56 protein-coding genes and 1 pseudogene (1 of these 57 only partly in view) are annotated in these 55257 nt (G+C 69.4%); 28 read left to right on the forward strand and 29 right to left on the reverse strand.

Annotated elements, in window-relative coordinates:
- Nucleotides 1–81: 81 nt before the first annotated feature.
- A pseudogene (locus tag AB8619_RS00005) lies at nucleotides 82–1785 on the reverse strand (PAS domain S-box protein); the annotation flags it as partial.
- Nucleotides 1786–1961: 176 nt separating this feature from the next.
- Between AB8619_RS00005 and AB8619_RS00010 the strand changes: the two are divergent.
- The 4 genes from AB8619_RS00010 (at nucleotide 1962) to AB8619_RS00025 (ending at nucleotide 4382) form a co-directional block, all read left to right on the forward strand.
- Nucleotides 1962–2273 carry a lycopene cyclase domain-containing protein gene (locus AB8619_RS00010; RefSeq protein WP_436794427.1) on the forward strand — a complete coding sequence of 104 codons (312 nt, stop codon included), beginning with the start codon at nucleotides 1962–1964 and terminating at the stop codon, nucleotides 2271–2273.
- Nucleotides 2273–2629 (forward strand): lycopene cyclase domain-containing protein, encoded by a 357-nt coding sequence (locus tag AB8619_RS00015; protein WP_436794428.1) that lies wholly within the window; start codon nucleotides 2273–2275, stop codon nucleotides 2627–2629. Before AB8619_RS00010 ends, AB8619_RS00015 begins: the two co-directional genes overlap by 1 nt.
- Entirely contained in the window at nucleotides 2626–3108 is a 483-nt protein-coding gene (locus AB8619_RS00020) for a sterol desaturase family protein (protein ID WP_436794429.1), read from the forward strand. The genes AB8619_RS00015 and AB8619_RS00020 overlap by 4 nt, the downstream gene beginning before the upstream one ends.
- 656 nt (nucleotides 3109–3764) lie before the next feature.
- Nucleotides 3765–4382 (forward strand): hypothetical protein, encoded by a 618-nt coding sequence (locus AB8619_RS00025; protein WP_436794430.1) that lies wholly within the window; start codon nucleotides 3765–3767, stop codon nucleotides 4380–4382.
- Here the strand turns inward: AB8619_RS00025 and AB8619_RS00030 are convergent.
- Genes AB8619_RS00030 through AB8619_RS00045 form a run of 4 tightly spaced genes read right to left on the reverse strand, consistent with a single transcriptional unit; the run spans nucleotide 4379 to nucleotide 6519 of the window.
- A complete protein-coding gene (locus tag AB8619_RS00030) occupies nucleotides 4379–4942 on the reverse strand; it encodes a carboxymuconolactone decarboxylase family protein (protein ID WP_436794431.1) in 564 nt (187 codons plus the stop codon). The two genes, AB8619_RS00025 and AB8619_RS00030, sit on opposite strands and share 4 nt — an antisense overlap.
- The gene (locus tag AB8619_RS00035) at nucleotides 4939–5424 is read right to left on the reverse strand and encodes a hypothetical protein (protein WP_436794432.1); all 486 of its coding nucleotides are present in this window, start codon (nucleotides 5422–5424) and stop codon (nucleotides 4939–4941) included. The genes AB8619_RS00030 and AB8619_RS00035 overlap by 4 nt, the downstream gene beginning before the upstream one ends.
- Nucleotides 5421–6029: a hypothetical protein gene (locus AB8619_RS00040; protein ID WP_436794433.1), complete on the reverse strand. Its 609-nt coding sequence runs from the start codon at nucleotides 6027–6029 to the stop codon at nucleotides 5421–5423. The genes AB8619_RS00035 and AB8619_RS00040 overlap by 4 nt, the downstream gene beginning before the upstream one ends.
- Nucleotides 6022–6519, reverse strand: a complete 498-nt coding sequence (locus AB8619_RS00045) for an RNA polymerase sigma factor (RefSeq protein ID WP_436794434.1) — start codon at nucleotides 6517–6519, stop codon at nucleotides 6022–6024. The genes AB8619_RS00040 and AB8619_RS00045 overlap by 8 nt, the downstream gene beginning before the upstream one ends.
- A gap of 49 nt (nucleotides 6520–6568) precedes the next feature.
- Here AB8619_RS00045 and AB8619_RS00050 point away from each other — a divergent pair, with 49 nt between their 5' ends.
- Nucleotides 6569–7168, forward strand: a complete 600-nt coding sequence (locus AB8619_RS00050; RefSeq protein WP_436794435.1) for a glycerol-3-phosphate acyltransferase — start codon at nucleotides 6569–6571, stop codon at nucleotides 7166–7168.
- Here the strand turns inward: AB8619_RS00050 and AB8619_RS00055 are convergent.
- Nucleotides 7153–8259: a glycosyltransferase gene (locus AB8619_RS00055; protein WP_436794436.1), complete on the reverse strand. Its 1107-nt coding sequence runs from the start codon at nucleotides 8257–8259 to the stop codon at nucleotides 7153–7155. The genes AB8619_RS00050 and AB8619_RS00055 overlap by 16 nt on opposite strands.
- A 24-nt stretch (nucleotides 8260–8283) precedes the next feature.
- On the opposite strand from AB8619_RS00055, the gene AB8619_RS00060 reads away from it, so the two are divergent.
- Nucleotides 8284–11502, forward strand: coding sequence for a glycoside hydrolase family 2 TIM barrel-domain containing protein (locus tag AB8619_RS00060; RefSeq protein WP_436794437.1), 3219 nt, complete (start codon nucleotides 8284–8286; stop codon nucleotides 11500–11502).
- 604 nt (nucleotides 11503–12106) lie between these two features.
- On the opposite strand, the gene AB8619_RS00065 is transcribed toward AB8619_RS00060, so the two are convergent.
- The 5 genes from AB8619_RS00065 to AB8619_RS00085 form a co-directional block, all read right to left on the reverse strand.
- Nucleotides 12107–13600: a phytoene desaturase family protein gene (locus tag AB8619_RS00065; RefSeq protein WP_436794438.1), complete on the reverse strand. Its 1494-nt coding sequence runs from the start codon at nucleotides 13598–13600 to the stop codon at nucleotides 12107–12109.
- Nucleotides 13593–14360, reverse strand: a complete 768-nt coding sequence (locus AB8619_RS00070; RefSeq protein ID WP_436794439.1) for a carotenoid biosynthesis protein — start codon at nucleotides 14358–14360, stop codon at nucleotides 13593–13595. Before AB8619_RS00070 ends, AB8619_RS00065 begins: the two co-directional genes overlap by 8 nt.
- A gap of 70 nt (nucleotides 14361–14430) precedes the next feature.
- Nucleotides 14431–15291 (reverse strand): phytoene/squalene synthase family protein, encoded by an 861-nt coding sequence (locus tag AB8619_RS00075; RefSeq protein WP_436794440.1) that lies wholly within the window; start codon nucleotides 15289–15291, stop codon nucleotides 14431–14433.
- A complete protein-coding gene (crtI, locus tag AB8619_RS00080) occupies nucleotides 15288–16766 on the reverse strand; it encodes a phytoene desaturase family protein (protein ID WP_436794441.1) in 1479 nt (492 codons plus the stop codon). Before crtI ends, AB8619_RS00075 begins: the two co-directional genes overlap by 4 nt.
- 13 nt (nucleotides 16767–16779) lie before the next feature.
- The gene (locus AB8619_RS00085; RefSeq protein WP_436794442.1) at nucleotides 16780–17856 is read right to left on the reverse strand and encodes a polyprenyl synthetase family protein; all 1077 of its coding nucleotides are present in this window, start codon (nucleotides 17854–17856) and stop codon (nucleotides 16780–16782) included.
- Nucleotides 17857–17962: 106 nt separating this feature from the next.
- Between AB8619_RS00085 and AB8619_RS00090 the strand changes: the two genes are divergently transcribed.
- Nucleotides 17963–19138, forward strand: coding sequence for a hypothetical protein (locus tag AB8619_RS00090; protein WP_436794443.1), 1176 nt, complete (start codon nucleotides 17963–17965; stop codon nucleotides 19136–19138).
- 19 nt (nucleotides 19139–19157) lie between these two features.
- Here AB8619_RS00090 and xseB read toward each other — a convergent pair whose 3' ends face one another.
- Together xseB and xseA are read right to left on the reverse strand one after the other, a co-directional pair.
- Nucleotides 19158–19382: an exodeoxyribonuclease VII small subunit gene (gene xseB, locus AB8619_RS00095; RefSeq protein ID WP_436794444.1), complete on the reverse strand. Its 225-nt coding sequence runs from the start codon at nucleotides 19380–19382 to the stop codon at nucleotides 19158–19160.
- Nucleotides 19379–20722 (reverse strand): exodeoxyribonuclease VII large subunit, encoded by a 1344-nt coding sequence (gene xseA, locus AB8619_RS00100; protein ID WP_436794445.1) that lies wholly within the window; start codon nucleotides 20720–20722, stop codon nucleotides 19379–19381. The genes xseB and xseA overlap by 4 nt, the downstream gene beginning before the upstream one ends.
- 41 nt (nucleotides 20723–20763) lie before the next feature.
- On the opposite strand from xseA, the gene AB8619_RS00105 reads away from it, so the two are divergent.
- The 6 genes from AB8619_RS00105 to AB8619_RS00130 all read left to right on the forward strand — a co-directional run bounded on the left by AB8619_RS00105 (nucleotide 20764) and on the right by AB8619_RS00130 (nucleotide 26991).
- Nucleotides 20764–21690 (forward strand): MBL fold metallo-hydrolase, encoded by a 927-nt coding sequence (locus AB8619_RS00105; protein ID WP_436794446.1) that lies wholly within the window; start codon nucleotides 20764–20766, stop codon nucleotides 21688–21690.
- Between the two features lie 39 nt (nucleotides 21691–21729).
- Entirely contained in the window at nucleotides 21730–22932 is a 1203-nt protein-coding gene (locus AB8619_RS00110) for a PP2C family protein-serine/threonine phosphatase (protein WP_436794447.1), read from the forward strand.
- 53 nt (nucleotides 22933–22985) lie between these two features.
- Nucleotides 22986–24191, forward strand: coding sequence for an acetyl-CoA C-acetyltransferase (locus AB8619_RS00115; protein WP_436794448.1), 1206 nt, complete (start codon nucleotides 22986–22988; stop codon nucleotides 24189–24191).
- 237 nt (nucleotides 24192–24428) lie between these two features.
- Nucleotides 24429–25124 carry a M23 family metallopeptidase gene (locus AB8619_RS00120; protein ID WP_436794449.1) on the forward strand — a complete coding sequence of 232 codons (696 nt, stop codon included), beginning with the start codon at nucleotides 24429–24431 and terminating at the stop codon, nucleotides 25122–25124.
- Nucleotides 25125–25172: 48 nt separating this feature from the next.
- Nucleotides 25173–25841, forward strand: coding sequence for a PAQR family membrane homeostasis protein TrhA (gene trhA / locus AB8619_RS00125; protein WP_436796418.1), 669 nt, complete (start codon nucleotides 25173–25175; stop codon nucleotides 25839–25841).
- Between the two features lie 16 nt (nucleotides 25842–25857).
- The gene (locus AB8619_RS00130) at nucleotides 25858–26991 is read left to right on the forward strand and encodes a serine hydrolase domain-containing protein (protein WP_436794450.1); all 1134 of its coding nucleotides are present in this window, start codon (nucleotides 25858–25860) and stop codon (nucleotides 26989–26991) included.
- Nucleotides 26992–26997: 6 nt separating this feature from the next.
- On the opposite strand, the gene argJ is transcribed toward AB8619_RS00130, so the two are convergent.
- Genes argJ through AB8619_RS00150 form a run of 4 tightly spaced genes read right to left on the reverse strand, consistent with a single transcriptional unit; the run spans nucleotide 26998 to nucleotide 31320 of the window.
- On the reverse strand, nucleotides 26998–28146 hold the full coding sequence (gene argJ / locus AB8619_RS00135) for a bifunctional glutamate N-acetyltransferase/amino-acid acetyltransferase ArgJ (RefSeq protein ID WP_436794451.1): 1149 nt from the start codon (nucleotides 28144–28146) through the stop codon (nucleotides 26998–27000).
- A 21-nt stretch (nucleotides 28147–28167) separates the two neighbouring features.
- On the reverse strand, nucleotides 28168–29079 hold the full coding sequence (locus AB8619_RS00140; protein WP_436794452.1) for an SDR family oxidoreductase: 912 nt from the start codon (nucleotides 29077–29079) through the stop codon (nucleotides 28168–28170).
- Nucleotides 29080–29134: 55 nt separating this feature from the next.
- Entirely contained in the window at nucleotides 29135–30823 is a 1689-nt protein-coding gene (locus tag AB8619_RS00145) for a hypothetical protein (RefSeq protein WP_436794453.1), read from the reverse strand.
- Nucleotides 30820–31320, reverse strand: coding sequence for a hypothetical protein (locus AB8619_RS00150; RefSeq protein WP_436794454.1), 501 nt, complete (start codon nucleotides 31318–31320; stop codon nucleotides 30820–30822). The genes AB8619_RS00145 and AB8619_RS00150 overlap by 4 nt, the downstream gene beginning before the upstream one ends.
- 11 nt (nucleotides 31321–31331) lie before the next feature.
- On the opposite strand from AB8619_RS00150, the gene AB8619_RS00155 reads away from it, so the two are divergent.
- Nucleotides 31332–32042, forward strand: a complete 711-nt coding sequence (locus tag AB8619_RS00155) for a hypothetical protein (RefSeq protein ID WP_436794455.1) — start codon at nucleotides 31332–31334, stop codon at nucleotides 32040–32042.
- Nucleotides 32043–32177: 135 nt separating this feature from the next.
- Here AB8619_RS00155 and AB8619_RS00160 read toward each other — a convergent pair whose 3' ends face one another.
- Nucleotides 32178–33332, reverse strand: coding sequence for an acetyl-CoA C-acetyltransferase (locus tag AB8619_RS00160; protein WP_436794456.1), 1155 nt, complete (start codon nucleotides 33330–33332; stop codon nucleotides 32178–32180).
- Nucleotides 33333–33361: 29 nt separating this feature from the next.
- Between AB8619_RS00160 and AB8619_RS00165 the strand changes: the two genes are divergently transcribed.
- Genes AB8619_RS00165 through AB8619_RS00175 form a run of 3 tightly spaced genes read left to right on the forward strand, consistent with a single transcriptional unit; the run spans nucleotide 33362 to nucleotide 35369 of the window.
- Nucleotides 33362–33886 carry a hypothetical protein gene (locus tag AB8619_RS00165; RefSeq protein ID WP_436794457.1) on the forward strand — a complete coding sequence of 175 codons (525 nt, stop codon included), beginning with the start codon at nucleotides 33362–33364 and terminating at the stop codon, nucleotides 33884–33886.
- Nucleotides 33883–34737, forward strand: coding sequence for an MFS transporter permease (locus AB8619_RS00170; protein ID WP_436794458.1), 855 nt, complete (start codon nucleotides 33883–33885; stop codon nucleotides 34735–34737). The genes AB8619_RS00165 and AB8619_RS00170 overlap by 4 nt, the downstream gene beginning before the upstream one ends.
- On the forward strand, nucleotides 34734–35369 hold the full coding sequence (locus tag AB8619_RS00175) for a hypothetical protein (protein WP_436794459.1): 636 nt from the start codon (nucleotides 34734–34736) through the stop codon (nucleotides 35367–35369). The genes AB8619_RS00170 and AB8619_RS00175 overlap by 4 nt, the downstream gene beginning before the upstream one ends.
- 130 nt (nucleotides 35370–35499) lie before the next feature.
- Here AB8619_RS00175 and AB8619_RS00180 read toward each other — a convergent pair whose 3' ends face one another.
- The 3 genes from AB8619_RS00180 to AB8619_RS00190 form a co-directional block, all read right to left on the reverse strand.
- Nucleotides 35500–36417 carry an acyl-CoA dehydrogenase family protein gene (locus AB8619_RS00180; RefSeq protein WP_436794460.1) on the reverse strand — a complete coding sequence of 306 codons (918 nt, stop codon included), beginning with the start codon at nucleotides 36415–36417 and terminating at the stop codon, nucleotides 35500–35502.
- A 124-nt stretch (nucleotides 36418–36541) separates the two neighbouring features.
- Entirely contained in the window at nucleotides 36542–37705 is a 1164-nt protein-coding gene (locus tag AB8619_RS00185; protein ID WP_436794461.1) for an acyl-CoA dehydrogenase family protein, read from the reverse strand.
- Nucleotides 37706–37769: 64 nt separating this feature from the next.
- Nucleotides 37770–38549, reverse strand: coding sequence for a class I SAM-dependent methyltransferase (locus AB8619_RS00190; protein WP_436794462.1), 780 nt, complete (start codon nucleotides 38547–38549; stop codon nucleotides 37770–37772).
- 77 nt (nucleotides 38550–38626) lie between these two features.
- Here AB8619_RS00190 and AB8619_RS00195 point away from each other — a divergent pair, with 77 nt between their 5' ends.
- From AB8619_RS00195 to AB8619_RS00215, 5 genes are all read left to right on the forward strand, one after another.
- Nucleotides 38627–39811 (forward strand): sensor histidine kinase, encoded by a 1185-nt coding sequence (locus AB8619_RS00195; RefSeq protein ID WP_436794463.1) that lies wholly within the window; start codon nucleotides 38627–38629, stop codon nucleotides 39809–39811.
- A complete protein-coding gene (locus AB8619_RS00200) occupies nucleotides 39808–40467 on the forward strand; it encodes a response regulator (protein ID WP_436794464.1) in 660 nt (219 codons plus the stop codon). The genes AB8619_RS00195 and AB8619_RS00200 overlap by 4 nt, the downstream gene beginning before the upstream one ends.
- Before the next feature lie 103 nt (nucleotides 40468–40570).
- Nucleotides 40571–41335 carry an ABC transporter ATP-binding protein gene (locus AB8619_RS00205; RefSeq protein WP_436794465.1) on the forward strand — a complete coding sequence of 255 codons (765 nt, stop codon included), beginning with the start codon at nucleotides 40571–40573 and terminating at the stop codon, nucleotides 41333–41335.
- Between the two features lie 5 nt (nucleotides 41336–41340).
- Nucleotides 41341–43887 (forward strand): ABC transporter permease, encoded by a 2547-nt coding sequence (locus tag AB8619_RS00210; RefSeq protein WP_436794466.1) that lies wholly within the window; start codon nucleotides 41341–41343, stop codon nucleotides 43885–43887.
- An 85-nt stretch (nucleotides 43888–43972) separates the two neighbouring features.
- Nucleotides 43973–44947 (forward strand): phosphotransferase family protein, encoded by a 975-nt coding sequence (locus tag AB8619_RS00215; protein ID WP_436794467.1) that lies wholly within the window; start codon nucleotides 43973–43975, stop codon nucleotides 44945–44947.
- A 23-nt stretch (nucleotides 44948–44970) separates the two neighbouring features.
- Here AB8619_RS00215 and AB8619_RS00220 read toward each other — a convergent pair whose 3' ends face one another.
- Both AB8619_RS00220 and AB8619_RS00225 read right to left on the reverse strand, forming a co-directional pair.
- Nucleotides 44971–45951, reverse strand: a complete 981-nt coding sequence (locus AB8619_RS00220; RefSeq protein ID WP_436794468.1) for a ketopantoate reductase family protein — start codon at nucleotides 45949–45951, stop codon at nucleotides 44971–44973.
- Entirely contained in the window at nucleotides 45948–47024 is a 1077-nt protein-coding gene (locus AB8619_RS00225; RefSeq protein WP_436794469.1) for an NAD(P)H-dependent flavin oxidoreductase, read from the reverse strand. Before AB8619_RS00225 ends, AB8619_RS00220 begins: the two co-directional genes overlap by 4 nt.
- A gap of 78 nt (nucleotides 47025–47102) precedes the next feature.
- On the opposite strand from AB8619_RS00225, the gene AB8619_RS00230 reads away from it, so the two are divergent.
- Together AB8619_RS00230 and AB8619_RS00235 are read left to right on the forward strand one after the other, a co-directional pair.
- Nucleotides 47103–48143 (forward strand): acyl-CoA desaturase, encoded by a 1041-nt coding sequence (locus tag AB8619_RS00230; protein WP_436794470.1) that lies wholly within the window; start codon nucleotides 47103–47105, stop codon nucleotides 48141–48143.
- A 106-nt stretch (nucleotides 48144–48249) separates the two neighbouring features.
- On the forward strand, nucleotides 48250–48621 hold the full coding sequence (locus AB8619_RS00235; protein ID WP_436794471.1) for a hypothetical protein: 372 nt from the start codon (nucleotides 48250–48252) through the stop codon (nucleotides 48619–48621).
- 105 nt (nucleotides 48622–48726) lie between these two features.
- Here AB8619_RS00235 and AB8619_RS00240 read toward each other — a convergent pair whose 3' ends face one another.
- From AB8619_RS00240 to AB8619_RS00250, 3 genes are read right to left on the reverse strand one after another with little or no spacing between them, the layout of a single operon-like run.
- Nucleotides 48727–49374 carry a TetR/AcrR family transcriptional regulator gene (locus AB8619_RS00240; RefSeq protein WP_436794472.1) on the reverse strand — a complete coding sequence of 216 codons (648 nt, stop codon included), beginning with the start codon at nucleotides 49372–49374 and terminating at the stop codon, nucleotides 48727–48729.
- Nucleotides 49375–49390: 16 nt separating this feature from the next.
- Nucleotides 49391–49825: a thiol-disulfide oxidoreductase DCC family protein gene (locus AB8619_RS00245; protein ID WP_436794473.1), complete on the reverse strand. Its 435-nt coding sequence runs from the start codon at nucleotides 49823–49825 to the stop codon at nucleotides 49391–49393.
- Nucleotides 49826–49843: 18 nt separating this feature from the next.
- Nucleotides 49844–50272, reverse strand: a complete 429-nt coding sequence (locus tag AB8619_RS00250; protein ID WP_436794474.1) for a hypothetical protein — start codon at nucleotides 50270–50272, stop codon at nucleotides 49844–49846.
- Nucleotides 50273–50430: 158 nt separating this feature from the next.
- Between AB8619_RS00250 and AB8619_RS00255 the strand changes: the two genes are divergently transcribed.
- Together AB8619_RS00255 and AB8619_RS00260 are read left to right on the forward strand one after the other, a co-directional pair.
- Nucleotides 50431–50976 (forward strand): disulfide bond formation protein B, encoded by a 546-nt coding sequence (locus AB8619_RS00255; RefSeq protein WP_436794475.1) that lies wholly within the window; start codon nucleotides 50431–50433, stop codon nucleotides 50974–50976.
- Nucleotides 50973–51632, forward strand: a complete 660-nt coding sequence (locus AB8619_RS00260) for a TlpA disulfide reductase family protein (protein ID WP_436794476.1) — start codon at nucleotides 50973–50975, stop codon at nucleotides 51630–51632. Before AB8619_RS00255 ends, AB8619_RS00260 begins: the two co-directional genes overlap by 4 nt.
- Before the next feature lie 114 nt (nucleotides 51633–51746).
- On the opposite strand, the gene AB8619_RS00265 is transcribed toward AB8619_RS00260, so the two are convergent.
- From AB8619_RS00265 to AB8619_RS00275, 3 genes are read right to left on the reverse strand one after another with little or no spacing between them, the layout of a single operon-like run.
- A complete protein-coding gene (locus AB8619_RS00265; protein WP_436794477.1) occupies nucleotides 51747–52514 on the reverse strand; it encodes a CoA-transferase subunit beta in 768 nt (255 codons plus the stop codon).
- On the reverse strand, nucleotides 52511–53338 hold the full coding sequence (locus AB8619_RS00270; protein ID WP_436794478.1) for a CoA transferase subunit A: 828 nt from the start codon (nucleotides 53336–53338) through the stop codon (nucleotides 52511–52513). The genes AB8619_RS00265 and AB8619_RS00270 overlap by 4 nt, the downstream gene beginning before the upstream one ends.
- 21 nt (nucleotides 53339–53359) lie before the next feature.
- A complete protein-coding gene (locus tag AB8619_RS00275; protein WP_436794479.1) occupies nucleotides 53360–54121 on the reverse strand; it encodes an enoyl-CoA hydratase family protein in 762 nt (253 codons plus the stop codon).
- Between the two features lie 58 nt (nucleotides 54122–54179).
- Here AB8619_RS00275 and AB8619_RS00280 point away from each other — a divergent pair, with 58 nt between their 5' ends.
- Both AB8619_RS00280 and AB8619_RS00285 read left to right on the forward strand, forming a co-directional pair.
- Nucleotides 54180–54659: a Zn-ribbon domain-containing OB-fold protein gene (locus AB8619_RS00280; RefSeq protein ID WP_436794480.1), complete on the forward strand. Its 480-nt coding sequence runs from the start codon at nucleotides 54180–54182 to the stop codon at nucleotides 54657–54659.
- Nucleotides 54656–55257, forward strand: the 5' portion of a protein-coding gene (locus AB8619_RS00285; protein WP_436794481.1) for a lipid-transfer protein. Its footprint extends 595 nt past the window's final position; 602 of the gene's 1197 nt are visible here — the first part of the coding sequence; its start codon is at nucleotides 54656–54658; the stop codon falls past the right edge of the window. Before AB8619_RS00280 ends, AB8619_RS00285 begins: the two co-directional genes overlap by 4 nt.

Raw genomic sequence — 55257 nt, forward strand, 5'->3', positions numbered from 1 at the left:
CTCGAGGCGCTCCGACAGGAACAACCGGTTCGGGAGCCCGGTCAGCTGGTCGTGTCGCGCCCGAGCCTCGAGCCGGGACTCCAGACGCTTTCTGTCGGTGATGTCGCGTCCCATCATCGAGAAGAACCGGCCGCCGCCGGCGCTGTCATGGACGAGGATCGTGACCTCGACCGGCGTCAACGTCCCGTCCGCCCGTTCCAGCTCGAGCTCGCCGCGCCACGACCCGACCGACTCGAGATCGGGGAGGACGGCGTGCAGGACCGTCGCCCGTGCCGCTGCCGGGATCATCTCGAGCACGTGCTCGACGGGAGCGGGTGCGGGGCCGAACACCGCCGTCGCGGCGGAGTTCCGCCAGATCAGGCTGAGCTCGCCGTCGAAGATGCTGACGTAGTCCGTGGTGTTCTCGAGCACCTCGGTGAGGCGGTTGCCGGTCTCGCCGGCGCGCACGGCGTCGTCGACCTCGTGGAAGTTGACGATCAACCCGCCGACCGTGGGATCGTCGATGGCGTTGGTTGCGGTGACGTCGACCCAGGGCCGGTCGGGTCCGGGTCCGACACGACACAGGAATCGCACCGAGGCGCCGGGTCCCCCGTGGAACACCTCACGATGTTTGGCCGCGGCCAGAGCGCGGTCGCCCTCCTCGATGACGGCGGCGATCGTCGCCTCGTCGAAGACCCGGTGTCCGCCGATGAACCGCTCGATCCCGGGTGTGGTCCACGAGACCCGGTTCCCGGACGTGATGACGAAGGTGGCTCCGGAGGCGTCGCGCAGGAGTCTCCGGAGCCGCTTCTCGGCCTCGTCCTCGCCGCTGCGACTCCGGAGCGACACCACCACAGACCGGAGCGCGGGATCGTCCAGACGGTTCTTCGCCGTGACCCCGAGCCATTCGTGGTGACCGTCGGCGTGCCGGAACCGCACGGTCAGGTCGACGAGTGACGTGCCGGCGAGGAGTTGGTCGAACTGCACATGCGCGATGTCGAGGTCGTCGGGATGGACGAGGTCGAAGCTGTTGACGCCGTCCAGGTCCTTCGGCTCGAACCCGAGCAGTCGGGTGATTCCGGAGGAAGCGAAGGTGATCGTCGCTTCGTCGTCGATCACGACGACGGTTCCGGGTCCGTCGGTGACGATCGCCTCGAAGCGACTTGCGGCTTCGGCCAGTGCCTCCTCCTTCTCGACCAAGTCCGAGATGTCGCGAGCTCGGAAGAGCAGCCCGGCGATGAGCGCATCGTCGAGGTGGTTGGCGAACGTGGCGTCGAGGGTGAGCCAGCGGCCATCGGCGTGGCGCGCTCGCAACCGGATCCTGGCTTCGCTGCCAGGAGCCGCCATCACCGAGTCGAAGGTCTCGAGGAGCGAATCGGTGTCATCAGGATGGACCACCTCGCGCCAGATCTCGAGCAGTGTCTCGGCGGAGTGACCGAGGATCTTCTCGCAGCTCGGGCTGACGAAGGTCGGCGTCGGAGCATCGAGGCGCTGGATGATCAGGAGTTCGCTCGTGAGCGCGAGCAGCGCGGTCCACCGACTCGAGGGGTTCACGATCGGTGTCAGTGGCGTGAGGATCACGACCATGCCGGCGATCGCCGGGTCGTCGAGATGGTTCAGCGCCTGCATGTCGAATTCGATCGGCCGACCGTCCTTCATCGCCGCTCGCACGGCGAGGTGTTGTTCGGTGGCACGTCCGCTGCGGATTGCTCGCGACATCGCCAGAACGGCAGGGAGGTCATCATCGTTGATGATCGAGTAGAGGTTGCGCGAGAACTCCTCGGCCGACCAACCGGTGATCTCCATGGCGTTCTCGCTGACGTACACCGTCTCGCGGTGTCGATTGCGCACGAGCACGATTCGCTGCCCGAACGCGGTCAGCTTTACGAGCAGATCGAGAGCGTCCTTGTCGGTGATCGCCTCGACCTCAGTTGTCACTGCGCCTCCCTCTGGCTGCGACGAGGGTACCGTCAACGTTCGCCATGGATCACTTCCAGTACCTGTGCCTCATGGCGGGATGTCTCGCTCTGACGCTGCCACTCGAGTTCGTGTTCCGCGCACGCGTCTATCGACGCCCACGGCGGCTCTTCCGGGCGATGGTGGTGCCGGTGGCGGTCTTCGTCGTCTGGGATCTCGTCGCCATCGCCCGAGGCCACTGGGCCTTCGACGCCCGCTACGTCACCGGCTGGGAACTGCCGGGATCGTTGCCGGTCGAGGAGTTCGTGTTCTTCCTCGTGATCCCGGTGTGCGCGCTCCTGACGTTCGAGGCCTCCCGCCGTACCCTGGACCGCTGATGAGCCTCGAGTACGCGATCCCGGCGTTCGCCTCGGCTGTCGTCATCGTGGTGGTCGAGAAGCGCTGGCTGCGCACCGGGATCTTCCGGAGCCCGTCGTACTGGTACACGATGGCGATCTGCCTGTTCTTCATGGTCCTCGTGAACGGTTGGCTCACCAAGCTCTCGGCGCCGATCGTCACCTATGACGCCGACCAGAAGACCCCGTGGCGTTTCCCGTGGGACATCCCGATCGAGGACTTCTTCTTCGGTTTCACGCTGATCACCGCCGTGCTGTTGGCGTGGGTCCGGCAGGACACCGAAGACGATCCGGCCCCGTGGGCACCCGAGGCCCGGTCGGACGGTGGTGGCCGATGATCGGTGCCGTCGGCGTGGCCGTGGTGGCGTTCGTCGTGATGGAACCGGTGACCTACCTGGCCCATCGATTCGTCTTCCACGGCGCAGGCATGTTCCTCCATCGCTCGCACCATCGCCGCTGGTCTGCACCCCGCGACACCGACGGTCGCTTCGAGGCCAACGACGTGTTCCCGCTGATCTTCGCGTCGACGACGATGGTGGCGCTGGCCGTCGGGTTCAACGTCGACGGCTGGTCGGTGCTGCTCCCGATCTGCGTCGGCGTGACGGCGTACGGCGCGGCGTACGCCTATGTGCACGACGTCTACATCCACGGCCGTCTCGGCGCTCGTCGCGCTCGTCGCTCGCTCGATCGGCTGGCCGTCGCCCACTCGCTGCACCACCGTTACGGCGGCGAGCCCTACGGAATGCTCTTCCCCGTCGTGCCGAGATCCCTACGCGAGCGCGCCAGCCAACGGATCGACGTCGCCCCACGTCCCTGACGCTGCGGTGGGGCGGAACCGCGCGAACCACTCCTCGCCGTACCAGGCCTCGGACCGGGTGCGGTCGACGACCGTCTGATGCTCGGCGCGCTCGATACGCGAAGTCGCGTACTGCGTCTGTGTTGCTCCACAAGCTGAAGGTCGCCTGGCGGCCCACGGGCACCTCGCCGATGCCGACCGCCGCCAGCAGGCCGCCCGCGTCGTCGAGGATCTGTTCGACTGCTGGCACGGCACGGAGGAACGCGGGAAGTCGGCGCCAGCGAACGGTCGCCCGCGTGACGACGGCGACGGGCCCTTGGAGCCCGTCCGGCTCGGCGGCCGGAGCGTCGGCGAGGGGGTCGACGCCGTCCCACGAGCCGTGTGCGCCGGTCGGGGTCATCGTGACGTCGTACCGCTCGACGGCTCGGGACCATCGTCCTGCGAAAGCTCCCGATTCGAACCTCCGGAGCGCGGACTCGTCGTCCCAGACCGCGAACACGGCCCAGCGCGTCAGGTCGGCCGACGTCGTCATCGTCCGGCCGCGTCCGGTGCCGAGCAGCTTCCCGAAGCGCACGCCGGGCGTTGCCGCGAGTGCGCGGCGGTCGAGGGGCACGCTCGCAAGCCGACGGGCGACGTCGGCGCCGGCGAAGCGGACCAGGTGGAACGAGGCGACGACCATGCAGCCCGAACGCTACGGCCTCTCCGGTGCGAGGCAGACTCGGGAGATGTCGAACCGACGGTGGATGGTCGTCCTCGCGGCCTTGGCTGTCGCCGGATGCGCCGGGGATGACGACGGAGGTCAGCCGGCTGCGACGTCGGCGCCATCATCGACCACGTCGTCCGCAGACCTGGCCGAGAGCGGCCCCGCCTTCGCCGTGGAACCCGGGACGGCGGTCGTCGAAGCCGGCGGTGAGCGATTCGAGTTCGTGGTGTTCGAGTGTCTCGTCGGCACCGATGGCGGCGGCCCGACCCGCCGACTCGCCTTGTCCGGGAGCGACACCGAGCCGTACCTCGAAGCCGATCGGTACCTCAGCGTGAACATCCTCGTGAGCAAGGTCGTCGATGGCCACGAGGAACACGTCATCGAGATCTTCAGCATCGATGGCTCGCTCGCACTGGGCGCCGCCGACTTCCAGACCCCGTCGCGCGGCGGGCCGGCCCCCGGCGACTGGATCCACCACGACACTGACGCCGGCGTGGTGTTCGGGTCCGGGTTCGAGTTGCGGTCGACCTCGGCGGATGACGCCACCGTGCTCGAGGACGGTGTCCTGGTGGCCGACTGCCCGGCGGACTAGCCCGACGGCGTCCGGGTGCTCGACGGGGTCAGGGGCAGGGCACAGAACTCCCCGTCGCTGAACCCGCTGGGTCGGACGCCGAGGCCCTGGTTGAGCCGTGCTCGCTTGTTCTCCCACGCGATCAGCACCATGAGCTCGGTCTGTTGCGCGGGCGTGAGGTGCTGATCGACCCGAGCGCGGAGATCGTCGTCGACGATCGACGGGACCCGGGTCAGTGCCTCGGCGAGGTCGAGCACCGTCCGTTCCTCGTCGTCGAAGGCGTCGCTGGTCGCGTGCACGGGCAGGTCACGCAGCTGTCGCTCGCTCAGGCCTTCGTGCCGGGCGAGGGCCGATCCGATGTCGAGGCAGTACTCGCACGCGACGATCGAGGCCGTCTTGAGTTCGGCGAGGATCTTGAGCCGAGGGTCGACCCGCGCGCTGGTGGCGACGCCCATCTCGAACACGATCGTCGCGAACGCCAACTGCGGTCGTCGGACCAGGGCCTTCACGAGGTCGAGACGGTTGCGCCGGGCTTTGAAGAGGATGCCGACGTTGGCTCGGAGCTGGCGGAGGGTCCTCATGCCGACACCTGCTCGCGGACGGACGGCGTCGAGTCGGGCGACGGTGCTCGGTCGTGACGGGACACCGCCACGTACAGCGCGATGGCGGCAGCGGCGTTGAACAGCAGGAGGCCGGCGTTCTGGATGTTCTGGCCGTCGGTCAGGGGTTCGGACGGGTTGAAGGTGTGCCACAGCGAGTGCGGGAGGGCGAACGCTGCGTTGGCGATCAAACCGAGGCGGACCGATCGACTGTCGGCGAGCACCGCGGCGACGAGGAGCACGAGGCCTGACGCCAGCAGACCGGCACCGGCGTCGGATGCCAGGTGCTCGTTGAACGGGGGCTCGGCGGCGACGAGGCGCGGGTCGAAGCCCGGGAAGTCCTCGAACCAACCCTGGGGCGAGACCACGGCCCACAGACCGGTCAGGATGCTGGGGACGGCGAGCGCGACCAGCGCGAGGCGGACCCAGGTGGGCACGATGCGGGAGGTGATCGTTCGGTTCATGACCCTTCTTCGTCGTCGGAGTCCGAAGTGTCACGCGTGGGGTCCGGACGCCAGTACCGCCAGAACGTCACGCCGAGTGCGAGACCGACCAGGCCCTGGGTGATGTGGAGCACCGCGCCGGCCGTGAAGACCCCGATCTCGCCGACCCCGGAGATGCCGAGGGCGGTCGCCAGGGGGACGCCGGAGATCACGGCGACCGGCGCCATCCGACGCACCAGCGCGCCCGTGGCCACCGCGAGGCCGACGGCGATGAGCGCGTAGCCGCCCTCGCGAGTGAGGTGCGGACTGAAGTCGTCGCCGACGCCCTCGGCCACCCAGTCGCCCCAGACGAGGTTGCCGAATCCCTGGGAGATGAACAGGTACGCCATGGCCCCGGCGGCGTAGCGGAATGGCCGCCACCGCCGTCGCATCGAGCGTTCGTGGGCGCCCTCCACCCGAGCAGCGAGTGCCCGCGGCGGGTCCGTGCGTACGGCGGACGCGAGCAGGAGCACCTCGGGGTCGGTGTCGGTGTGGGCGTGCCCGCCGAGCATCGCGTCGATCTGCGCGTCGAGTCGTTCCGCGGCTGTCACTTCGGCGGGGTCGAAGGTCTCGTCGGGGTCAACCACGATCGATCACCTCCCGGAGCTTCGTGACGCCACGGTGCACGAGCATCCGTGCCGCGGTCGGAGAGATGTCCATCGCCTCGCCGATCTCCGGCGAGCTGAGTTCGGCGCCGAACCGGAGGGCGACCGCCTCGCGCTCCCGATCGGAGAGGACGGTGAGGTGTGCCAGCAGAGATCGGGCGTCGTCGTGGCGGACCGCCGCGTCGGCCGCGACGTCGGACCACACCTGCGGACCGGTCTCGGGTGGCGTCTCGGTCGGGTCCTCGGGCTTGCGCCGTCGCCAGAAGTCGGCGGTGACGTTGCGGGCGATCCCGAGCACCCAGGCCGCCTCGGTGCCCTTCGCCGGATCGAAGCGGTGGAGTGAACCCATGGCCCGTGTGAACACCTCACTCGTCACGTCCTCGGCGTCGGCATCCGTGGGTAGGCGCGTCCGGGCGTACCGCCAGACCTGCGGCGCATGATCCCGGTACAACGCACCGACCTCGACTGCCATCTGGCCCCTTCTTCGTCCGAGCGGGCCAAGGTGTAACAGACTCCGTGTCGTGGTCGTCGCGTCAGCAGGTGTGAGCATCGGAGCGGTGGTGGCCGCGGCGGTCGCCGGCTACCTGCTCGGGTCGATCCCCGTGGCGGTGATCGTGGCCGGTCGTCGGTGGCTCGATCCACGCGAGATCGGCGACGGGAACCCCGGCTACTGGAACGTCAAGGAGCAGATGGGCCGCGATGTCGGGCTCGTGGTCTTCGTCGGCGACACCCTGAAGGGGGCGGTGGCCGGCGGGGTCGGGGTGGCGCTGAGCGGTTCTGCCTGGGGCATCGCCTACCTCGCGGTCGGTGCGGCGATGATCGGCCACGCCTACCCCGTCTTCGCTCGCTTCCGAGGTGGACGATCGATCCTGACGTTCGTCGGCGGCATGCTCGTCGTGGCTCCGGTCGCTGGCGCGATCGCCATCGTCGTGTTGGCCATCGTGTGGGCAGCGACACGTTCGTTCGCCATCGCAGCGCGCGTGGGTGTGTTCGGCTTCCCGGTCGCGCAGTTGTTGGTCGACTCGAAGGAGCACGTCGCCGCCACCGGCGCGCTGATGTGCATCATCGGACTCCGGTTCGCGCAGGCCGCGGCCCGAGAGCGAGATCAGGACACCGCGTAGTCCCGACCACGCCAGGCGGTCGCCGGTCGGATCGCTCCGCTGGTGACACGGAGCGCAACGAGCGGGTCGGCGAGCGGGGCGGCGAGGAGCGGCCACCCGTGCTGGCGGAACGCCCCCCGGGTCGCGACGGCGACCCCCAGGCGTAGGGCGAGCGCCGCGACGTCGATGATGTCGCCACGACCGGCCAGCAGTCGGGGTACTGGCAGGGCCATGGTCGACCAGAGCACGGCGAGGTCGGCGGCCATCCACGGAGCCGAAGTCACCTCGCGCAGCGCCAGCGACCGGCCCCAGCCGTCGACGGTGTCGCGAGCTCCGCCGTACCCCTCGACGTCGAGGACCGAGGTGGCGTCCTCGAACGCGACGTCGAGCCCGGCAGCCGCGAGGTGGCGCGCCAGTTCGACGTCCTCGGTGAGGCTGCCTGCGACGGGGGCGAAGCCTCCCGCCTGTATCAGGGCCTCGCGATCGAAGGCCATGCACTGACCGTTGGCCATCACCCGTTCGACGGACCTGGCCGGGACCCCCGGGGGCCCGAAGCGGTAGACGAGGGTGGCGAGCATCGACGCATGGACGGCGCGGCCTGTGGCGATCGGGGCGTCGACCCGTGCCCCGGCCGAGACCATGGCCCGGTCGCCCAACGCGCTGATGATCGCCGGGAGGAAGTCGGGGTGCGCTCGCGTGTCGGCATCGAGGGTGACGACGGTGGCGGTCGCGGCGATGTCGAGTCCGACCTGGAGGGCATGGGCCTTGCCGGCCCAACCGTCAGGGAGCGGTCCTGCCGAGACGACGGTGGCGCCCGCGCCCTCGGCGACCTCGCGCGTCGCGTCGGACGAGCCGTCGTCGACGACGAGGATCGTGGCGGTGGTGGGAGCGAGCGCCCGCACGCACGGCCCGATCCGGTCGGCCTCGTCGCGTGCGGGGATCACGATGGTCACGTCGCTACCGAGGTCGGCGGGACCGTCGGTGGTGGCGGGTCGCGGCGATCGACCGATCGGATCGGACCGGGTCGCCCCCCGTGCAATGCGTGCGATGGCGACGACGAGGAGTGCGAGACGGGCCGCGCTGCCGAGCGTGGGGCGGGGGAGCAGCGGCACGACCCACACGGTACGTTCGACCCGATGACTTCTCCGGTCCAGGGTCCACTCGACGTCTTCGGGCCCCGGTCGTGGACACGGCCGGAACAGGTCTCGACGAACCGTCTCCCGATGCGGGCGACGTTCCATCGCTTCCCCGACGACGACTCGGCCGCAGCACTCGATCGCGACCGATCGCCGTGGTTCCGTTCCCTCGACGGTGACTGGGACTTCCGGCTGGCGCCCCGACCGCAGGCGGTCACCTGGGACGACGTGGCCGATGCTCCCGCCGACGGTGACTGGCAGTCGGTGACCGTGCCCGGCTGTTGGACCATGGACCCCGACGTCGACGATCACCCGCACTACACCAACGTCCGGATGCCCTTCCCGCTCGACCCGCCGGAGGTGCCGGACGCGAACCCCACCGGCGTCCACCGCACGACGTTCACGCTCCCGCGTGGCTGGAAGTCGCGCCGGACGGTGCTCCATGTGGGCGGCGCCGAGAGCTGCCTCTACGTCTTCTGCAACGGCGAGGCCGTCGGCATGGGCAAGGACTCCCGCCTGCCGCAGGAGTTCGATCTCTCACCGTTCGTGCGCACCGGTTCCAACACCCTGACGCTGGTCGTCGTCCGCTGGTCCGACGGGAGTTGGCTCGAGGACCAGGACCACTGGTGGATGGCCGGTCTCCATCGCGAGGTGTATCTCGAGTCGTCCGGTCACACCCACCTCGCCGACGTCCGGGTCGACGCGACCCTCGACGCCGATCTCACGACCGGCGTGCTCTCGGCCGAGGTGGAGGTCGGTGCGAGGTCGCCCGAGAAGGGTTGGCGCGTCGAGGTGTCGGTGGTCGCCCCCGACGGCAGCACGGTCTTCGACCAACCGCTCAGCGCCGACGTGCCGATGTTCCGGCGCGACTCGCCCGTGCACGAGATGATCTCGGCCTACGTGTATCCCGGGCCGGTTGCCTCGTTCTCGGAGACCATCGACGACGTCGCCGCCTGGTCGTCCGAGCTCCCGCAGCGCTACACGGTGGTCGTCACCCTCGTCGACGGTTCCGGTGCGGTGGTCGAGTCCACCGCGGTCCGGGTCGGCTTCCGGCGGGTCGAGGTGGTCGACCGCGAGCTGCTGCTCAACGGGTATCCCGTGATCATCCGCGGCGTGAACCGCCACGACCACGACCCCGACACCGGCAAGACGGTCAGCGTCGAGTCGATGCGGCGCGACGTGGTGCTGATGAAGCAGCACAACGTCAACGCCGTGCGGACCGCGCACTACCCGAACGACCCACGCTTCCTCGACCTGTGCGACGAGTACGGCCTGTGGGTCATCGACGAGGCCGACGTCGAGACCCATGCCCGTCTCCAGAGCCTGTGCGACGACCCGCGCTTCACGAACGCCATCTTCGACCGGATCCGGCGCATGGTCGCTCGCGACCGGAACCACCCCTCGATCTTCGCCTTCTCGCTCGGCAACGAGTCCGGATACGGCGCCGTCCACGACGCAGCGGCTGCCTGGATCCGCCGCACCGATCCGACCCGCATCGTCCACTACGAGGGCGCGTGCCATCCGGTGTTCTTCGGGACCACCGACCCCGGCGACGCGGGGTCGGCCACCGACCTCATCTGCCCGATGTATCCGGCCATCGACACGATCTCGAACTGGGCCGAGCGCACGGCCGACAGCGACGAGCAACGGCCGCTGATCATGTGCGAGTACAGCCACGCCATGGGCAACTCCAACGGGAGCCTCGCCGACTACTGGGCCGTGATCGAGACCACGCCCGGGCTCCAGGGCGGGTTCATCTGGGACTGGGCCGACCAGGGCCTGCGCCGGCATGACGCCGACGGCACCGAGTACTGGGCCTACGGCGGTCACTTCGGCGACGAACCCAACGACGCGACGTTCTGCTGCAACGGCCTCACCTGGCCAGACCGGGCGCCGAAGCCGGCTCTCGTCGAGCATGCGTACCTGGGTGCGCCGGTCCGCTTCCGTCCCAGTGACCTGCGACGTGGCCGCCTCGTCGTGGTGAACCTCCAGGACTGGCGCGACGTGTCGTGGCTGACCGGCGAGTTCGACGTACGGGTCGACGGCGCGGTCGTCGAGTCCGGGACGTTCGACCTCCCCGATCTCCCGGGTGGCTTCGAGGCGACGCTCGAACTCGGCCTGCCGACCGTCGACGTCCCTGAAGGCGCCGAGGCGCACCTCGACCTCCGCTGCGTCGTCACCGACGCCGAACCCTGGGCGCCGGCGGGGCATCGCGTCGCCTGGCAGCAGTTCGACCTTCCCCGGACCCGTCAGACCGCGATCGCCGCGCCGGCCAGCGGAGCGTCGACCGAGGTCCACGCGTCACCGGGCGAGGCGACGGTCGGCGACCTCGTCGTCCGCTGGGACGAGTCGGCGGCGAACCTCTCGAGCATCGAGCTCGGCGGACGGCCGCTGCTGGCCACGCCCCCGACCGCATCGCTGTGGCGTGCACCGACCGAGAACGACGGCCGTCGCCTCGACGAGGGCCTCGAGGCGGGCGCACTCGAGGGCTGGTTGGCGCTCGGTCTCGACCGGGTCGAAGTCGAACCGGTGAGCGCTCGTCGCCGGGCGCAGGCCGACGGGTCGGTCCTGGTGACCTTGCGTCGACGGCTGCGACTGCCGGGTTCGGGCGACGTCGCCGACCACCGCCAGCAGGTCCGGATCCACCCGAACGGTGCGATCGTGATCGACGAGGAACTGACGCTCCCGACGACCCTCGACGACCTGCCACGCATCGGCTCGCGCTTCGAGGTGCCGTCCGAGTTCGATCGACTCGAGTGGTACGGGCGCGGTCCGCTCGAGACCTATGTCGACCGCGAGACGAGCGAGCAGTTGGGGCGTTGGCAGTCGACGGTCGCCGAGCAGTACGTCCCCTACGTGCTGCCGCAGGAACACGGCAACCACACCGACACCCGCTGGTTCACGCTGACCGATGCCGGCGGCACGGGCCTGTTGGTGTCGTCGACGAACGCGCTCGACCCGTTCGGGTTCACCGCCCGAGACCACCACGACGACGACCTCTACGCCGCCACGACCCTCGCCGACCTCGGCACGAGCGACGCGGTCGAGGTGCACGTCGACGTTCTGCAGCGTGGTCTCGGCACGGGGGCGTGCGGACCGGACACCCTCCCGCCCTATCGCGTCACCGGCGGACCCGCCCGGTGGTCGTACGCGTTGCGAGCGATCACCGCCTCCGACGACCCTGCGGCCCTCGCCCGCTCGCTTCGCACCAGCACCTGAGCGACGTCGCTCCCGTTCTTCGGCGACGGGTGTCGCTCCGACAACTGCACGCAGGTACCGCCATCGAGCGGCATCTGGAGCGGTCGACCGATTCTTCGTCGTCTGAGTCGCGCTGATGCAACCCAGACGACGAAGAACGAGTCGCCCTCGCCGATCCGGACCGACTGCTAGATCTTCGGCGGACCCGCGAGGGAGCAGCGGTACCGAACGCGCCTACCCGGTTGTTCTGTGGCGGCCTGGTTTCGATGCCGGCCCGCGCGATCGGCACGTATCCGCGCCCTCTCGGATCGATCAGTACCCTGGGATGTACGTAGAGAGGTCATTCACATGGAAATACTCGTATCGCAGGTTCTGCTCACCGTCGCAAGTCTCTCCGCCGGGTACGTCTTCCACCGGCGACGCCTGCTCTACGCCGCAATAGGCTTGACCTCGGCTGCCATCTACATCGCTCGGGCGACGACCACAGCTGATGTCCGGTGGGGGCTTGTCGCCGTTCTCCTCAACGTAGGGGCCGGGCTGTACGTGCTCGGGTACAGACGAGGCGTGGAGTCCGAATCGCGCATCGCGTCACCGACGTAGATCCGTCGGAGCCGCCCCGACTGCCTCAGCGCTCGGGCAGGTCGGCGAGGCAGAGGTCGGCAGCGATCTTCCCGCTGATCGCGACGAGCGGGAGGCCGCCGCCCGGGTGGCTGCTGCCGCCGCACACGTAGAGGCCGTCGATCGGTCCGCGGTTCCCGGGTCGCAGGAACGCGGCCATCGCACCGTTGGACGAGGTGCCGTAGATCGACCCGCCGGGCGTCCGGAATCGTTCAGCGATGTCGACCGGCGTGATCTCGCTGCGATGGACGATGCGGCCGGACAGGTCCCAACCGCGCTCGGCCATGACCCCGAGCACGTGGTCCCCGTACCCATCCCACCCGTTCTCGACGTCGTGAGCGTCGGCCCCCGACGCCTCCTGCGTCGAGAACGAGGGTGCATTGACGAGGACGAACCAGTTCTCGTGCCCGGCCGGCGCCTGCGACGGGTCGGTGACCGACGAGGCGGCCACGTAGATCGTGGGATCGGCGATGGGTGTGTGGGTGTCGAAGAGTGAGGTGAACTCGGCGCGGTAGTCGCCGGAGAACGAGACGTTGTGGTGCGCCAGGTCGTCGGTCCGGCCCTCGACGCCGAGGAGGAGCACGAAGCCGGACGACGAACGTTCGGTCCGTTCGGCTCGCCGTCGTGCACGCGGGTGGGGGAGCAGGTCGCGGTACAGGTGCAGCGCGTCGGCGTTGGCGATCACCGCGTCGCCATGGATGCGTTCGCCGTCGACCAGGCGCACACCGGTCGCTCGATCGCCGGCGTGGGTGATCTCCTCGACGTCGCACCCGGTACGGATGTCGACACCGACGTCGGTCGCCAGGTCGCCGAGCGCCAGCGCGAGACGCCCCAGCCCGCCGCGGACGTACCACGCGCCGAGGTCTTGTTCGAGGTGCGGGATGCAGCGCAGCGTCGCTGGTGCGCGGAAGGGCGACGACCCCGAGTACGTGGCGTAGCGGTCGGCCCACCGGACGAGCCGTGCATCGTCGAAGGTGGCCTCGGCGCGCGAATGGAGGGTGCGCAACGGGTCGATGTCGACGAGATCTCGCGGTGACCGCATCCGGCGGAGCAGCGCGATGGGCGACGCCATCGGCCCGGCGAAGAAGGTGCGCTCCGAGGTGTCCCAGACGGTCTCCGCGCCGTCGAGGTACTCCCGCCACTGACGGCCGGCGCCGGGGGCCAGGGCCTCGGCCTCGGCAGCGGCCGCGTCGAGGTCGGCTCGATGGTCGAAGCCCGTTCCGTCGACGAAGCGGTAGCGACAGATCGGATCGAGACGGATGAGGTCGACGAGCTCGTCGAGGTCACGACCGGCGACGGCGGCGAGGTCGCGGAACACGGCGGGCAACGTCAGGAGCGACGGCCCCGTCTCCCACGTGAAGCCGTCGGCGCTGCGCTCGTCGAGCTTGCCGCCGACGTGCGCGAGCCGCTCGACGACCGTGACGTCGTGACCGGCGGCAGCGACGCGGATTGCTGCCGAGAGGCCGCCGACGCCAGCACCGACGACGACGACCTCAGCCACGGGCGACCTCGCGGACACCTGCTCGGCCGAGTCGTGACCCCAACCATGCGACTGCGGCAACGGAGCACATGCCGATCCCGCCGACGAGGCCGACGAACGGCTTGTCGAAGAACACCACGAACCCGATGGTGTTCATGACGGCCCACCATGTGTACAGCGCCACGAGTGGCGTGCTGACCGGTTCGTCGGTCGGCCGAAGGCGATCGACGACCGCGAGCACCACCACCCCGACCCCGAGCCACCCGAGATAGTTGGACAGCGGGATGCCGTCGTACGCGCCGTCGGCCGCCCAGTGCCAGTAATCGTTGTCGACCATCTGCGGATCGAGGAACAGGTCCCATGCCGTCAGGGCGATGGCCCCGACGACGACGGCGCCAGCCCGTGAGCGGGCGACCCGGTGCCCGACCTCGAGGGCGGGAACACCCATGGCGAACCACGCCAGCGGCACGATGACCGGCACGGACCCGACCGTCGGTTCCAGCGCCCCGGAGTAGTCGTATTCACCGAACGGGAACCCGGTGGTGCTGCCGATCCGTTCGACGAGCAGCGTCGCCACCACGACGAACCCGGCACTCAGGAGCGCCCGGCGCGGTCCCCAGTGGTGCACGACGAGCAGCAGCGACGTCGCGAAGAACGCCGTCACCACCAGCGACGACAACCACTCGGTCGTCGCTCGGTCGTCGGTCAGCGGGATGGCGATCTGGCTCAGCGCCATGACCCCGAACGCCATGGCGGCTCCCCCCGCCACCAGCGTCCCCATCTCGTTCTGGGTGCGCGATCTGCCAGTCAGGATCCCCATCATGCACCCAGAACACGGGGGGTGGGGGCGGTCACCCGAACAGGAGGGCGCGGCCGGCGGTGGTGACCTTCTGCCAGGTGGGGACGCGAGCGCGGGTGGAGAAGACGTCGAGGTCCACGGCCTCGATCTCGTCGAGGATGCGGGCGTACAACAACCGCGCCGCTCCGACGCACCGACCGGACCGGCCGGGCAGGAGCTCGAGGCCGGCGTCGGCTCGGCGGTAGAGCTCGCGGGTGCGGTCGATCTCGAAGCGCATCAACGCCAGGAACTCCGGCGTCGCCACCCGGTCGACGAACGCCGATTCGGCGCCGAATCGGCGGATGTCCTCCTGGGGGATGTAGATCCGGTTCCGATCGAGGTCTTCGTCGACGTCGCGCAGGAAGTTGGTGAGCTGGAACGCGTTGCCCAGGTCGCGAGCCGGCTCGGTCGCAGCCGGGTCCAGGGGCTCGAGGATCGGCAGCATCATCTCGCCGATGACCGCGGCGGACCCGTCCATGTAGCCGAGGAGGTCGTCGTAGGCCTCGTACGTCTCGACGGTGAGGTCCATCGTCATCGAGTGGAGGAACCGTCGCACGCAGTCGGGATCGATGCGGAACGCCCGCACCGTGTGGACCATGGCCTTGAGCACGAGGTCGTCCGAGTCGCCGGCTTCGAGGTCGCGGAAGAACTGGTCGCCGAAGTCGGCCAGGGCCTTGGCTCGCACCTCGGTCGGGGTGTCGCCCAACTCGTCGACGATGTCGTCGGCGTATCGGCAGAACCCGTAGAGGGCATGGACGTGGTGGCGCTTGACCTTCGGCAAGACCGTCGTCGACCAGTAGTAGGTGGTGCCGTTGGCCTTGTTGAGCTTCCGGCAGTGCTCGTAGCTCGCCTCGAGCGTGACGCGATCGCTCATCGGTCGAGCTCGTCGACGCGTTCGGCGGCGAGCTTGCCGGAGATGAGGACCATCGGGACGCCGACGCCGGGCACGGTGCCGGAGCCGACGAACACCAGCCCGGGCGCGTGCTTGGTCACGTTGTTGGGACGGAAGGGGCCGGTCTGGCGGAACTTGTGCGACAGCGCGAACGGCGTGCCTCGCTCCATGCCCTGCGCCTCCCAGTCGCTGGGATCGACGAAGGCCTCGACCTCGATGTCCATCGGGTACCCGTGCGCGGCGACCCGTGACTGCAGCGAGGCGTGGAGGCGGTCGCGCTCACGCGACCAGTCGATCGAGCCGTCGAGGTTCGGGGCGGGTTCGAGCACGTAGAGCGAGTGGCGGTCGGCTCCGTCGCCACGGTCGGGCACGAGCGACGGCTCGTCGAGGCTGTGGACCGTGACGAGGATCGACGGGTCGCCCATCAACTGGCCACGGTGGAGCAGGTCGCGGAACGACTCGTCCCACTGTTCGCCGAAGTGGATGTTGTGGTGGGCGACGTCGGACGGCATGGTCCCCTTCACGCCGACGTGCCACAGCGCGCACGACGGGGAGTAGTGGCCGTGGCGTGTGGCGAAGGGTTGCTTCAGTCCCGGCAGCAGTGTGCGGTACGCGACGGGCAGATCGGGGTTGCAGACCACGGCGTCGGCTTCGATGAACGTGCCCTCGGAGTCCCGGATGCCTCGCACCCGTCCGCTCGACCCGTCGGCGAGCACGATGCGGTCGACGTCGACGCCGTACCGGAGTTCGACCCCCGACTTCTCCAGCGCCTCGGCCATCGCGAGCGGCACCGCGTGCATCCCGCCTTCGGGGAAGTAGACGCCCTCGATCGAGTCCATGTAGGTGATCACGCAGTAGAGGGCGAGTGCCTCGTACGGCGCGAGGCCGGCGTACATCGACTGGAAGCTGAAGATCTTCTGGAGCCGGTGGTCGTCGAAGTAGGAACCGACCCGCTTGGCGAGTTTGCCGAAGCCGCCGTGCTTGAGGAGCCGAAGGGCGGGGCCGATCGGCCAGGCGAGGTCGAGGGGCGAGTCGAAGTTGGCGTCGATGAAGCGATCGTGCTCGATCTCGTACAGCTCGCGGAGCCAGTCGGCGAACCGCCCGAACTGCACCGCTGCGTCCGGGCCGCAGACCTCGCGGATCTCCCGGCTCATCCGCTCGCGGCCGTGCCAAACCCGGAGTTCGGAACCGTCGTGGTACGTGGCCCGGTACATCGGATCGACCGGCTTCAGGGTGACGAAGTCGTCCATCTCGACGCCGAGCGCGTCGAACGACTCGCGCAGCAGGTCGGGCATGGTGAAGACGGTCGGGCCGGTGTCGAAGCGGTAGCCGCCGAGCTCGAGCAGGCCGTTGCGTCCGCCGGGGCCGAGGGCTCGCTCGACGACCAACACGTCGTGACCGCGGCCTCGCAGGTGCGCCGCGGCGCTCAGTCCGCCGAGGCCCGCACCGACGACCACGACGCGCACGGGACTAGGACTCGCGCCAGGCGACGAAGCGCGCCAGGTCGATCAGCGCGTCCTTGGCCTCGGGGATGATCGGTGCGTCGGCGATGGCTTCGAGCGCGCCGTCGGTGAGTCGCTGGATGTCGTCCTCGATGACCTCGACGGCGCCGGTGGCGATGAGCACGCCTTGGATCGACGCGATCTCGTCGTCGGTGAGGTCCTCGGCGCCGATGCGACGCAACTCGTCGGCCTGGGCGGCGTCGGCCTGTTGGGTCGCGATGGCGAGAAGCGGTGTCGGCTTGCCTTCGCGGAGGTCGTCGCCGACGGGCTTGCCCGTCATCGTCGACTCGCCGAACGCCCCGAGGATGTCGTCGCGGAGCTGGAACGCCTCGCCGAGCGGATCGCCGTAAGCGGACAGGGGAGCCTGGAGTTCGTCGTAGCGACCAGCCACCGCGGCACCGACGTGCAGCGGCCGCTCGATGGTGTACTTGCCGGACTTGTAGCGGGCGATGCGCCGCGCCGCCTCGGGGTCGATGTCGCCGCGCGCGGTGCCGAGGATGTCGAGGTACTGGCCGATGTTGAGCTCGATGCGGAGCTCGTCCCACACGCCGAGCACGGCGGGGGGTGCGGACCGGAGCAGGAGGTCGGCGTACACGTGGGCCAGATCGCCGATGAGGATGGCGACGCCCTCACCGAAGCGTCGACGCTCGCCGCGCCACACCTCGGTCTGGTGGCGGTCACCGAACGCCAGATGTGCGGTGCGGAAACCGCGTCGGGTCGACGAACCGTCCATGACGTCGTCGTGCACGAGCGCGAACGCCTGCAGGAACTCGAACGCGGCACCGGCGTCGATGACGACGGGGTCGTCGGGGTCGCCGCCGGCGCCCACGAAGCCCCAGTAACAGAAGGCCGGGCGAAGTCGTTTCCCGCCGGCCATGACCAGGGCCCGCAGGGCGTCGAGTGGTGCGGCGAGGTCGGGGGTCATGGACGTCCACCGCTCGGTCTCCTCGTCGAGCACCGTGGTGAGTCGCTCTTCGACGAGCGCCGCGACCTGGGCCAGGCTGGGCGGAACGGCGACGGCGTTGCTGATCGGAGGGACAGCCATGATGGTGGTGGAGCCTACGGGGATGTGACGGTCGGGTCGCAGGCGGAGGCCGGATCGCCCCGATGGCTGGGTCATGTCCCGTCTACGTGGCTGGCAAGCTTGCGGGATGTCTCAACGCCCGGATCGAGTCGCGCGCCAGTGGCGGATCCCGGCGGCGATTCCCCTCGTCGGCGCGTTCGTGGTCTGCGCCGGGATCATCGCCTTGGTCGCGATGTCGGGCGACGACGACCCGACCCCCGCGCCGACGTCGCTCGCGCCGACGACGACCGCCGCGACGACCTCGACGACCGAACCCCCTCCGGAGCCGGTCGACCTGGCTGCGTTGACGGTCGAGCCGTTCGCCGAGGATCGGCCGGCGTCCTATCGGATCGTCTACGACATCGTCGAGAACGCGCTCGAGCGTCGCGAGACCTGGACGGTGCAGCGGCCCTACTCGTCGCTGGTGGTCGGGGATCGCGACGGCGTCGTGGTCAGTGGGACCGCGACCTCGACCACCCGCCTCTACACCTACCTGGTCGATCGCGAGGCCTGGTTCGGCATACAACCCGAGCTCCACCGAGCGGCCTTCGACCAGCACCCGCTGACGGCGATGGCGACGATGATCGCCCTGGGGTTCGCCGAGGAACTCGGCGAGGACGAACATCTGGGGACGCCGTGCACGGTGTTCGTGACCGGTGCTCCGCTCACGAGTGGATCGGTCACGGCCCCGGGTGACGAACGCACCGAGGTCTGCATCGACGGCCGGGGGTTGGTGCTGCACGAACGCTGGACGATCGGCGACAACGTGGTGTCGGAACGCACGGCGGCATCGGTCGAGATCGACCCGGACGTCGCCCCGGCCGTGTTCGACCCCGAACCCCAGGTCACCGACGTCGAGGGATTCGACGCCCTCCTGTCGACCATCGCCGTGGCGGCCGACGAGGAGACGATCGCTCGCCTGCGTACCGACATCGTCCTCCCGGACTCGTACACCCTGGACGGGACGGTGTTCCGGACCAGCACGTCGGACGCAGGATCGACCGGGGCGTCGGAGACCGTCCGCTTCTACTCCGACGGCGTCGACCTGATCGAGGTCGCCGAGATCACGGTCGGTGGGCCGGCAGACCTCGACGGCGGCGGCGCCGTCCTCGTCGAGATCGACGGATTCGAGGAGACGTGGTTCGACCCCGACTTCCGGGTGTCGGCGATCCGAGCGCGGATGACGGAGACCAGCTTCGTGGAGATCCGTGGAGCGAACCCGCGCCAACTGGTCGAGCTGCTGCGCTCGATCGTCCTGCGCTGACGCGAGCGGTCAGTCGTCGTCAGTCGTCGTCGGCGTCGTCGGGTGTCGCCGTCGCGTCGTCGACCGCGGCACGGGCGGCCACGATGCGGTCCCGGCAGAACTCGATCAGGCCTGCGGCTCGCGACACCCGTTCGGCCAGGAGGTCGACGTCGACGTCATCGTCCTCGATCTCGCGCAGGATCGACTCCAACTCCTCGATGGCCTCGGCGTAGCCGGTGGGGACGGGGTCGAGAGCGTGGGTCATGTCGTGTCTCCGTCGGAGGGGCCGACGGTCGATCGCACGGTGCCGTCGGCGAGGGTGGTCACCAGGTCCGACCCCGGTGGCGCATCGGCGGCGGAACGTAGCACCGACCCGTCGGCCGTCCGCGTGATCGACCAGCCGCGAGCCAGGGCCCGGACCGGGTCGACGGCAGCGGTGCGCCCGGCCAGGTGCGCGAGGCGTCGTTCGGCGTCGTCCACGGCACGGCGAGAAGCCGAACGGAGACGTCGGTCGCATCCGTCGAGCACGCCGAGCCCGCGGTCGAGCCGTGTGCTGCTGGCCCGGGCGAGGCGTTCGGCCAGGTGCCCGATCCTGGACTGCTCGGTGCGGGTGGCGCCGATCGCTCCGGTCGAGGCGCGGGCGGCGAGTCGATCGAGATGCTCGGCCTCGCGTCGCAGCGAGCCGTCGGCGATGGCGACGATCGACGCGAACGTCGCCTCGGCTCGATCCCGGGCTGCGGCCACGATCGAGACGACCACCTGGGCCGCCGCCGTCGGGGTCTTCGCCGCCGTGTGGCCGACGTCGTCGACGACGGTGCGGTCGGTCTCGTGGCCCACGCCGGTGATCACGGGGATCGGCGACTCGGCCACGGCCCGGGCGACCAGTTCGTGGTCGAACGCTGCGAGGTCGGTCGTCGCGCCGCCGCCCCGAGCCACGATCAAGACGTCGTAGGCCGCCGCAGCGTCGCGATCCGCGAACCAACGGATGGCGCCGGCGATCGACCCGGCCGCCTCGGGTCCCTGGACCCGCACGTCGGCGACTCGGACGTGGAACGCGAACCCCGACCGGTCGAGTTCGTCGAGCACGTCGGCTTCGGCTGCACTCCCCGACGAGGTGACGACGCCGATCCGCAACGGGAGGAGCGGCATGGGGATCGAACGGTTGCGCCCGATCAGGCCCTCGGCCCGCAGCCGCTCGAGGAGTTCGGCGCGTGCGGCGGCCAGCTGTCCCAGCGTGAACGCCGGGTCGATCGAGACCATGCGGAACTGGAGTTGGCCCCGCGGGGCATACCAGTCGAGTCGACCGCGGATGCGCACGTCGGTGCCGTCGGTCATGCGGACGTTGCCGCCGGCCTTCATCAACAGTCGGTTGACGCGCTCCTTGTCCCGCGAGCGGAGCATCACCGACAGCTGCGCCGGACCGCCGACGTTGTCTGGGCCGCCGCCGTCGTCAGCGAGGGAGAAGTAGACGTGTCCCGACGGCGCGCGAGACAGGTTCAGGATCTCGCCGCGTACCCAGATCTCGTCCGGGAACGCCGAGCGCAACCGCGCGCCGATCGTGTCGGCCAACTCCGAGACGGAGAACGTGGGACTAGGTTCCGCCACGCAGCCGAAGGTACCGCCGTTGCTGGGACAGGAGCGCACGCATGTCGGAACGCATCGCACCCGGGGTCGTGCAGATCGACACGTTGCTCGGTGGATGGGAGCGGGTCACCGCCGGTTTCCTGGTCGAGGGTGAGGCCCCAGTGCTCGTCGAGACCGGATCGCAGTCGTCCGTCGACACGCTCCTCGCGGAACTCGACACATTGGGGGTGGGCCCCGACGACCTGGCCGGGATCGTGGTGACCCACATCCACCTCGACCACGCCGGCGGGGTGGGCGACGTCGCCCGGGCGTTCCCGAACGCGACCGTCTACGTGCACGAACGCGGGGCACGACACCTCGCCGACCCCACCAAGCTCGTGAACTCGGCGGCCATGGTCTACGGCGATCTCCTCGATTCGCTCTATGGACGCCTCGACCCGACCGACGCCGCGCGGATTCACGTGCTCGAGGACGGGGAGGACATCGAGATCTCGTCGAACCGCTCGTTGACGACGGTCGACTCACCTGGCCACGCCAAGCACCACCTCGCGTTGCACGACTCGGAGTCGGGTCTGCTCTTCGCCGGCGATGCCGTCGGTGTGCGGCTCCCGGACGTCGGGATCCTGCGTCCCGCGACGCCGCCGCCGGACTTCGATCTCGACCAGGCCATCGCCTCGCTGCACAAGTTCGCCGATCGCTCGCCGTCGGGCATCGCGCTGGCCCACTACGGGCTGGTCCCGGACCCCGGGGAGATCCTCGTCGAGGCCGAGGACACGCTGCGCCGGTGGGCGGAGGTCGCTGAGCGCGCCTGGCACGAGGACCGCGACATCACCGACGCGCTCGAAGCGGCGTTCGGCGTGTCGGACGACGTCGACATGGACCCGGTCGCCCGCGAACGCCTCGAGACGTTGTCCGGCGTCCACTCGAACGCGCAGGGTCTCGCGCGCTGGCTCGACACGCGGGCGACGGGGCACTCCCACCCGCACTGACACTCGGTCCCGTTCGCAACGATCTGTCACCATGCGATCGTGCCGACGGATCTCCGCCCCACGCTGATCGAGGCCGTCCGGCAGTTCGGACGAGCGGTCACCGGCGGGTCGTCGGGACCGTCGGGCGTCGACCTGCAACTCCTCGCTCGGGTGGCACAGGCGTCGCGGACCTCGATGATGCTCACCGACGCGGACCTCGACGCGCCGGGCCCGCGGATCCTCTGGGTCAACGAGGCGTTCGAGCGGACCACGGGCTACGCAGCGGCCGAGGTGCTCGGGGAGAATCCCCGATTCCTCCAGGGGCCGGCCACGGACCGAGCGGTGCTGGACGAACTCCGGTCGCTGCTCGAGCGCGACCAGGACTTCGAGGGCGAGGCGATCAACTATCGGGCTGACGGCACGCCGTTCGTGATGTCGTGGCGCATCTCGGCGCTGCGCGACGAGACCGGCGCTCCCACGCACTACGTGGCCACGCAGGACGACGTGACCGAACTGCGCCTCCGGCCGCTGGTCGACAGAGAGGCCCTCCTCGAACTGCAGGCCGGGCTCAGCCCAGAGGTGCCGCCGAGGGTCGGCGAGCTGGAGTTCGGGAGCGCCTATCGGCCGGCGGACGGTCAGCTCGTCGGGGGCGACTGGATCGACGTCGTCAGCACCGATGACGACCAGACGCTCGTCGTCGTGGGTGACGTCACCGGTCACGGAGCCGCAGCCGTCGCCGCGATGGGGCAGATGCAGTGGGCGATCCGTGCCAACGCCGCCGCCGGACTCACGCTCCGACGGATGACAGGGTCGCTCCGGACCCTGGCGCAGGCTCAGTCGCAGTACGCGACCATCGCCCTCGTCCGCTTCGGCGAGCACGGAACGTTCCGCTATCTGATCGCCGGGCATCCGCCGCCCGTCGTCGTCGGCGTCGACGGAACGGTGCGCGAACTGGAGTCGACGGCCCCGCTCATCGGCTTGGGCCTCGGAGCCGAGGATCGCACCGTCACCGATGTTCTCGAGCCGGGGGAGACGTTGGTCGCGTTCACCGACGGGCTGTTCGAGCGGCGGGGGAGTTCGGTCCTCGACGGTCTCGACCTGCTCTCCACGGTGATCGGCGAGATCGGTGCCGCAGGTGTCGACCCGGATGCGTTCGCGTTGCAGCTGGTGGCGCGCATGGTCGAGTGGACGACCAGCGAGGACGACATCGCCGTCGTCGTCGTCCGTCGCTCGGGTGACGCTTCGGTGGTTACCGATCAGTAGTCGGATGCTAGGAAGAAGCACCGAACATCGCCGTCAGCCACAGGAGCCTTGAGATGCCCGAAGCCGTCATCGTCGCCACGTCCCGCACCCCGATCGGTCGGGCCAACAAGGGCTCGCTCGTCGATGCCCGCCCGGACGACCTCACCTCGTTCGTCCTCAAGGATGTCCTGAGCAAGGTTCCGGACCTCGATCCCACGCTCGTCGAAGACGTGATGCTGGGCTGTGGCCAGCCCGCCGGCGAGGCCGGTTACAACCTGGCCCGCGTCGCTGCCCTCATGGCCGGCCTCGACGACGTCCCCGGCGTCACCGTCAACCGCTACTGCTCCTCGTCGCTCCAGACCATCCGCATGGCGGCTCACGCCATCAAGGCCGGCGAGGGCGACGTGTTCATCTCCGCCGGCGTCGAGACGGTGTCGCGTTACCTGCACGGCGCATCGGACACCGGCCCGCACAACGAGGCGTTCAGCGAGGCCGAGGCCCGCACCGCCGAGCGTGCCGCTGGTGGCGCCGAGAAGTGGGCCCCGCCTGCCGGTCTCCCGGACATCTACATCGCCATGGGTCAGACGGCCGAGAACGTCGTCCAGGCCGAAGGCGTCACCCGCGAGGAGATGGACGAGTGGGGTGCCCGCTCGCAGCAGCGTGCCGTCGCCGCCCAGAACAACGGCTTCTTCGACCGTGAGATCACCGCCTACACCCTCCCCGACGGCACGGTCGTGTCGAAGGACGATGGTCCCCGCGACGGCACGACGGTCGAGAAGCTCGCCGGGCTCAAGCCCGTCTTCCGCCCCGACGGCTCGATCACGGCCGGCAACGCGTGCCCGCTCAACGACGGCGCCGCTGCCGTGGTGGTCATGAGCGACACCAAGGCCAAGGAACTCGGCATCAAGCCGCTGGCCCGCATCGTCAGCTCCGGCGTCACCGGCCTCAACCCCGAGATCATGGGCATGGGCCCGGTCGGCGCCTGCCGCCAGGCGCTCGAGCGCGCCGGCATGACGATGGCCGACATCGACCGGGTCGAGATCAACGAGGCGTTCGCCGCGCAGGTCCTGCCGTCGGCGAAGCACCTCGGCATCGACCTCGACAAGCTCAACGTCAACGGTGGGGCCATCGCGCTCGGCCACCCCTTCGGCATGACCGGCGCCCGGATCATGACCACGCTCCTGAACGTCCTCGAGGACGACGACAAGGAGTTCGGTCTCGAGTCCATGTGTGTCGGCGGCGGCCAGGGCATGGCGATGATCGTCCAGCGCCTCAGCTGATCGCGCACCGTCGCCTCGAGCGCCGGTTCCGACGCCCCCGTCCGGTCTCCGGACGGGGGCGTTTCGCGTCCCCGCACCGGACCAGCATCCCGCTCGGATCCCGGCCCTGGGCGACGAATCGTCAACGAATCGGTGCCCAGGTGGACCGACGAATGCGTCGGGAGGTCGCGAACGTGTGACAAATATGACAAGGCGATTCCTTGACGTCACGTGTTCGTCATGGTTCTGTAATGCGCCATGCCATCGACCCGTCGCGGTCGCGTCGCGACCCGCGTGGGTCTCGGCGCGTCCCTCCTCCTCACACTCGTGTTCTCCGCCCTCCTGTTCGGCGGTGCTCGCACGGCGGACGCCCAGGAGTCGGACGGTCCGGATGCGGACGTCCCGACCGCCAGCGACCCGGCTGCCCCCACCGGCGCCGTGCTCCTGCCGCTGCTCGACGTCGCCTCCACGGCCACGGGCCGAGCCGGCGACGTCGCGGCCACGCTGGCCACCGCGGCCACGCCACCCCCGCCGCCGCCGGTCTTCTGTCCCGCCCCGGGCTCCCAGTTCGTCGACTCGTGGGGCTTCGCCCGCTCCGGCGGCCGTCGCCACAAGGGCGTCGACATGATGGCGCCGTACGGAACCCCCGTCATCGCCCCGGTCGACGGTGTGGTGCGGTCGAGCCATTCGTCGCTCGGCGGGATCGGCTTCTACCTCGTCGATGCCGAGGGCAACGAGCTCTTCGGCTCCCACCTGGCCAGCCTCGACGTCGTCGGACCGGTCGTCGCCGGCCAGCAGATCGGCACCGTCGGATCGACCGGCAACGCCGGTTCGCCGCACCTGCACTTCGAGGTGAAGCCCGCCGGCTCCAGCTCGGTGAACCCGTTCCCCTACGCGTTCAACTGGTGTGCGACCGACTGGGATCAGCCCGACGCCACGGCACTCCTGCCCTAGGGCAGTTCGTCCCTTCCGTGTCGAGCGGCCATCATGGTCGACGTGGGCATGATTGCTGAGCCGAGACACGACCTCCCGTCGTATCTCTGGCCCCGGCCGAAGTACCGCGGGTTCCTGCACGCCGCCGGTGCGTTCGCGATCGTCCCGCTGGGCGCACTGCTGGTCGCGTCGGCGTCGTCGCCTCGGGCCCGACTGGCGGCCGCCATCTACGTCGTGGCGCAGCTGTTCGTCTTCTCGACATCGGCGCTCTACCACCTCGTGGCGTCGACGCCCACGGCCCGTCGACGGATGCAGATGGCCGACCATCTGATGATCTACGTCCTGATCGCCGGGACCTGGGTGCCGGTGTGCCTGCTGGTCCTCCCCGGGAGTCAGGGAGCGCAGTTCCTCGCGGGGGTCAGCGCGATCGCGGTCGCGGGCATCGTGCTCAAGTCGTTCGGGATCCACCGGTTCCCGAAGTCGAGCAACACCCTCTACGTGGTCATGGGGCTGGTGGCGCTGCTGGCGTTGCCGGCGATCATCCGCAACACCGACATGTCCGCGCTCGTGCTGCTCGCCACCGGCGGAGTCGCCTACCTGCTCGGAGCATTGGTGCTCATGCGCAAACACCCCGACCCCCGGCCGTCGATCTTCGGCTACCACGAGGTCTGGCACGCCTTCACCGTGGTCGCCGCCGCGTGTCACTTCGCCATGGTCTGGATCGTCGTCGGCGCGTAAGCCGTACGGTGTCGCCATGCGCGACATCGATGGGGAAAAGCTGGAACAGCTCGCGGCGCGGGCGCGACGGGAGATCGACAGCGGTCTGTTGCCGTCGTGCCAGTACGCCGTGGCGCTCGACGGGGAGATCATCGCCGGCGAGACGCTCGGCGATGCCACCGACGACAACCGCTACGTCGTCTTCTCGGCGACCAAGGCCGTGGTCGCCTCGACCTTCTGGACGCTGATCCAGGACGGCCTCGTCGACATCTCACTCCCCGTCGTCCACTACGTCCCCGAGTTCATGGCCGACGGCGAGCCGGAGCGTGGCCCGACCATCACCGTCGAGCAGGTCCTGCTCCACACCTCCGGCTTCCCCCACGCGCCCCTCGGTCCGCCGGCCTGGTGGACCCGCGAAGGTCGCCTCGACAAGATGCGCTCGTGGCGGTGCAACTGGGAGCCCGGCACCGCGTTCGAGTACCACGCCAGCACCGCCCACTGGGTCCTGGCCGAGATCATCGAGCGCCTGACCGGCACCGACTTCCGTGCCGTCGTACGTGAGCGCGTGCTCGATCCTCACGGGTTGGACCGGCTGCAGGTCGGTGTGCCCGAGGACGAGCAGGGTGACGTCACCGAGTTGGTCGCGGTCGGCGACCTGCCCACGCCCGACGAGATCGAGGCGGCCTTCGGCGTGCGTGAGCTGCCGCTCACCGAGGTCACCGAGGCGGCGCTGCTCGGCTTCAACGAACCGGCCGTGCGAGCTCTGGGGGTCCCGGGTGGCGGAGGCATCTCCGACGCATCGAGTTTCGCCCGCTTCTACCAGGCACTCCTGCACAACCCGAAGGGCGTGTGGGACGACGACCTCCTGGCCGACGTGACCACCAACGTCCGCAACACGTTCCCCGACCCCATGACGGGCGTCCCGATCCGGCGGACGCTCGGGCTGTGCACGGCCGGCGACGACGGCAAGGCCTCGTACCGCGGGTTCGGCAAGACCGGTTCGCCCCGTCGGTTCGGGCACAACGGTGCCGGCGGCCAGATCGTGTGGGCCGACCCCGACTCCGGGCTCTCGTTCGTCTACCTGACCAACGGCATCGACGCGAACCCCATCCGGCAGGCCAAGCGAGGCGTCGCCCTCAGCAGCATCGCGGCCGAGATCGTCACTCCCTGACGGTGGTCAGGTCGTGTAGTCGGCGTTGATGCGGACGTAGCCGTCGGTGAGGTCGCAGCCGTAGACCGTCGCCGCGCCTGCGTCGATTTCGAGGCTCACGTGGATGAGCACCTCGTCGCCGGCGAGGTACTGCTCGAGTTCGGCCAGCGCGGCGTCGTCGGCGGGGGCCGGGTAGAGCTCCTGGTCGCCGATCCGGATGACGACGCGTTCCTGATCGATGTCGGTGTCGTCGCTGCACTTGCCGATGGCCATGGCGATGCGGCCCCAGTTGGGGTCGGCGCCGTGCACGGCGGTCTTGACGAGCGGAGAGTTCACGATCGTCTTCGCCACGCGCTTCGCCTGGGCATCGTCCCTGGCGCCGTCGACCGTCACGACGATCAGCGTCTCGGCGCCCTCGCCGTCGCTGGCCAGTTGACGGGTCAGGTCGAGACACACCGCTTCGAGCGCAGCCTCGAACTCGTCGCCGTCGACGGCGCCGGCCTCGCCCGAGGCGAGCAACGCTGCGGTGTCGGACGTCGAGGTGTCGGTGTCGACCGAGACGCAGTTGAAGGTGCGGTCGACCACGGCACGGAAGCGCTGGTCGAGTTCCGCCTGCGGCACGGCGGCGTCGGTCAGCACGAAGGCGAGCATCGTGGCCATGTCGGGTTCGATCATGCCGACGCCCTTGGCGATGCCGACGATGGAGATGTCGCCGACCGCGGCCGTCGCCGACTTCGGGTGGGTGTCCGTGGTCATGATGGCCGTGGCCACGGCGCCGGCGTCGGTGCCGTCGGGCGCAGGCATGGACGAGAGATGGTCTCGCACCCGATCCATGGGGTAGCGCCGGCCGATCACGCCGGTCGACGCGATGAGCACCTCGGACGGGAGGCAACCGACGGCCTTGGCCACGCCCTCGGCCAGTTCGACCGCGTCGGCGTGTCCGGCAGCACCCGTGGCGACGTTCGCGTTCTTCGAGACGACCGCGATCGCACGCAGCGAGCCGTCGGCGACGTGCTCACGAGAGATCGTCACGCTCGGCCCGGCGAAGCGGGACTTCGTGAACACCGCGCTGGCCGCGCAGGGGACGTCGGCAGCGATGACCGCGAAGTCATCGGTGTCGTCCTTGATGCCGATGTTGGCGACGTGCGCCCGGAAGCCGCGAGGGAGTGCGATCACGGCGGGGAGTCTGTCAGCCCGTCAGGACGCGCCGTACACCGGTTCCGGCGGGTCGATCTCGCCGGTGAGGTCGTCGATCACGGCGCCGAGCTCGGCCGGGTCCCAGCGATCGCCCTTGTCGAGCATCGGGCCGTGGCGGAAGCCGTCCATCAGCGTCAGTTGGCCACCGTCGATCTCGAACACCCGTCCCGTCACCGATGCCTGATCCGATCCGAGCCACACCACGAGGGGAGCGACGTTGTCCGGGGACTTGGCGTCGAAGCCCGAGTCGGGGGCCGCCATGTCGTCGGCGAAGACGTCCTCGGTCATACGGGTGCGGGCGACGGGGGCGATGGCGTTGGCGACGGCGCCGTAGCGGCCGAGCTCGGCCGACTGCACGAGGGTGAGCCCGACGATGCCGGCCTTCGCTGCCGAGTAGGCCGCCTGGCCGATCGACCCGAGCAGGCCGGCACCCGACGATGTGTTGACGATCCGTCCCTTCGTCTCGCGTCCTTCCTTGGCCTCGGACCGCCACCATGCCGCGGCCATCCGGGACACGCAGAAGTGGCCCTTGAGGTGGACGCGGACGACGGCGTCCCACTCGTCCTCGGTGGCGTTGGCGAACATCCGGTCGCGTACGAAGCCGGCGTTGTTCACCACGGTGTCGATCGAACCGAAGGTCTCGATCGCCGTCTGGACCATGCGCTCGGCGCCGGCCCAGTCGGCGACGTCGTCGCCGTTGGCGACGGCCTGCCCGCCCATGGCCTCGATCTCGGCCACGACGTCGGCGGCAGCATCGCTGGTCCCGCGCTCGTCGGTCCCGTCGAGCTGCACGCCGAGGTCGTTGACCACGACCTTGGCGCCCTGGCGGGCGAACTCCAGCGCGTGGCTGCGGCCGATGCCGCGGCCAGCCCCGGTCACGATCACGACCCGTCCGTCACAGATGCCTGTCATGTGAGGGAGTCTGGCAGGATCTGACGCGGCGTCAGAAAGTCAGCCGCGGAGCGGATCAGAAACAGACGTCGCCGGCGGCGAAGAAGGCGTCCTGGGCCTCGGGGCTCGGCTCGTAGTCGAAGGTGTACGAGTCGACGAGTTCGGCGACGATCCACGGGTCGACGAGCGTGAGCTCGGCACGCATGCACGCCGCGGTCTCCTGATCGCCGGTGAAGGCGAGCAGGAACTCGTTCAACGCCTCCTCGTCGATGAACCCGCCCTGCGTTCCCGGGACGTAGGTCGTGGTCGGGAAGGTCTCGCCGTCGATCGGCTCGCCGAAGTCCTCGAACTCCTCGAAGTCGCTGAAGCCGTCCTCGAACGACTGCTCGAAGCCGAGGAAGAGCTGCTCGACCATGTCGACGATGGCGTCGAGATGGCTCCGCTCGAGGACCTCGAGGCCGCTCACCGTCGCGTCGAGTCCGGTCGCCACGGGAGCGACGAACCACTTGCCGTCGACGCGTTGCGTCGTGATGCCGATCTCGGGCGTGTCGATCTCCGGGAACTCGATGGGGTCGGCGTCCATCTCGTCGCCGAGGCCGAAGTCGAATCCGCCGCCGAACATCTCGTTGCTCAGGTCTTCGAGGTCGTCGGCGCACACGGGGCCGTCGGCGAAGGGCGAGTCCTCGAATCCGTCGATGTCACCCTCGATGGTGAAGCACTCGTCGTCGAACGACGCGGAGAACTCCTCGCCGTCGGCGGAGAACGTCAGCGCCCCGGAGTCGACGAAGACCGTCGCGGTGTCGCCCGACGTGTCGGAACGGAGCTCCAGGTCGTCGATGGTGAGCTCGAAGTCCTCGCTCATGGCGTCGGCCTCGGCCTGCGCCTCGGCGAGGAAGAGGTCGGCGTAGTCCTGGAGCGCTGCGAACTCGTTGGGCGACAGGCGAGCCACGGCATCGCGGAGGTCGAGGTCGGCGAGGGCGTCGACCATCCCCTGCACCGCGGCCTCGGGCGAGTCGGCGCCGACCGGCTCGATCGGTGCCGTCGGGAGCGGTTGACCGGCTTCGAGACGAGCGACCTCGGCCACCGTGTAGCCGATGCTCACGCGCCAGCCATCGCCGCCGTCGCGGGCGACCAGGAACACGTCCTCGTCGTTGATCTCGGAGGAGGTCGAGTCGCGGAATCCGCCGATCTCCCCGCCGAAGCGTTCGACGGTGTCGGAGATGAAGTCGCCGATGGGGAGCTGATCGGAGTCGATGCTCGTCGTCACGGTTCCGCCGGTCAGGTAGACGCGTGCCAAGCCTTCCCGCACGGGTTCGGTGCGGTAGGTGACGTCGGCGAACTCGAGGTCGAGACCGTTGACTCCGGCGAGGTCGAACGAGTCGTCGAGCACCTCGAGGCGCTCGAGTTCGCCGAACATGTCCTCGACCGGCCCACGGAGGGCGTCGCGCTCGCCCGGATCGAGGGCGGCCATCATGCCGAGCATGTCCTCGTCGCTCGCGGCGTCGATGAGGTCGGCCACGGCTTCCTCGGCCGAGCCGGGGCCAGAAGATCCGAGCTGGGTGACGGCGAAGACCGTGCCGCCGACGAGGAGGAGGACCCCGACGATGCCGGCCACTGCTCGACCGCCGAAGCCGGACGACGAGGTCACCTCGGACTCGCTCTCGAGCGTGAGGATCGACTCGATCGGCTGCTGGGGCGGTGGGGGAGGCGGCGGAACGGCCCCGATGGGGTCGTCTTCGCCGGTGGGTCCGAACTGGTCGCTCACGTGGTCCGCCTCTTGGTCGTGATCAGGGTGCCGATGCCCGTTCCGGCTGTGGCGGCACCGACCCCGACGGCGAGGATCAGGCCGGGCTCCACACCCAACGGCGACCTCGCCACCAGCCATCCGCCGGCGACCGCGATGGCCCCGATTGTACCCGCGGTCACCGAGACGAGAACGACGGAGCGCAGGGCGGCGGCGACGAGAACCAGCCCGCACAGCACGGGGACGACGTACCAGAGCACGGAGAGCGCCTCGTTCGCCTCGGAGAGCACGCCGGCGCGAACCGCCACGTCGACGACCTCGTAGCTCGATCGCGTGCGGGCGCCCGACGTGGCCCACGGCAGGAACGTCGTGAGGGTGGTGACGACGGCCCCGATCGTCGACGCCACGGCGAGTCGCGGGAGCGGTGATCGGGCGGTGGGCACGATCGCATGATGACCGATGCGGTCGGGGACGGGCGACGACGGCTCGTCTGGCATCTGGTCGTCCCCGAGTGCCACGGTGTCCCGCCATGTCGAGCGTCGTCGTCCCGGAGAACTGCGTCGGACCTCCGTCCATGGGGCACGGCGGCTATGTGGGGGGACTGCTGGCCCGCGAGATCGACGGTGCCGCCCAGATCACCCTCCGCCAGCCGACCCCTGTCGGCGTCGAACTCGAGATCGTCGACTGCGGCGGCGACCGGCTCGAACTCCGTCACGGCGACGAACTCCTGGTCGAGGCGACGCCTGGTGACCTGGACCTGTCGGTCCCGACGCCACCGTCGATCGACGAAGCTCGTGCCGCCGAGGCGGGATCGCCGTCTCACTGGGACGAGCGGGGCGTGCATCCGATCTGCTTCGGCTGCGGGCTCGCTCGCGACGACGACGAGGGGCTCGAGATCGCCGTCGGGCCGGTCACGGTCGACGGCGTCGACCAGGTGGCTGCCGTGTGGCGTCCCCGTGCCGATCAGGCCGATGCCGACGGCGTGGTCGACCGCCAGTGGGTGCTCGCCGCGCTCGACTGCCCGGGAGCGATGGCCTACATCGCCGACGGCACGCGGGCGGGACTGCTCGGTCGGATCATCTTCGAACAGTTCGCCCCGGTCCCGGTCGAGACCGACCTCGTGGTCACGGGCTGGCAGATCGGGGTCGATGGTCGCAAGATGCTCGCCGGCACCGCCCTCGCTGACGCCGACGGCACGATCCTGGCCGCCGCCAAGGCCACCTGGTTCGCCTTCACCTGACCCGACACCACCTGACCCCGACACGCCGTCTCGTGCCCCGAAGAACTCGTTCTGGGTGCGCGATCGGTACTCCTGACGTCCCGTTCGCGCACCCAGAAGCAGAATTTGGGGCGAGGGGCGGGGCGGGGCGGAACGTCAGAGGCGTTCGATGATGGTGACGTTGGCCTGGCCGCCGCCCTCACACATCGTCTGGAGGCCGTAGCGGCCGCCGGTTCGCTCGAGTTCGTGGAGCAGCGTGGTCATCAACTTGGCGCCGGTGGCACCGAGGGGATGGCCGAGGGCGATGGCGCCGCCGTTGACGTTGGTCTGCTCCGGCGTGAAGTCGGTGTCCTTGAGCCATGCAAGGACGACGGGTGCGAACGCCTCGTTGATCTCCACGAGGTCGATGTCCGACGCCGACAGACCGGTGCGCTCGAGGGCCCGCTTCGTGGCCGGGATCGGCGCGGTGAGCATGTAGATCGGGTCGTCGGCGAGGACGGTCATGTGGTGGATGCGGGCGCGAGGGGTGAGGTTGTGGTCCTTCACCGCCTGTTCGTTGGCGATGAGGAGCGAGGCCGACGCATCACTCGTCTGTGACGCGACGGCGGCGGTGACCCGGCCACCTTCGGTGAGCAGCGGGAGCGACCGGATCTTCTCGAGGTTCGGCTCGCGAGGTCCCTCGTCGACGGTGGCGCCGAAGCAGGGAACGATCTCGGCCTCGAAGCGACCCTCTGCCTGGGCCCGGAGCGCACGCTCGTGTGACTCGACGGCGAACGCCTCCATGTCGTCGCGGCTGATGTCCCACTTCTCGGCGATCATCTCGGCGGCGCGGAACTGGCTGACCTCCTGGTCGCCGTAGCGCTTGACCCAGCCCTCCGACGTGGAGAACGGGTCGGGGAAGCCGAGGGGTTCGGCGAGCGTCATGGCCGACGAGATCGGGACGGCGCTCATCGACTGGACGCCACCGGCGACCACGAGGTCCATCGTCCCCGACATCACGGCCTGGGCCGCGAAGTGGACGGCCTGCTGTGCCGAGCCGCACTGGCGGTCGATGCTGACCCCGGGGACGTGTTCGGGCATGCCCGCGGCGAGCCAGCAGGTACGGGCGATGTCGCCGGCATGGGGCCCGACCGAGTCGGTGTTGCCGAAGACGACGTCGTCGACGGCAGCCGGGTCGATGCCGGTGCGATCGATGACCGCGCTGATGCTGGCGGCGCCGAGATCGGCGGGGTGGACGCCGGCGAGTTGGCCGTTGGCCTTGCCTCGGCCGACTGGGGTGCGAACTGCGTCGACGATGTACGCCTCGGCCATGGTGGGTCCTCTCCAATACGCTCGGCCTCGTGGAAGCGCCGGCGCGATCTGACGGTGCGTCAGAACAGCGTAGATGGTGGCTCCTCCCGTTCTGCACCCTGGCGCTGGCCCTGGCGACCATCGCCGGCAGTCTGTGGTGGACCGACGACGCCTTCCCGATCGCGCCGTTCCGGATGTTCAGCTACGGCAACCGGCCGAACACCGTCGTGCGCGACCTCCGACTCGAGGGTGAGCTCGAGAACGGTGAGCAGATCCGGGTCGGGTGGAAGGCCGTGGGTCTGCGCCGGGCCGAGCTCGAAGGCCAGACCCACCCCAACCGCCGTGTCCCGGACGAGAACATGGAGGCCCTGGCTCGCGTCTACAACGAACGCCGGGACCCCGATCTCGTGCACCTCCAGGTCGTCGTTCGTCGCATCGCCATGGTCGACGGGCGTCCGGCGCCGGACGGGGAGACGTTCACGGTGATCGGCGACTGGGCGTCGGATGACTTCGACGGGCTCCGCGTCGAAGTCGACCTCCCGCTCGACGAGCCGACGCCGGGCTATCGCCGATGAACGCTGTCCGCCGATGGTGGGACGAGTACTGGTTCGCTGCCGTGCCGGTCGAACGCGTCGCCGTGTTCTCCCGGATCCTCCACGTGGTCGTGCTCTTCACGGTGTTCCGCACCGATCGATGGGTGGCGCAGCACGCCTACGCGCCCGAGGAGTTCTATCAACCCGTCGCGATCGGTCGACTGCTGCGGCTGCCCGCACCCGACCCCGGCACGATGACCGCGCTGCAGTGGGTGCTCGGTGTCTCGGCCGTGCTGGCGATCGTCGGCCTCGGCTCGCTGGCGTGGCGCCGGTTCGTCAACCTCGTGGTCGCCGGTTCGTACCTGACGTGGATCCTCTGGGCGTTCTCGTTCGCCAAGGTCGACCACGATCGGCTCACCATCATCGTGGCGCTCTTCGTCCTCGCGGTCGTCCCCGGCTTCGGTCACGGCGCCGACCGTCTGGCGGGATGGGGACTGCGGACCGTGCAGGTCGTGTTCGTCCTCGCCTATCCGCTGTCGGCGATCGCCAAGCTCCGACGTTCGGGCTTGGACTGGATCTCGAGCGCAGTGTTCGCCCGGGCCATCGTCCGCCGTGGCAGTTCGTTCGGCGACTGGTTCGTCGAGCGCCCCGGCCTGTTGCGGGCGGGACAGGCGGCGTTCATCGCCTTCGAGTTCCTCGCGGTGCTCGCGCTCCGTCGAGTGGGGCGGATCCGCTCGGCTGTGCTGGTCGGAATCGTGCTGCTCCACCTCTTCACGTACTTGTCGGTGGGCATTCACTTCCTCCCGCACACCATCTGCATCACGGCGTTCCTGCCGCTCGAACGACTGCATCCGCGGTGGCGAGCGGAGCGTCGGGTCGCGGTGGCCGCATGAGGCGGCTCGTCGCGCTGCTGCTCGTGTTCGGCGTGATGGCCGCCGGATGCGCTGACGACGGCTCCGCCGACGCTCCGACGACGTCCGAGGTCGAGGCCGACGGCGGACTGACCGACTTCGTGTTGCCGGCGGAGTCGGTCGGATCGATCGCCGGTTTCGAGGGCGTCGTCGCCCAGGAACTCGGCGACGTGCAGGTGCTCGAGAACCCGGATCCTCGCGGCCCGTGCGGCGGGGAGTCACCGCCCCCACCGACGCAGGGAACCGCAGGCCGGAGCTTCACCGGCGATGGTCTGTCGATCGTCCAGGTCGTCGCCGAGGGACCGGAGGTCGATGCGTTCGTCGCCGCGCAGCTCGCCGACATCGCCGAACCGTGCGGTCCGTACGAGTCGCAGACGAGCGCCGAGTCGACCCAGACCGTCGATCAGATCCAGATCGTGGTGCTGCCCGACGATGCTGGGTTCTTCACGACGTCACGGGTCGCAGACGGCGCGCAGGTTGTGTTCGCCGGGTCGGCGCTGGTGCGCGTCGACGGGGTCACATCACTCGTCTTCGCCCTCGGCTTCGAACCGATCTCGCTCACGGCGATGGAGTCGTTCGCCCGCCTGGTCGACGCCGAGCTCCGTTCCCGCTGACTCGCGGCGTGCAGTGTCAGAGCGACAACCGGAGAACGAACCGCCACAAGTGGCGCCTACGTGGCGCAACGCGAGTTGACCGGGAACGGCCCTGACCCACGAAACAACGGCACGTCTCCTGCTGGCGGGGTCAGCGAGCGGTGAGGCCGAGCGACTCGGCGACGAGCGCACGGTGGTGGCTGGCGTCGCCCCAGGCCCGTGACAACGCCCAGACCCGCTTGAGCCAGAGATGCAGGTCGTACTCGACGGTGTAGCCGATGGCGCCGTGGCACTGGAGCGCGACCTCGGCCGCCAGGGTGGCTGCGTCGGAGGCGAGGGCCTTGGCGGTGGAGACGTCGCGGGCCGCACCGGGGTCGTCGGTGTCGAGGCCGTGTGCCGCCCGGTGGACCATGGGGCGGGCGAACGCCACGTCCTTGGCTGCGTTGGCCAGATGGTGCTTCACCGCCTGGAAGCCACCGACGGGCTGACCGAACTGGTGTCGCTCGCTCACGTACGCGACGGTCGCGTCGACCAGGTGCTGGCCGAGGCCGACGAGGACGCCGGCGGTCCCGAGCGCACCGGCGAGGAAGGGATCGACGCCCGGGTCGACCGTGGTCCCGGACGTCCGGGAGGTGACCTCGACGAGGCGTCGGGAGCCGTCGACCGTCGCGACCGGCGACGTCTCGATCCCGGACTGCTCGTGCAGCGCACAGCCATCGTCGGTGACGAGCAGGACGACGTCCACGTCGGCGCCGGCGGGGACGTACGGAGCGGTCCCCGCATCGGTCGAGCCGAAGCACGCGGCGCCGGCGGCCGGCCCGCACACGAACGCACTCTCGACCCACGGGTGGGGGAGCGCGGCTCGGCCGACCTCCTCGGCCACGGCGACGCGGGTCACCCAGTCGAGGTCGGGATCGGTGGTGCCCATCTCGACGAGCGTCGACCAGATGGCCGGGTTGAGTTCGCCGTCCCACGCAGCACGGACCACGGCCGGCGGACAGCCGTCGGCCAACGCCTTGCGCACGGCCGCAGCGAAGTCGACTCGGTCCTCGCCCAGTGTGAACCTCATCGCTGGCACCACCCGTCGCACGAGTGGCCGGACCGGTTGCACTCGGGTCGCTCGCGCCGACGCATGCTCACTCGCTCGGCGAAGGTCACGGGTCGCTTCTCCTGGTCGTGTTGCTCGTCGGCCATCACTTCACCCGCGGGAGGCCGAGGACGCGCTCGGCGGCGATGTTGCGCTGGATCTCGTTGGTACCGGCGTAGATCGGGCCCGAGAGCGAGAACTGCCAGCCCTTGGACCAACTGCCGGCGGGACCGTCCTCGAGTTCGGCATCGGGGCCGAGCAGGTCGAGCGCCACACGGTGGAGTTCGACGTTGAGTTCCGACCACCAGATCTTGTTCAGGCTCGACTCGGCACCGGGTTCGACGCCGTCGTCGATGCCGGTGACGGTCTGGAGAGTGAAGGCGTCGTAGGCCTCGGCTCGCATCCACGCGTCGACGAGACGATCCCGCACGACCTCACGGCGACGCGACTCCGGCGTCTCGTTCCACAGGTCGATCAACCGCTGCGCCGTGGCCTTGAACCGTCCCGGCGAGCGGAGGGTGAGCCCACGCTCGGAGCCCGTCGTGGCCATCGCGACACGCCACCCGTTGTCGACGTCGCCGAGCACCGGGCCGCCGGGGAGACAGTCGTCGGGGAGAAAGGCGTCCTCGAAGAAGACCTCGGCGAATCCTTCGTCGCCGTCGAGGCGCCCGAAGCCGCGCACGGTCACGCCGTCGATGTCGAAGGGGACCATGAGATAGCTCAGGCCCTTGTGGCGCTCCGACTCGGGATCGGTGCGGAACAGGCCGAACAGGTGGGTGCAGAACGCGCCTCGAGTCGTCCACGTCTTCTGGCCGTTGAGCAGCCACCCGCCGTCGACGCGCTCGGCCTTCGAGCGGACCGACGCGAGGTCGCTACCGGCGTTCGGCTCCGACCAACCCTGCGACCACAGGTCCTTGGCGGCGGCCATGCGGGGGAGGACGTGGTCCTGCTGTTCCTGGTTCCCGAAGGCGAACACCGTGGGGGCGAGGAGGAAGATGCCGTTCTGGGTGACGCGCTGTGGCCCGCCCGCCCGGTAGTACTCCTCCTCGAAGATCAGCCACTCCCAGATCGAGGCGTCGCGGCCGCCGTACGCCTCGGGCCACGACACGACCGCCCAGCGGTCGGCGAACAACTTCCGTTCCCACTCGAGGTGACGGGCGAAGCCGTCCTCGGTGTCGCCGGAGCCGATCCCATGGGGGACGTTGGCCTCGAGCCAGCCCCGCGCCTCGGCCCGGAACGCCTCTTGATCGTCGGTCCAGCGCAGGTCCACGTCGGCGATTCTGACGCGGTGTCAGATCTCCGGGAAAATCGGGACCAGCCGGCCGCAGCCGCGGTCAGCGTCGGGTGAGCTTCCAGGCCATCTCGCTCGGCCACTGCTTCGCCCATGCCGACGTCATGGAGTAGCGGTCGTCGTCGATCTCGTCGGGGACCTGCAGTTCGAGGAACTCGTCGACGCGGAAGCCGGCGTCGTCGAACAGGGACATCCACGCGGAGATCGGCAGGTTGAACTCGACGCCACCGGGATCGACCTCGACATCGCTCCAGTCGAGGCGGTGGAGTCCGAAGTACGGCCGGTGGAGTCGCTCGTCGGCGATGTCGCCGTCGGGCGGGTAGCAGAGTTGGAGCATGGGATGGTTGGTGAGGAACGCCAAGCGACCGCCTGGCTTCAACAGGCGAGCCGCCTCGGGGATCCACACGTACGGATCGCACCACAGCGCGGCGCCGTACTCGCTGAACGCGAAGTCGAACGACGCGTCGGGTTCGGGCACCGTCTCGGCCGAGCCGTGATGGAGGGTGAGGTCGACGCCGTGTTCGGCAGCCAGTCGACGTGCGGTGGCGAGTTGGCCCTCGGACACGTCGATGCCCACGACCTCCGCACCGCGGCGCGCCATCCACGCCGACACGTAGCCCGTGCCGCAGCCGAGCTCGATCGCACGCATGCCGGCCATGTCGTCGGGGAGCAGCGCGATCCCTTCGTCGGGTAGCTCCCACGCCCCCCACTTCGGGGTCGAGCGGGCCCACGAATCCTCGCCGGATGCGACCCACTCGTCGGCCATGGCGTTCCAGTGGTCACGGTTGAGCGAGGCGTGTTCGGAGAGGTCGGAGGCGTCCACGGCGAAACGGTACGCCTGTCGCAGGTCATCCTGCAGGAGGACGACACGGTTCACTCCGCCGCCATACCGTGACGGCGATGCCCTCCCGTCCGCACCCGATCGAGTGGCTGAAAGCGCACCCGGTCGCGGCCGATGTCATCCTCGCCACCATCGTCGCGGCGTTGATGATCCCCTCGCCCTGGTACGCGCCGGACGAGCCCGGGGTGGTCTACCGCGACGTCAATCTGCTGGCGCCGCTGTTGATGGCCGCCTCGTCGGTACCGCTGGTCTGGCGGCGCCGGTCGCCGATGCGGGTCCTGCTCGTCGTCGGCGTCGCTGCGGTGGTCTACGAGGTCCTCGCCTTCCCGTCGCCAGCGCTCACCGTGGGCGTCCTGGTCGCCCTCTACACCGTCGGGGCGCACTGTCGACGCGTTCCCTCGCGCCTCGGCCTTGCGTTCACCCTGTCCGGAGTAGCGATCGTCCTGTCCGCAGCGCGCTGGCACGTCGACCTCAACGTCATCGCCAGCAACGCCTTCATCTTCATCACCGTCTGGGTCATCGGGGACAACCTCCAGACCCGACGCGCCTACGTCGAGTCGTTGCGTGAGCGAGCCCGGGTCGCCGAGGAGACCCGAGCAGCCGAGGCCGAACGAGCGGTCATCGACGAACGGAACCGCATCGCTCGTGAGCTGCACGACGTCGTGGCCCACAGCGTGAGCGTGATGGTGGTGCAGGCCGGCGCCGGACGCCGGGTCATCGGCCCGGATCCCGAGCGGGCGCTGCAGGTGTTCGAGACCATCGAGACCACCGGCCGTGACGCATTGAACGAGATGCGACGGCTCCTCGGCATGCTCCGTGACGACGACGCTCCCGTCGCGCTCGTGCCCCAGCCGTCCCTGTCCGGGCTCCGTGGCCTCGTGGAGCAGTTCGTGGACGCCGGCCTCCCGGTCGACCTCGTCATCGAAGGCGACGAGGAGCAGCTCCCCGCCGGCGTCGAGCTGTCCGCCTACCGCATCGTGCAGGAGGCCCTCACCAACTCGCTGAAGCACGCCGGGCCATCGGCGACGGTCGAGATCGTGGTCCGCTACCGCGACGAGGGCGTGGAGATCTCCGTCGTCGACGACGGCCGCGGCGTCACGGGAGACCCTGGCGACGGCCATGGACTCGTCGGCATGCAAGAACGGGTCGACGTCTTCGACGGCGAACTGAAGATCGGTCCTCGCCCCGGCGGAGGCTTCGAGGTCCGGGCCACGTTGCCGACGCAGGAGCCCGTCACGCCATGAGCATCCGGGTCCTCGTCGTGGACGACCAGGCACTGGTGCGGGCTGGATTCCGCATGATCCTCGATGCCGAGCCCGACATCGACGTGGTCGGCGAGGCCGAGGACGGCATCGAGGCGGTCGAACTGGCCGCTCGCGCCCGCCCGGACGTGATCCTCATGGACATCCGGATGCCTCGTCTCGACGGTGTCGAAGCGACCGCGCAGGTCACGTCGACCGAGGACGCGCCTCGGGTCCTCATCCTCACCACGTTCGATCTCGACGAGTACGTGTTCGCCGCGCTCCATGCCGGGGCCAGCGGCTTCCTTCTCAAGGACACGCCAGCCGAGGACCTCGTGGATGCGGTGCGCGTGGTGGCGGCCGGCGAGGCGCTGCTCGCACCGTCGATCACCAAGCGGGTCATCGAGGAGTTCGCCAGCCAGGGTCCGTCGCCGGACGACGGCGGTGTCGACCTGTCGGGTCTGACCGACCGCGAGATGGAGGTCCTGACCCACATGGCGAAGGGCCTTTCCAACCGCGAGATCGCCGACGAACTGATCCTCGGTGAGACGACGGTCAAGACCCACGTCGGCCGGATCCTGATGAAGCTCCACCTCCGCGACCGGGTCCAGGCCGTGGTCCTGGCGTACGAGTCCGGGTTGGTGCGACCGGGTCACTAGCCCGTAGGGATGACGGCCGCTCCAGCGGAGTCATCCTCCAGGAGGATGTCGGTTCGTCCTCCGGCCCGATGGCAGCAGGATCGGGGATTCGTACGGTCGATCCATGACCAACACGACCTTCCCCCCAACCCCCGTCGCCGTCCGTACCGTCGCCGCGGCTGCGCATCAGGCGACCAAGCGCTACGGCGCCGGCGACACCGCGGTGACCGCGCTCGCCGATGTCTCCGTCGACTTCTACGCCGGTGAGTTCACCGCCATCATGGGCCCGTCCGGCTCGGGCAAGAGCACGCTGATGCACAGCGTCGCCGGCCTCGACGGACTGACCAGCGGTTCGGTCTGGATCGGCGACGTCGACCTGACCACGCTCAACGACAAGCGGCTCACGCTGCTGCGGCGAGAGAAGATCGGCTTCATCTTCCAGGCGTTCAACCTGGTGCCGACGCTCACCGCCATCGAGAACATCACGCTTCCGCTGGCCCTCGCCGGCCGGACGCCGGACCCGGAGTGGCTCGACCTGGTCGTCCGCACCGTGGGTCTCGGCGACCGACTGGGGCACCGGCCCAGTGAGCTGTCCGGTGGGCAGCAGCAGCGTGTGGCCGTGGCCCGTGCGCTGGCGAGTCGGCCGGAGATCATCTTCGGCGACGAGCCCACCGGCAACCTCGACTCCCGCTCGGGTGCCGAGATCCTGGCCTTCATGCGTCAGGCCGTGCGCGAGCTCGGTCAGACGATCGTGATGGTCACCCATGACCCCGTGGCGGCGTCCTACGCCGACCGGGTCCTGTTCCTCGCCGACGGCCAGATCGTCGACGAGATGTCCGAGCCGACGCCCGACCGGGTGCTCGACCGCATGAAGCACTTCGGAGAGTGATCTCGATGTTCCGCACGACAATCAAGGATCTGGCGGCACGCAAGTTGCGGCTCCTGACCACCAGCATCGCAGTACTCCTCGGCGTGGCCTTCATGGCCGGCACGCTGGTGCTCACCGACACCATCGGAGCCACGTTCGACGGTCTCTTCGCCGACGTGAACTCCGGTACCGACGCCTACGTCCGCGGCGAGGCCGCCTTCGACAACGCCGACTTCGGTGCCCAGCGCGCTCGGCTCGACTCGTCGCTCGCCGACACCATCCGCTCCGTCGACGGCGTCGTCGTCGCCGAGCCGAGCATCGAGGCCTACACCCAGATCGTCGACAAGGACGGCGGGGCGATGGGCGACCCCGACATGGGAGCTCCCACGTTCGGCGGAAACTGGCTGACCGACGATTCCCTCAATCCCTTCGAGCTGGCCTCCGGGCGGGCACCCGAAGCAGCCGGCGAGGTCGTCATCGATCAGGGCAGCGCGAAGGCGGCCGACTTCGCAGTCGGGGACCGGACGACGGTCATCACCCAAGCCGGGGAGCAGCCCGTCGAGATCGTCGGCATCGCCACCTTCGGCGGCGCCGACAGCCCCGGGGGAGCCAGCTACACCCTCTTCACGCTCGACGCTGCGCAAGATGCACTCACCGCACCCGGCAAGGTGGACGCCATCAAGGTGGTCGCCGCCGACGGGGTGAGCGACGAGCAGGTGGTCGAGCGCATCGCGGAAGTGGTCCCCGACGAGGTCGAGGTCCTCACCGGCGCCGAGATCACCGCCGAGGACCAGGCCGACATCAAGGAAGGACTGGGCTTCTTCAACACGTTCCTGTTGACCTTCGCCCTGATCGCCCTCTTCGTCGGCTCGTTCATCATCTACAACTCGTTCTCGATCCTCGTGGCCCAGCGCAGCCGTGACATGGCGCTGCTGCGAGCGATCGGCGCGAGTCGTCGACAGGTGCTCGCCTCGGTGCTGTTCGAGGCCGTCGTCGTCGGCGCCATCGCCTCGGTCGTCGGCCTCGCCGCAGGCATCGGTGTTGCGGCCGGTCTCAAGGCGCTGCTCGACGGCATGGGAATCGATGTCCCGGCCGGCGACATCGTCATCACCTCCGGCACCGTCATCACGTCGATGATCGCGGGTCTCGGTGTGAGCGTCGTCTCGGCGTTCTTCCCCGCTCGTCGGGCGGCGAACGTGGCCCCGATCGCCGCCATGCGCGACGTCGCCGTCGACAGTTCCGGCAGCAGTCGCAGCCGGGCGGTCATCGGTTCGGTGGTCACGGTGCTGGGCGCGGCGTCCATCGCCAACGGCCTCTTCTCCGGGGGTGACTCGGCGATCGCCGCCGTCGGCCTCGGCGTGATGCTGGTGTTCCTCGGCGTCGCGGTGCTCGGTCCGATCGTGGCCCGGCCGCTGAGCCGGTTGTTGGGATCGCCCTTGCCCCGTCTCCGGGGAGTCAGCGGGACCCTGGCTCGCGAGAATGCGATGCGGAACCCCAAGCGCACATCGGCCACGGCCGCGGCGTTGATGATCGGTGTCGCCCTCGTCGGCTTCATCACCATCCTGGCGTCGTCGGTCAAGGCCTCGATCGCCGACACCGTCGACAACGCGTTCGTCGGTGACCTGGTGATCGACTCGGGCTTCTGGGCCGACGGCGGGTTCAACCCTGATCTGGCCGCATCCATCGCGGCACTTCCGGAAGTCGACGCAGTGGGGAACCTCCGCAACGTGCCGGCGGAGATCGACGGTTCGGGCGCCATGCTCGTCGGGTTCGACCCACAGACCATGGACCAACTGTTCGACCTCGATGTCGAGCAGGGATCGTTCGCCGAGCTCGGCAGCAGCGAGATCGCCGTGCAGGCTGACGAGGCGTCCGACCACGGCTGGGAACTGGGCGACACCGTCCCCGTGCGCTTCGCCGAGACCGGCGTCCAGGAGTTGACGATCGTGGCCACCTACGGCGACCACGACGTCATCGGGCCGTACGGCGTGGCCAACGCGGTGATGGAAGCCAACGTCGCCGACCAGTTCGACCAGATGGTGTTCATGGATCTGGCCGACGGTGTGGACATCGATGCCGGTACGGCTGCCGTCGAGGCCGCCGTGGCGTCGAACCCTCTGGCCGAGGTGCAGGACCGGGATGCGTTCAAGGACTCGAAGGGGGCGGAGATCGACACGATCCTCAACCTCATCTACGTCCTGCTCGCTCTGGCCGTGATCATCGCGCTGCTCGGCATCGCCAACACCCTGGCCCTCTCGATCTTCGAGCGGACCCGGGAGCTCGGCCTCCTCCGGGCCGTGGGAATGACCCGGGCCCAGCTGCGGGCGACCGTGCGCTGGGAGTCGGTGATCATCTCCCTGCTGGGGACCACCCTCGGGCTGGTCATCGGCGTGGGGTTCGGCTGGGTGATGGTCGAGGCGCTGGAGTCCGAGGGCATCAGCACGTTCGTGGTCCCCGGCGGTCAGCTCGCCGTCATGGTGGTGATCGCCGCCATGGCCGGTGTCGGGGCCGCCATCCTCCCCGCACGTCGGGCCGCTCGGCTCGACGTCCTGGAAGCGATCGCTTCCGCTTGACTCTGCCGCCCTCCCCGGCAGACACGTGGCGCCCGGTTCGATCCGGGCGCCACGTCCGCGTCCATGACGACCATGATGAGGACCGATGACGATCGACGAGGAAGGGGCCGACCGGACGATCGCTCCCACGCTCGGCGTCGAGCAGATCACTGCGATCGTGGCCGAGGTCGAGCCCGCGTCGACGGTGCGATCCACGGCAGACATCGTCGGCGGCCTGTCGTCGTGGATGACGACGGTCGACGTCGATCGCCCGGACGGATCCAGTCACCGGTTGGTCGTGCGCCGTGGTCGTCGTCCGGACTCCGACCGCCACACCCTCCCGTTCGGCACCGAGTTCGCGTTGCTGCGTCATCTCGACCGAGCCGGCGTCCCGGTCGCGACGCCTCGTCACTTCGACGACTCCCACCAGATCGTCCCCCAGGACTTCGTCGTCCTCGACTTCGTCGCCGGGTCGACACGCTTCGCTGCCGACGACCCGCTGCCCCTCGCTCGTCGCATGGGCGAGGTGCTCGCCGGCGTCCACGCCGTGGGGCTCACGTCGGCTCCGTCGCTGCCGAAGCACGTCGACCGGATGGAGGGATGGATCCTCACCGACCTGAGTCGTCGGCCACCCGACCCCTCGCTGCGAGAGGATCTGATCCGCGAGCACCTCGAACCTCGCTGGCCACCGCCGCCGTCCGAGGAGTGTCTGTTGCATGCCGACTTCTTCCCGGGGAACGTCGTCTGGAACGACGGCGACATCGCTGCGGTCATCGACTGGGAGTCGGCAGCGATCGGCGACCCCATGGCCGACGTCGCGACCACGCGCCTCGACCTGCGATGGGTGTTCGGCGCCGACGCATCGGACGCGTTCACCGACAGCTACCTGGCGCGGACGGGACGGTCGACCGACACGCTCGCGATCTGGGAGCTCGTCGTCTCGCTCCGTCCCGCCGGAGCGCTGTCGCTGTGGGCGAGCGACATGGCAGACCACGGACGTCCCGACATCACCGCGGACACCATGCGGGCTGAACAGCACGCGTTCGTCGACTCGGCGATCGGACGACTCGCCGGCAACTGAGCCAGTCGCCGAACGCGGCGGAGTCAGGCCGGAAGGACCTCGGCGGCGAGCTGCTCGGGCGACATCGAACCAGGCGCGGCTCCGCTTGTCGCCAGCTGTCGGCCAACACGCTGGAGCGCCTCGTTCACCGGCGTGGCAATGCCGTGGAGTCGGCCCAGGAGGACGATCTCGCCGTTGAAGAGATCGGTCTCGATCGAGCCGCTGCCCCGGGCGAGGCTCTGCCACGACGATCCGCCGCCGCGTTCGGCGTCGCCCACTGGCCGCACGGAGATGTGGTCGCCTCGCCGCTCCTGGTCCTCCTCGGCCGAGGCGACGTCGACACCACACGCCTCGAGGACGCGGTCGGCCTCGGCCCACATCGCCTCGAGCACGACGCCGTTGCCATGGGCCCGCCCGCATGCCGCGTCGACGACGTTGCCGAGGTTCATGAGGAGCTTGCGCCACTTCCACCGCATGATGTCGTCGCGCACCACGGATTCGAAGGTCGAGGTTCGGAGGGCGCTCGAGATGGTCTCGGCCACGTCGTCGGAACCGCTGGGGTAGCGGCCGATGTCGAGGATGCCCGTCGTCGGCGCCGAGCTGGCTTCGACGACGCCGGGCACCAGATGAGTCGCAGGCAGCATCACCGGCGCGGCGTAGACGTCGCGGAACACCCGTAGGAATGCGGCCTCGTTCGCGACGCCGTTCTGGAGGCACACGATGGGGAGGTCGGGAGCGAACGGCGCGAGCGCCTCGATGGCGTCGGGGGTGTGTTGGCCCTTGACCGCGACGAGCACCACGTCGTCGGCCGTGGGCGAGAGTGTGGCGACGTCGTCGGTGACCGGCACCCGGACCGTGGCCGAGGCATCGGGGTCGTCGATGCGGAGCCCGTTGTGTTCGATCGCATCGCGGTGGTCCCCTCGTGCGACCAGCGCGACGTCGTGGCCCGACTGTGCGAGCCGCGCGCCGACCACGCCACCGATCGCTCCGGCGCCGAAGACGATGAACCGTGGCGGGGTGGTCATCCCCCCAGTCTGTCGCCTGTCAGTCGGGAAAGGGTCGCCTGGGCTTCGCTGATGATCTCGCCGATGACGTCGGCGACGGTGGGCAGTGCGTCGATCACACCGGTGACCTGTCCGGTGGGGAGGATGCCGACGTCGGGCTTGCCGTCGACCATCGAGGCCTTGATCAGCATGGGTGCATTCGCCGCGAGTGCGAGCTGGCTGAGGGTGAGGTCCTGGTGCTTGCGCATCGCCAAGCCCTCCTTGACGAGGTCGCGCAGCGACGTGCCGGTCTCGGACCGGAAACGCAGAGCAGCGAGCGCCGCCTTGGGGAACCGGGTGAACGGCGAGGCCTTCTCGATCTCGTCGACGACGTCGGTGCGGATGACTCGTTGGGGTGCGCCGTCGATGGCGGTGGTGACGACGGTGTCGGTCACCGACGCTGCGAGGTAACGGACCTTGGTCTGGCTCGGCACCCGGGACTCCTCCGTCAGGAGGAACCGAGTGCCCATGGCGATGCCGTCGGCGCCGTAGGCGAGCGCGGCGACGAGGCCCCGCCCGGAGTGGAATCCGCCCGCACCGAAGACCGGGATGTCGTCGGCCACGGCGTCACAGACCGCGGGGAGGAGGAGCGACGTCGGGACCGGGCCGGTGTGGCCGCCACCTTCGCCGCCCTGCGCGATGACCGCGTCGACGCCCCACTCGAGCATCTTCTCGGCGTGCCGCTTGGCGCCGACGGTGGGCATCACGAGCACCCCTGCGTCGTGGCAGCGGGCGATCGCCTCCTTGGTCGGAGCGCCGGCGAAGCTGACGACCGACGCACCGTTGGCGGTCACGAAGGCCAGGCGCTCGACGAGATCGGGCTGGTCGGCGCGGAAGTTCACGCCGAAGGGCTTGTCGGTCTTCTCGCGCACCGAGCGAACGGCGTCTTCCAACTGGGTCGGGGTCATGGTGACGGCGGCGAGGATGCCGAGGCCGCCAGCGGACGACGTCGCTGCGGTCAGTCGTGCGCCGGACACCCATCCCATCCCGGTCTGGACGATGGGTACGTCGATGCCGAAGACGTCGCAGGCGCGGGTGTGGAGAAGATCTGACACGGTGTCAGATCCTAGGACCCTGTCGTCGGCTGCCCCGACCGCGCAGTCCTACCGACCGGTCGGTAGGCTGGCGATTCCATGAGCGCCGGCATCGAACTCTCCACTGACGAACGCCCCCGCTGGATGCCGTCGTTGGCCTTCCTGCTGTTGAACTTCTCGCCGTTGCTGATCCTGTTCACCGGCGTCAGTCGCACGTCGCTGATCCTCTGTGTCGTCTTCTACGTCGTCCGTATGTGGGGGATCACCGCGGGGTTCCACCGCTACTTCGCGCACCGCGCCTACAAGACGAACCGTGCCTTGCAGTTCGTGCTCGCGTTCGTCGGCGGCGCAGCGGCCCAGAAGGGCGTCCTGTGGTGGGCGTCCCATCACCGGGGGCACCACCGCTACACCGAGACCGAGAAGGACCCACACACGCCGCTCAAGGGCATCTACCAGTCGCACATCGGGTGGATCGTCACCGAGCGTTGGAGCCCGACCGACTGGGACGCGATCGACGACTTCGCCAAGTTCCCCGAGTTGCGGTTCTTGAACAAGCACGACTGGATCGCGCCGTGGACGTTCGGCGTGACGGCGTTCCTGGTCGACGGGCTCCGTGGTGTGGTCGTCGGATTCCTCCTGTCGACCGTGCTGTTGTGGCACGCCACGTTCTGCGTCAACTCGCTGGCGCACATCATGGGCCGACGCCGCTACGCCACCGGCGACACGTCGCGGAACTCGGTCTTCGTGGCCCTGATCACCGGTGGCGAGGGATGGCACAACAACCATCACCACTACCCGCCGGCGGCCCGCAACGGCTTCTTCTGGTGGGAGTTCGACCCGACCTACTACTCGCTCCGGGTGTTGTCGTGGTTCGGCGTCGTGCGTGACCTACGGGTGCCCAACGAGAAGGTGCTCGCCGGTCCGCGGGTGAAGGAAGGCGCGCTCGACGTCGGCATCCTGCGCTCGCACGTGCTCAAGGCCGGCGGTGTCACCGCCCGCTCGAAGAAGCTCGCCGCCGGACTCCAGGACGGTCTCCACGACGGACTCGACGAGGTCGAGGCCGCGCTCCACGGGTCGATCGAGACCGCCAAGCTCGCCGCACGCAATGCGCGCCGGCGGGTCGCTCCCGACGCCGGGTAGTCGCCCGTCCGTCTCCCGGGTGCCCGGAGTCCGACCTGACGGGGGCAGGTCGGTCCGTGCAGTGTCGTAGCGACAGCGAGGGATGCCGATCGGGCACACTTCGGTCGTGGCTCCGTCGTCGTTCCGGAAGGGCGCCCTCTTCGGCTCGGTGGGGGTCCTCGTCGTCGAGGGACTCGTCGTCGTCGCCGTCGTGGTCGCGTGGATGGTCATCGCCCGGGACGACACGCCTGATCCAACTGCCGCGAGGCGAGCGGTCTTCGGCACGGTGACGAGCACGGAGCCGAACCTTTGCGTCGAAGGCGAGCCAGAGGATCCCGACAGGCCGCCGCCGGAGTGGTGCGGACCGACGGCCAGCGGCATGGCCACCGGGGTGACCGTCGGCGATCTCGTCGAGGGCACGATCATCGGGGTCGAACTCGACCCTGGTTCCGGCTTCGCGTGGACCTTCTGGGAGTCCCTGACGCTGCGCTCGGGCTGACTCTCGGAGCGCTCGATCCGGCGACGATGATCGCGTCGTCGACCAGGAAGTGGCGACAACGTGGCGCTCGACGGATGCTGGATCCAGGCGATCGGCCGCGGGGAGTCAGGGTGTCGGTGGCTTCGGCATCATCGACAGCATCGCCTCGAGGATGCGAGCCAGCGCCGTGAGCGTGGTGAAGAGCTGCTTGTCGCGTCCGGCGGCGTCGTCCTCCAAGCCCAGCATGAGCTCGAGCCCGATGAAGACCGACACGATGAGATAGGCGAGGTCGGCGGTGGGCACGACCGCCACGTAGGGCGAGTCGCCGAGCGCTTCGACCAGGGCGGCCTCGACGGTGTCGGCCCACGGCTGGAAGCGCTCGCGGAGCGGGGCCTTGAGGTCGGGCTCGGTCGCGACGCTGGCCAGCAACTGGGCGAGGATCGCGATGTGGCCGTCCTCGAGCTCCTCGAGGTGGAGTTCGCCGGCGATCCCGACGATGTCCGCCAGCGAGTCGACGCCGGCGAGCCGGTCCGCGTAGCGGTCGGTGCGCTCGATCGAGAGCTGATCGAGGGCGGCGATGAACAGATCGTTGAGCGAACCGAAGTGGTAGAAGATCAGCGCCTGGTTGAAGTCTCCACGGCGAGCGATCGCACGGGCGCTGGCCCCCATCATCCCGTCCATCCGGAGGCTCTCGCGGGCGGCAGCGATGATGCGGGCCTTGGTGTCGTCGCTCGACGATCCCTTGTTGGTGCCCTTGGCGCCGGTGCGTGCCATCTCGTGAACCTAACGATCAGCCGAACACATGTCGGCAGTGGTCGTCGGTGCACTCGGGCTGGCGGACGAACCGGGCCAGGTCGCCACGCCGCTTCGAGAACTGCTCGAAGAACCGTCCGGCCATGGGCGCGAGCGTGGGTCCCGAGAGTCGGTACGACCACAGCCGATACTCCACCGTCGCCCACAACGCCATGAGGAATGCCGCCGGCCCGATCCATGCCTCGCCGCGGTCGCTGACGACCACCAACTCCTTTCCGAGCCAGGGAAGGTGTGGGCCGAACCGCTCGGTCGCCTGCGGCGAGTCGGTGGCGAGGAACGACAACGGGACGTGGGTCGGCTGCGTCTCGAGCCAGTGACGGCAACGGACGCAGATCGGGCAGTCGGCGTCGTAGAGCACCAACAGCCCGCCGGGCGACTGCGCAGCGGCAGCCACCCGGCCCTCGGTGGTCATCGAGACGAGCATCTGCGGTCAGCCCACCGGCTGCCACTCGGCATCGGCCGGCGGCGGGGGCGGGGGGACGAAGACCTGCGGCGCGACCGGCGGCGGCATGTGGGCTGCCGTGGCCCGGCGACGGACTCGGTAGAAGACGTAGAGGTTGGCGAAGTGCACGGCCGCGAGCGTCAGCAACAGGACGCCGAGCTTGTTGGCCAGGACCTCGAGGGCCTCGACGGCGCCGTCCACCTCGTCCGCCCGGAGCAGCACCGCTGCGTACCCGAGGTTCGCCATGTAGAAGCCGGTCACCAGCAGGCGGTTGACCGCGGCGGCGAGTCGGGCGTCGTCGAAGACGTCCTCGAGGAACACGGCGCCGTTGTTGAACAGGGTTCGGGCCAGCCACACCACGAGCCCCACGGCCACTGCGCTGTAGACGAGGTACACGCCCACCATCGGATCACCCATTGCACGCTCCTTTGTGTTTGGTCATTCGTATTGAGCACTTGCTCAAAGAATGATTGAGCGACCGCTCAAAGTCAAGTGACGTCGGTCACGGACCTTGGTCCCGTCGGCCGGGCCCTTCGGCCCTTGGCGCGCCGCCGGGAGATCGTCAGACTCGGTGGATGGACCCCGACACGCCCGCGCGCGTCGCCGACGTTCTCGGCACCCTCGCGATCGCAGGGTCCATCGCCACCGTGCTGCTGGTGGTCGGGCTGCTGGTCCCCAGCGCCCAGGCGAGGATCGTGGCCACCATCGGCGGGTCCGGGACAGCGTTGGCAGCCGGCATCGCCGCCGTCGCGATGGGCGGAAGCCTCTGGTTCAGCGAGTCCGCGGGCTTTCCCCCGTGCGAACTGTGTTGGTACCAGCGCATCGCGATGTATCCGTTGGTCGTGGTCCTGGCCGTGGCCTCCTGGCGAGGCGAACGCTCCGCTCGACTCATCGCTGCGCTGCTCGCCGGCGCCGGGCTGATCGTCAACGTCTGGCACAACGTGATCGAGACCAATCCCGAACTGGCTGGTGACTCGTGCGACCCCGACAACCCGTGCACGTTGCGCTGGGTCGAGGGGCTCGGCTTCTGGACGATCCCTCGTCTGGCCGGCGTGTGCTTCGTCCTGATCCTGCTGCTGACCGCCATCGACCATCTCGCCGACCCCGGAGCCGACTCATGAGCACGTCCCGTACGACCCCCTCCCGCCCCTCGAACGGGCCCGACCCCAAGGTGATCGGTGGCGTCGTCGTCGGCGTCCTCGTCCTGCTGGTCGCATCGATCGTGTTCGTGACCTCGGGAGGCGACGATGCCGACACCGCGTCGGTCGACCCGAAGCTGGAGTACGGGATCATCACGGCGAAGGGCGACCGGCTCCCGACGATGCCCGAGGTCGGCGACGACCCCGCCGTCGGCCTCGTGGCACCGAGCGTCGTGAGCGAGCGGTCGGTCGGGCAGGTCCGCCTGGAGCCGGGCGTCGACGACCAGCCGACCATGGTCGTGTTCCTTGCCCACTGGTGCCCGCACTGCCAGGCCGAGCTCCCGCTCCTGGTCCAGATGGATGCCGATGGGGCGTTCGACGGCGTCCGGTCCGTGGCTGTGCTCACCAACACCACCGAGGCCCGACCCAACTTTCCGCCGTCGAGCTGGCTGGACGACGAGGGTTGGACGGGTGACCGCCTGTTCGACGACGCCGAGGCGTCGGCGGCATCGGCCTACGGCCTGGCGAGCTTCCCGATGATGGTGTTCCTCGACGCCGAGGGCACGGTCGTCGAACGCCTGACCGGCGAGCAGCCCGCAGACGCGATCGCCGCAGCGGTCGCCGCCATCACCGCCTGAACCCGCCCATCGACCACCCGCAGATCTGGTTCTGGGTGCGCGATCGGTACTCCAGACATCCCGATCGCGCACCCAGAACGAGGCTGGCGGGGTGGTGGCGGGGGATGGGGGACCTCAGGAGGGGTCGGGGACTTCCTTCTCGCGCGCTCCGGCGGGGTCGATGACCTCGCGGATGAGCTCGAGTTCGTCGGCCGTCGGCAGGCGCGACTCGGGAACTTCGGCCGGGATGACGAGGCTGAAGCCGGTGGCCTCGACGACCTCGTCGACAGTGACGCCCGGGTGGACCGAGCGCAGGCGCATCGAGTGGTTCTCGGTCTCGAAGTCGAAGACGGCGAGGTCGGAGATCACGCGGGGCAGGTGGTGGAACCGGGCGGCCTCGGGTCCGAGCTGGGCAGCGCGGTCGTAGCCGATGCCGCAGACGGTGTCGACGGCCTCGACGAACACACGGCCCGACTGTTTGGGCACCCAGTACGAGGTCTTGTCGTTGATCGTGTTGCCCGGAGCACCGCGGTAGCCGAGGAGTGCGACGTTGGGCTTGTCGAACGATCCCAGCGCAGCGATGTTCTGGTTGCCGAATCGGTCGATCTGTGTGGCGCCCATCATGACGTGGCGGCGCCCGGACCAGACGATGTCGAACATCCGGCGGTACGGGTTCCACGCTTCCGTGGTCCATGCGTCGCCGCCGTTCACGGCGACGTCGCCGGCGATGAGCCGTGCCTCGCCGTCGGTCATCATCAGGTCGGGCTCGAAGGTGGCGCGGGCGAGCCGGCCACCGATCATCGGAATGGTGCCGATGGGGTTGGCGAGGATCTCGCCGTCGCCGCGGAATGCCTCGGCCACCGCCACGACACAGACCTCGGCGCGGGTGATGTGCTGGCTCATGCCGTCACCGCCTTCTGGTAGTCGGCTTCCGAGCCGGCGAGGTACTCCGCCACGAACGACTCCCACGCGCCGTCACCCTTGGCCGAGCCGGCGTAGGCGCGCAGGAAGGCGTCGTCGGTGTCGTGGTCCGGCACACACGAGGTGGGGTGCGCCCCGTTGGGGGCCTCGACCACACCGGTCACGAACATTCGGTTGGTCCGGCGGGTGTGGAGCGGCGCCTCGTCGGCGAGGTCGTCGGTGGAGACGAGCTTCTCGCACGACACGAATCCCATGGCGGCCGCTTCCAACATCAGGTCGTCGAAGTAGAGGTCCGGGCCGAGGAACGCGGCGTTCCCCTTCTCGTCCGCTCGGTTGAGGTGGACGATGGCGGCGTCGAGGTGCAGCGCCGGCACGGCGACGAGTTCCTCGGAGCCATAGGGGTCGGTGACCGTCTTCAGCGTCGGGTCGTCACGGAACAGGTCCGAACCGAGGCCGACCCGGGTCGGCAGGAACGGCACCCGCCACGCGGCCGCCTGGAGTGCCAGCAGGAACATGCCCTCGTCCATCGGCCGCTCGGTGACGGCGCCGGTCTGGCGAGCGACGCGGTAGTGGGGTTCGAGTGGGATCGAGTCGTCGGACACGAACGCGCTGATCAGCGTCGAGACCTTGCCCGAGGCGCACAGCATCCCGACGTCGGGCCCGCCGTACGACGCGATGGTCAGGTCGGTGAGGTCTGATCGCAGGATCGCCCGGACGATCGACATCGGCTTGCGCCGCGCCGCCCATCCGCCGATCCCGATCGTCATCCCCGACTCGAGTCGCGAGACGACCTCGTCTTCCGTCATTCGTTTGTCCATCGGTGCCTCTCAGCGAGTCGTGTCGGTGTCGCGCTTGTCGACAAAAGCATCACGGTGTTCGTCGGCGACGCCCTTGAGGTTCAGTTCGAACGTGTAGCCCTGCTCGAAGCGGTACGACGTGTTCACGTCGACGGGGTCGATGCCGTTCAGGCACGCCTTGGCCGCCCGGATCACGGTCGGCGACTTCTCGGCGATCTCCCCGGCGACGCGCATCGCCTCGTCCCGCAACTGCTCCTGCGGCACGACCGACAGCACCGACCCGAAGTGGTGCAGTTCCTGCGCCGTCGCGGTCGTCGCCGTGTAGACCATCGCCCGCATCTTGTGCTGCGGCACCAGGCGGGCGAGGTGGGTGGCCGCGCCGAGGGCTCCACGGTCGACCTCGGGCAGGCCGAAGGTCGCGTCGTCGGCGGCGACGATGACGTCGGCGTTGCCGACGAGGCCGATGCCGCCGCCCAGGCAGAAGCCGTTGACCGCGGCGATCACCGGCACCTCGCACTCGTACACGGCCTTGAACGCGGCGTAGCAGCCGGCGTTGGCGCCGACGAGGGCGTCGAACCCGTCGGTCTCCTGCATCTCTTTGATGTCGACGCCGGCGTTGAAGCCACGCCCCTCGGCCCGGAGGACGACGACGTGCACGGCTGGGTTCTTGCCGGCGTCCGTGACCTGTTGGCCGACGTCGAACCACCCGGCGACGGTGAGGGCGTTGACCGGTGGGTTGTCCATCACGATCTCGGCAACACCGGATTCATGGACGGTGGTGGTCGTCGGCATGGGCCGGACCGTAGTGCGGATCTGACGCGGCGTCAGATCCGGCGGTACCGTCCTCGCCGTGAGCACGACCTCGTCAGGAACGCGTACCGAACCGGCCATCGAGGGATGGTTCACCGACGACCCGGAACCGGCGCTGCTGGGTACCCGGTGTGACGACTGCGGGACCGTGTTCTTTCCCCGGGTCGAGGGGCTGTGCCGCAACCCCGGGTGCTTCGGGCGCAACCTGGTCGAGCACCGTCTGTCGAACCACGGCACGATCTGGAGCTACACCGATGCTCGCTACCAGCCGCCGCCGCCCTACATGGTTCCCGGCGACGAACACGTCCCGTTCTGCCATGTCGCGGTCGAGCTCGAGGCCGAGAAGATGATCGTGATGGGCCAGGTCGTCGACGGCATCAGCATCGAGGACCTGGAGGTCGGCATGCCTGTCCGACTCGTCATCGACACGCTGTACACCGACACGGAGGCAGAAGGCGGGCCGGTCCGCAAGACCGTCTGGAAGTGGGAACCGTCGTACGGGACGGGGGAGATGTCATGAGCGATCGCCCGAACGTCCGTGTTGCCGGCGTCGCCATGACCGAGTGGGGCAAGTGGGGGCGGAACTTCGCCACCTATGGCGTCGATGCCGCCGAGGCAGCGTTGAAGGACGCCGGCATCGACTGGCGCGACGTGCAGTTCGTGGCCGGTGGCGAGACCGTGCGCAACGGCTACGGCGGCTACGTCGCCGGCGCCACCATCGCTCGCATGTTGGGCTGGAACGGCGCCCGGGTCTCCACCAGCTATGCCGCCTGCGCCTCGGGCGCGACGGCGATGGAGTCGGCCCGCACCCGGATCCTGGCCGGCCTGTGCGACGTGGCTCTCGTGGTCGGCGCCGACACCACGCCCAAGGGCTTCCTCGCCCCCAACGCCGGCGACCGACCCGACGATCCCGACTGGCTCCGGTTCCGCCTCCTCGGCGCGACCAACCCGACGTACTTCGCGCTCTATGCCCGCCGTCGGATGGCGCTCTACGGCGCGACGCCCGAGGACTTCGCCCAGGTGAAGGTCAAGAACTCGAGGCACGGCCTCGCCAACCCCAACGCCCGCTACCGCAAGGAGGTCACCGTCGACGACGTCCTCAAGTCGCCCGTCGTGGC

Origin of the sequence: Actinospongiicola halichondriae (assembly GCF_049103745.1) — a bacterium.
Taxonomy (GTDB): Bacteria; Actinomycetota; Acidimicrobiia; order Acidimicrobiales; family Salinilacustritrichaceae; genus Salinilacustrithrix; species Salinilacustrithrix halichondriae.

Coding starts and splice junctions, on each gene's coding strand:
- AB8619_RS00140 (WP_436794452.1), bottom strand. CDS start 29,079: ATGACAGGCATCTGTGACGGACGGGTCGTGATCGTGACCGGGGCTGGC.
- AB8619_RS00230 (WP_436794470.1), top strand. CDS start 47,103: ATGAGCGCCGGCATCGAACTCTCCACTGACGAACGCCCCCGCTGGATG.
- AB8619_RS00105 (WP_436794446.1), top strand. CDS start 20,764: ATGTCGGAACGCATCGCACCCGGGGTCGTGCAGATCGACACGTTGCTC.
- AB8619_RS00260 (WP_436794476.1), top strand. CDS start 50,973: ATGAGCACGTCCCGTACGACCCCCTCCCGCCCCTCGAACGGGCCCGAC.
- AB8619_RS00200 (WP_436794464.1), top strand. CDS start 39,808: ATGAGCATCCGGGTCCTCGTCGTGGACGACCAGGCACTGGTGCGGGCT.
- AB8619_RS00035 (WP_436794432.1), bottom strand. CDS start 5,424: ATGAACCGAACGATCACCTCCCGCATCGTGCCCACCTGGGTCCGCCTC.
- AB8619_RS00155 (WP_436794455.1), top strand. CDS start 31,332: ATGTCGAGCGTCGTCGTCCCGGAGAACTGCGTCGGACCTCCGTCCATG.
- AB8619_RS00010 (WP_436794427.1), top strand. CDS start 1,962: ATGGATCACTTCCAGTACCTGTGCCTCATGGCGGGATGTCTCGCTCTG.
- AB8619_RS00160 (WP_436794456.1), bottom strand. CDS start 33,332: ATGGCCGAGGCGTACATCGTCGACGCAGTTCGCACCCCAGTCGGCCGA.
- AB8619_RS00195 (WP_436794463.1), top strand. CDS start 38,627: ATGCCCTCCCGTCCGCACCCGATCGAGTGGCTGAAAGCGCACCCGGTC.
- AB8619_RS00120 (WP_436794449.1), top strand. CDS start 24,429: ATGCCATCGACCCGTCGCGGTCGCGTCGCGACCCGCGTGGGTCTCGGC.
- trhA (WP_436796418.1), top strand. CDS start 25,173: ATGATTGCTGAGCCGAGACACGACCTCCCGTCGTATCTCTGGCCCCGG.
- AB8619_RS00060 (WP_436794437.1), top strand. CDS start 8,284: ATGACTTCTCCGGTCCAGGGTCCACTCGACGTCTTCGGGCCCCGGTCG.
- AB8619_RS00205 (WP_436794465.1), top strand. CDS start 40,571: ATGACCAACACGACCTTCCCCCCAACCCCCGTCGCCGTCCGTACCGTC.
- AB8619_RS00240 (WP_436794472.1), bottom strand. CDS start 49,374: ATGGCACGCACCGGCGCCAAGGGCACCAACAAGGGATCGTCGAGCGAC.
- AB8619_RS00025 (WP_436794430.1), top strand. CDS start 3,765: ATGCAGCCCGAACGCTACGGCCTCTCCGGTGCGAGGCAGACTCGGGAG.
- AB8619_RS00030 (WP_436794431.1), bottom strand. CDS start 4,942: ATGAGGACCCTCCGCCAGCTCCGAGCCAACGTCGGCATCCTCTTCAAA.
- AB8619_RS00115 (WP_436794448.1), top strand. CDS start 22,986: ATGCCCGAAGCCGTCATCGTCGCCACGTCCCGCACCCCGATCGGTCGG.
- AB8619_RS00270 (WP_436794478.1), bottom strand. CDS start 53,338: ATGACGGAAGACGAGGTCGTCTCGCGACTCGAGTCGGGGATGACGATC.
- xseB (WP_436794444.1), bottom strand. CDS start 19,382: ATGACCCACGCTCTCGACCCCGTCCCCACCGGCTACGCCGAGGCCATC.
- AB8619_RS00175 (WP_436794459.1), top strand. CDS start 34,734: ATGAGGCGGCTCGTCGCGCTGCTGCTCGTGTTCGGCGTGATGGCCGCC.
- AB8619_RS00250 (WP_436794474.1), bottom strand. CDS start 50,272: ATGGGTGATCCGATGGTGGGCGTGTACCTCGTCTACAGCGCAGTGGCC.
- AB8619_RS00215 (WP_436794467.1), top strand. CDS start 43,973: ATGACGATCGACGAGGAAGGGGCCGACCGGACGATCGCTCCCACGCTC.
- AB8619_RS00130 (WP_436794450.1), top strand. CDS start 25,858: ATGCGCGACATCGATGGGGAAAAGCTGGAACAGCTCGCGGCGCGGGCG.
- AB8619_RS00245 (WP_436794473.1), bottom strand. CDS start 49,825: ATGACCACCGAGGGCCGGGTGGCTGCCGCTGCGCAGTCGCCCGGCGGG.
- AB8619_RS00020 (WP_436794429.1), top strand. CDS start 2,626: ATGATCGGTGCCGTCGGCGTGGCCGTGGTGGCGTTCGTCGTGATGGAA.
- AB8619_RS00045 (WP_436794434.1), bottom strand. CDS start 6,519: ATGGCAGTCGAGGTCGGTGCGTTGTACCGGGATCATGCGCCGCAGGTC.
- AB8619_RS00210 (WP_436794466.1), top strand. CDS start 41,341: ATGTTCCGCACGACAATCAAGGATCTGGCGGCACGCAAGTTGCGGCTC.
- AB8619_RS00015 (WP_436794428.1), top strand. CDS start 2,273: ATGAGCCTCGAGTACGCGATCCCGGCGTTCGCCTCGGCTGTCGTCATC.
- AB8619_RS00070 (WP_436794439.1), bottom strand. CDS start 14,360: ATGGGGACGCTGGTGGCGGGGGGAGCCGCCATGGCGTTCGGGGTCATG.
- AB8619_RS00090 (WP_436794443.1), top strand. CDS start 17,963: ATGTCTCAACGCCCGGATCGAGTCGCGCGCCAGTGGCGGATCCCGGCG.
- AB8619_RS00170 (WP_436794458.1), top strand. CDS start 33,883: ATGAACGCTGTCCGCCGATGGTGGGACGAGTACTGGTTCGCTGCCGTG.
- AB8619_RS00075 (WP_436794440.1), bottom strand. CDS start 15,291: ATGAGCGATCGCGTCACGCTCGAGGCGAGCTACGAGCACTGCCGGAAG.
- AB8619_RS00220 (WP_436794468.1), bottom strand. CDS start 45,951: ATGACCACCCCGCCACGGTTCATCGTCTTCGGCGCCGGAGCGATCGGT.
- AB8619_RS00085 (WP_436794442.1), bottom strand. CDS start 17,856: ATGGCTGTCCCTCCGATCAGCAACGCCGTCGCCGTTCCGCCCAGCCTG.
- AB8619_RS00275 (WP_436794479.1), bottom strand. CDS start 54,121: ATGCCGACGACCACCACCGTCCATGAATCCGGTGTTGCCGAGATCGTG.
- AB8619_RS00255 (WP_436794475.1), top strand. CDS start 50,431: ATGGACCCCGACACGCCCGCGCGCGTCGCCGACGTTCTCGGCACCCTC.
- AB8619_RS00265 (WP_436794477.1), bottom strand. CDS start 52,514: ATGAGCCAGCACATCACCCGCGCCGAGGTCTGTGTCGTGGCGGTGGCC.
- AB8619_RS00180 (WP_436794460.1), bottom strand. CDS start 36,417: ATGAGGTTCACACTGGGCGAGGACCGAGTCGACTTCGCTGCGGCCGTG.